This is a genomic window from Candidatus Sororendozoicomonas aggregata (assembly GCF_031528575.1).
GTDB lineage: Bacteria > Pseudomonadota > Gammaproteobacteria > Pseudomonadales > Endozoicomonadaceae > Endonucleibacter > Endonucleibacter aggregata.
Map to the genome: position 1 here is coordinate 1 of NZ_JAVLSP010000019.1, position 47,993 is coordinate 47,993.

The 47,993-nt window shown below is 46.4% G+C and carries 53 protein-coding genes and 1 pseudogene; 47 read left to right on the plus strand and 7 right to left on the minus strand.

The features are described 5' to 3' along the window. Positions 1-281 precede the first annotated feature (281 nt). Positions 282-3,122 carry a coiled-coil domain-containing protein gene (locus V4C51_RS05555; RefSeq protein ID WP_330925144.1) on the minus strand — a complete coding sequence of 947 codons (2,841 nt, stop codon included), beginning with the start codon at positions 3,120-3,122 and terminating at the stop codon, positions 282-284. 351 nt (positions 3,123-3,473) lie between these two features. Here V4C51_RS05555 and V4C51_RS05560 point away from each other — a divergent pair, with 351 nt between their 5' ends. The 11 genes and pseudogenes from V4C51_RS05560 to V4C51_RS05605 all read left to right on the plus strand — a co-directional run bounded on the left by V4C51_RS05560 (position 3,474) and on the right by V4C51_RS05605 (position 15,828). Then, complete coding sequence (locus V4C51_RS05560) at positions 3,474-3,734, plus strand: DUF5062 family protein (RefSeq protein ID WP_330925145.1); 261 nt, start codon at positions 3,474-3,476, stop codon at positions 3,732-3,734. Between the two features lie 63 nt (positions 3,735-3,797). Then, positions 3,798-3,944 (plus strand): annotated as a pseudogene (locus tag V4C51_RS17900) (putative RNA methyltransferase); the annotation flags it as partial. Positions 3,945-3,977: 33 nt separating this feature from the next. Continuing rightward, positions 3,978-4,643, plus strand: a complete 666-nt coding sequence (locus tag V4C51_RS05565; RefSeq protein ID WP_330925146.1) for a methyltransferase domain-containing protein — start codon at positions 3,978-3,980, stop codon at positions 4,641-4,643. Positions 4,644-4,915: 272 nt separating this feature from the next. Continuing rightward, on the plus strand, positions 4,916-5,377 hold the full coding sequence (locus tag V4C51_RS05570) for a hypothetical protein (protein ID WP_330925147.1): 462 nt from the start codon (positions 4,916-4,918) through the stop codon (positions 5,375-5,377). Between the two features lie 817 nt (positions 5,378-6,194). Next, positions 6,195-6,632 (plus strand): hypothetical protein, encoded by a 438-nt coding sequence (locus V4C51_RS05575; protein ID WP_330925148.1) that lies wholly within the window; start codon positions 6,195-6,197, stop codon positions 6,630-6,632. A 43-nt stretch (positions 6,633-6,675) separates the two neighbouring features. Further along, entirely contained in the window at positions 6,676-7,620 is a 945-nt protein-coding gene (locus V4C51_RS05580) for a hypothetical protein (RefSeq protein WP_330925149.1), read from the plus strand. A 44-nt stretch (positions 7,621-7,664) separates the two neighbouring features. Beyond that, positions 7,665-9,059, plus strand: a complete 1,395-nt coding sequence (locus tag V4C51_RS05585) for a type II secretion system protein GspD (RefSeq protein ID WP_330925150.1) — start codon at positions 7,665-7,667, stop codon at positions 9,057-9,059. A gap of 324 nt (positions 9,060-9,383) precedes the next feature. Beyond that, positions 9,384-10,493, plus strand: a complete 1,110-nt coding sequence (locus V4C51_RS05590) for a hypothetical protein (RefSeq protein ID WP_330925151.1) — start codon at positions 9,384-9,386, stop codon at positions 10,491-10,493. Positions 10,494-10,827: 334 nt separating this feature from the next. Beyond that, positions 10,828-12,351 carry a C2H2-type zinc finger protein gene (locus tag V4C51_RS05595; RefSeq protein ID WP_330925152.1) on the plus strand — a complete coding sequence of 508 codons (1,524 nt, stop codon included), beginning with the start codon at positions 10,828-10,830 and terminating at the stop codon, positions 12,349-12,351. A gap of 439 nt (positions 12,352-12,790) precedes the next feature. Further along, complete coding sequence (locus tag V4C51_RS05600) at positions 12,791-13,729, plus strand: C2H2-type zinc finger protein (RefSeq protein ID WP_330925153.1); 939 nt, start codon at positions 12,791-12,793, stop codon at positions 13,727-13,729. Positions 13,730-14,598: 869 nt separating this feature from the next. Then, positions 14,599-15,828 carry a C2H2-type zinc finger protein gene (locus V4C51_RS05605; protein WP_330925154.1) on the plus strand — a complete coding sequence of 410 codons (1,230 nt, stop codon included), beginning with the start codon at positions 14,599-14,601 and terminating at the stop codon, positions 15,826-15,828. A gap of 376 nt (positions 15,829-16,204) precedes the next feature. On the opposite strand, the gene V4C51_RS05610 is transcribed toward V4C51_RS05605, so the two are convergent. Beyond that, the gene (locus tag V4C51_RS05610; RefSeq protein ID WP_330925155.1) at positions 16,205-17,620 is read right to left on the minus strand and encodes an endonuclease/exonuclease/phosphatase family protein; all 1,416 of its coding nucleotides are present in this window, start codon (positions 17,618-17,620) and stop codon (positions 16,205-16,207) included. 829 nt (positions 17,621-18,449) lie between these two features. Between V4C51_RS05610 and V4C51_RS05615 the strand changes: the two genes are divergently transcribed. Then, a complete protein-coding gene (locus tag V4C51_RS05615) occupies positions 18,450-18,914 on the plus strand; it encodes a hypothetical protein (RefSeq protein WP_330925156.1) in 465 nt (154 codons plus the stop codon). Between the two features lie 15 nt (positions 18,915-18,929). Here V4C51_RS05615 and V4C51_RS05620 read toward each other — a convergent pair whose 3' ends face one another. Further along, positions 18,930-19,514, minus strand: coding sequence for a hypothetical protein (locus V4C51_RS05620; RefSeq protein WP_330925157.1), 585 nt, complete (start codon positions 19,512-19,514; stop codon positions 18,930-18,932). A gap of 392 nt (positions 19,515-19,906) precedes the next feature. Beyond that, positions 19,907-21,166 (minus strand): MFS transporter, encoded by a 1,260-nt coding sequence (locus V4C51_RS05625; protein ID WP_330925158.1) that lies wholly within the window; start codon positions 21,164-21,166, stop codon positions 19,907-19,909. Positions 21,167-21,603: 437 nt separating this feature from the next. Here V4C51_RS05625 and V4C51_RS05630 point away from each other — a divergent pair, with 437 nt between their 5' ends. From V4C51_RS05630 to V4C51_RS05640, 3 genes are all read left to right on the plus strand, one after another. Further along, positions 21,604-22,098, plus strand: coding sequence for a hypothetical protein (locus V4C51_RS05630; protein ID WP_330925159.1), 495 nt, complete (start codon positions 21,604-21,606; stop codon positions 22,096-22,098). 268 nt (positions 22,099-22,366) lie between these two features. Next, positions 22,367-22,873, plus strand: coding sequence for a hypothetical protein (locus V4C51_RS05635; protein ID WP_330925160.1), 507 nt, complete (start codon positions 22,367-22,369; stop codon positions 22,871-22,873). Positions 22,874-23,146: 273 nt separating this feature from the next. Continuing rightward, the gene (locus tag V4C51_RS05640; protein ID WP_330925161.1) at positions 23,147-23,524 is read left to right on the plus strand and encodes a hypothetical protein; all 378 of its coding nucleotides are present in this window, start codon (positions 23,147-23,149) and stop codon (positions 23,522-23,524) included. A 192-nt stretch (positions 23,525-23,716) separates the two neighbouring features. Here the strand turns inward: V4C51_RS05640 and V4C51_RS05645 are convergent, their stop codons facing one another. Genes V4C51_RS05645 through V4C51_RS05655 form a run of 3 tightly spaced genes read right to left on the minus strand, consistent with a single transcriptional unit; the run spans position 23,717 to position 25,722 of the window. Then, positions 23,717-24,100 (minus strand): hypothetical protein, encoded by a 384-nt coding sequence (locus V4C51_RS05645; protein WP_330925162.1) that lies wholly within the window; start codon positions 24,098-24,100, stop codon positions 23,717-23,719. A gap of 33 nt (positions 24,101-24,133) precedes the next feature. After that, entirely contained in the window at positions 24,134-25,144 is a 1,011-nt protein-coding gene (glpX, locus tag V4C51_RS05650) for a class II fructose-bisphosphatase (protein WP_330925163.1), read from the minus strand. A gap of 53 nt (positions 25,145-25,197) precedes the next feature. Then, positions 25,198-25,722 carry a hypothetical protein gene (locus V4C51_RS05655; protein WP_330925164.1) on the minus strand — a complete coding sequence of 175 codons (525 nt, stop codon included), beginning with the start codon at positions 25,720-25,722 and terminating at the stop codon, positions 25,198-25,200. A gap of 125 nt (positions 25,723-25,847) precedes the next feature. Here V4C51_RS05655 and V4C51_RS05660 point away from each other — a divergent pair, with 125 nt between their 5' ends. The 32 genes from V4C51_RS05660 to rplQ all read left to right on the plus strand — a co-directional run bounded on the left by V4C51_RS05660 (position 25,848) and on the right by rplQ (position 47,653). Continuing rightward, complete coding sequence (locus tag V4C51_RS05660) at positions 25,848-26,246, plus strand: response regulator (RefSeq protein ID WP_330925165.1); 399 nt, start codon at positions 25,848-25,850, stop codon at positions 26,244-26,246. Positions 26,247-26,252: 6 nt separating this feature from the next. Continuing rightward, positions 26,253-27,812 (plus strand): PAS domain-containing sensor histidine kinase, encoded by a 1,560-nt coding sequence (locus V4C51_RS05665; protein WP_330925166.1) that lies wholly within the window; start codon positions 26,253-26,255, stop codon positions 27,810-27,812. A gap of 56 nt (positions 27,813-27,868) precedes the next feature. Continuing rightward, positions 27,869-31,060, plus strand: coding sequence for a macro domain-containing protein (locus V4C51_RS05670; RefSeq protein ID WP_330925167.1), 3,192 nt, complete (start codon positions 27,869-27,871; stop codon positions 31,058-31,060). A gap of 914 nt (positions 31,061-31,974) precedes the next feature. Next, positions 31,975-33,030 carry a hypothetical protein gene (locus tag V4C51_RS05675; RefSeq protein ID WP_330925168.1) on the plus strand — a complete coding sequence of 352 codons (1,056 nt, stop codon included), beginning with the start codon at positions 31,975-31,977 and terminating at the stop codon, positions 33,028-33,030. Between the two features lie 412 nt (positions 33,031-33,442). After that, complete coding sequence (gene rpsJ, locus V4C51_RS05680; RefSeq protein ID WP_330925169.1) at positions 33,443-33,757, plus strand: 30S ribosomal protein S10; 315 nt, start codon at positions 33,443-33,445, stop codon at positions 33,755-33,757. A gap of 180 nt (positions 33,758-33,937) precedes the next feature. Further along, positions 33,938-34,576, plus strand: a complete 639-nt coding sequence (gene rplC, locus V4C51_RS05685; protein WP_330925170.1) for a 50S ribosomal protein L3 — start codon at positions 33,938-33,940, stop codon at positions 34,574-34,576. 11 nt (positions 34,577-34,587) lie between these two features. Further along, a complete protein-coding gene (rplD, locus tag V4C51_RS05690; protein WP_330925171.1) occupies positions 34,588-35,190 on the plus strand; it encodes a 50S ribosomal protein L4 in 603 nt (200 codons plus the stop codon). After that, positions 35,187-35,483: a 50S ribosomal protein L23 gene (gene rplW, locus V4C51_RS05695; protein WP_330925172.1), complete on the plus strand. Its 297-nt coding sequence runs from the start codon at positions 35,187-35,189 to the stop codon at positions 35,481-35,483. The genes rplD and rplW overlap by 4 nt, the downstream gene beginning before the upstream one ends. Before the next feature lie 11 nt (positions 35,484-35,494). Continuing rightward, complete coding sequence (gene rplB, locus V4C51_RS05700; RefSeq protein WP_330925173.1) at positions 35,495-36,322, plus strand: 50S ribosomal protein L2; 828 nt, start codon at positions 35,495-35,497, stop codon at positions 36,320-36,322. A gap of 21 nt (positions 36,323-36,343) precedes the next feature. Further along, entirely contained in the window at positions 36,344-36,622 is a 279-nt protein-coding gene (rpsS, locus tag V4C51_RS05705; protein WP_330925174.1) for a 30S ribosomal protein S19, read from the plus strand. Between the two features lie 8 nt (positions 36,623-36,630). Continuing rightward, positions 36,631-36,966, plus strand: coding sequence for a 50S ribosomal protein L22 (gene rplV / locus V4C51_RS05710; RefSeq protein WP_330925175.1), 336 nt, complete (start codon positions 36,631-36,633; stop codon positions 36,964-36,966). An 11-nt stretch (positions 36,967-36,977) separates the two neighbouring features. Then, positions 36,978-37,667, plus strand: coding sequence for a 30S ribosomal protein S3 (rpsC, locus tag V4C51_RS05715; protein WP_330925176.1), 690 nt, complete (start codon positions 36,978-36,980; stop codon positions 37,665-37,667). An 11-nt stretch (positions 37,668-37,678) separates the two neighbouring features. Next, entirely contained in the window at positions 37,679-38,092 is a 414-nt protein-coding gene (gene rplP, locus V4C51_RS05720) for a 50S ribosomal protein L16 (protein WP_330925177.1), read from the plus strand. Further along, on the plus strand, positions 38,092-38,292 hold the full coding sequence (gene rpmC, locus V4C51_RS05725; protein WP_330925178.1) for a 50S ribosomal protein L29: 201 nt from the start codon (positions 38,092-38,094) through the stop codon (positions 38,290-38,292). Before rplP ends, rpmC begins: the two co-directional genes overlap by 1 nt. Next, positions 38,285-38,548 (plus strand): 30S ribosomal protein S17, encoded by a 264-nt coding sequence (rpsQ, locus tag V4C51_RS05730; protein ID WP_330925179.1) that lies wholly within the window; start codon positions 38,285-38,287, stop codon positions 38,546-38,548. The genes rpmC and rpsQ overlap by 8 nt, the downstream gene beginning before the upstream one ends. Before the next feature lie 137 nt (positions 38,549-38,685). Then, positions 38,686-39,054, plus strand: a complete 369-nt coding sequence (gene rplN / locus V4C51_RS05735; protein ID WP_330925180.1) for a 50S ribosomal protein L14 — start codon at positions 38,686-38,688, stop codon at positions 39,052-39,054. 12 nt (positions 39,055-39,066) lie between these two features. After that, positions 39,067-39,384: a 50S ribosomal protein L24 gene (gene rplX, locus V4C51_RS05740; RefSeq protein ID WP_330925181.1), complete on the plus strand. Its 318-nt coding sequence runs from the start codon at positions 39,067-39,069 to the stop codon at positions 39,382-39,384. A 10-nt stretch (positions 39,385-39,394) separates the two neighbouring features. Beyond that, entirely contained in the window at positions 39,395-39,934 is a 540-nt protein-coding gene (gene rplE, locus V4C51_RS05745) for a 50S ribosomal protein L5 (RefSeq protein WP_330925195.1), read from the plus strand. Between the two features lie 18 nt (positions 39,935-39,952). Then, the gene (gene rpsN, locus V4C51_RS05750; protein ID WP_330925182.1) at positions 39,953-40,258 is read left to right on the plus strand and encodes a 30S ribosomal protein S14; all 306 of its coding nucleotides are present in this window, start codon (positions 39,953-39,955) and stop codon (positions 40,256-40,258) included. A gap of 31 nt (positions 40,259-40,289) precedes the next feature. Beyond that, positions 40,290-40,682, plus strand: coding sequence for a 30S ribosomal protein S8 (rpsH, locus tag V4C51_RS05755; protein WP_330925183.1), 393 nt, complete (start codon positions 40,290-40,292; stop codon positions 40,680-40,682). Positions 40,683-40,695: 13 nt separating this feature from the next. Further along, positions 40,696-41,229: a 50S ribosomal protein L6 gene (rplF, locus tag V4C51_RS05760; RefSeq protein ID WP_330925184.1), complete on the plus strand. Its 534-nt coding sequence runs from the start codon at positions 40,696-40,698 to the stop codon at positions 41,227-41,229. A 14-nt stretch (positions 41,230-41,243) separates the two neighbouring features. Continuing rightward, complete coding sequence (gene rplR, locus V4C51_RS05765; RefSeq protein WP_330925185.1) at positions 41,244-41,594, plus strand: 50S ribosomal protein L18; 351 nt, start codon at positions 41,244-41,246, stop codon at positions 41,592-41,594. An 11-nt stretch (positions 41,595-41,605) separates the two neighbouring features. Continuing rightward, on the plus strand, positions 41,606-42,118 hold the full coding sequence (gene rpsE / locus V4C51_RS05770; protein ID WP_330925186.1) for a 30S ribosomal protein S5: 513 nt from the start codon (positions 41,606-41,608) through the stop codon (positions 42,116-42,118). A gap of 3 nt (positions 42,119-42,121) precedes the next feature. Continuing rightward, positions 42,122-42,307 carry a 50S ribosomal protein L30 gene (gene rpmD / locus V4C51_RS05775; RefSeq protein WP_330925187.1) on the plus strand — a complete coding sequence of 62 codons (186 nt, stop codon included), beginning with the start codon at positions 42,122-42,124 and terminating at the stop codon, positions 42,305-42,307. 1 nt (position 42,308) lies between these two features. Further along, positions 42,309-42,743 carry a 50S ribosomal protein L15 gene (gene rplO / locus V4C51_RS05780; protein ID WP_330925188.1) on the plus strand — a complete coding sequence of 145 codons (435 nt, stop codon included), beginning with the start codon at positions 42,309-42,311 and terminating at the stop codon, positions 42,741-42,743. Further along, the gene (gene secY, locus V4C51_RS05785; protein WP_330925189.1) at positions 42,744-44,072 is read left to right on the plus strand and encodes a preprotein translocase subunit SecY; all 1,329 of its coding nucleotides are present in this window, start codon (positions 42,744-42,746) and stop codon (positions 44,070-44,072) included. It abuts the gene before it with no gap. Positions 44,073-44,107: 35 nt separating this feature from the next. Further along, positions 44,108-44,221 (plus strand): 50S ribosomal protein L36, encoded by a 114-nt coding sequence (gene rpmJ, locus V4C51_RS05790; protein WP_079253874.1) that lies wholly within the window; start codon positions 44,108-44,110, stop codon positions 44,219-44,221. 487 nt (positions 44,222-44,708) lie between these two features. Continuing rightward, positions 44,709-45,065 (plus strand): 30S ribosomal protein S13, encoded by a 357-nt coding sequence (rpsM, locus tag V4C51_RS05795; RefSeq protein ID WP_330925190.1) that lies wholly within the window; start codon positions 44,709-44,711, stop codon positions 45,063-45,065. A gap of 81 nt (positions 45,066-45,146) precedes the next feature. Beyond that, on the plus strand, positions 45,147-45,536 hold the full coding sequence (gene rpsK, locus V4C51_RS05800; protein ID WP_330925191.1) for a 30S ribosomal protein S11: 390 nt from the start codon (positions 45,147-45,149) through the stop codon (positions 45,534-45,536). Between the two features lie 17 nt (positions 45,537-45,553). Continuing rightward, positions 45,554-46,174, plus strand: a complete 621-nt coding sequence (rpsD, locus tag V4C51_RS05805) for a 30S ribosomal protein S4 (RefSeq protein ID WP_330925192.1) — start codon at positions 45,554-45,556, stop codon at positions 46,172-46,174. Between the two features lie 29 nt (positions 46,175-46,203). Continuing rightward, positions 46,204-47,205 (plus strand): DNA-directed RNA polymerase subunit alpha, encoded by a 1,002-nt coding sequence (locus tag V4C51_RS05810; protein WP_330925193.1) that lies wholly within the window; start codon positions 46,204-46,206, stop codon positions 47,203-47,205. Between the two features lie 55 nt (positions 47,206-47,260). Then, positions 47,261-47,653, plus strand: coding sequence for a 50S ribosomal protein L17 (gene rplQ / locus V4C51_RS05815; RefSeq protein ID WP_330925194.1), 393 nt, complete (start codon positions 47,261-47,263; stop codon positions 47,651-47,653). Positions 47,654-47,993 lie beyond the last annotated feature (340 nt).

Here is a 47,993-nt window from a genome sequence, read left to right on the forward strand (position 1 = left end):
ACTATTCACTAAAAATTTCCGACTTTTTATCCTCAATTTTCTGCCATCCTCGCTACGGGCGCTATTCTCGGTCAGGCTCCTAGTACCTCGTCCGGCAGCATTTGATACGTGCAATATCCATAAAGCCTTTGAGTCAGAAGAGCTGTAATAAATCGGCACGTATCAAACGCTATTGGACGGAGTACTAGGAGCCTTATTCCCCAAGGGAAAAATAGCATTCAACGGCTACGTTCGGGTTGAAAGGTGGGTGATGAGGTGTCACCACTGTGACTTAACGGTGACTACAACTGCGGAGACGGTCTTTTAAAGTCAATGGTGAGTTGTCTTTCGAGTTTTTTCCTGAAATTTTCAATCTCTGTTAACCAGGTGGCCTGTTCGTTGCCAGTATTGAGTTCTTCTTCTTCTTTTTTAATTTTAGTCTGTAGCATTGTTTTAAATTGTGTATCACTCGGCAACGGTTCTGATGAAGGAGCGTCAGCGCTTTTCATGACGGTTTGCTCCCCTTCTATCATGCTCTTTGCCAGCGTGAGTTTCTCTTTATTTTCCTTGATCCAGGCGTTCAGTGTCTTTCCTTTTGGTACAGGTGAAATCTGAAGTTTTTTTCCATCAATAACGACATTCACCACAGGCTCGTCAGGGGGCATTTGTGGTGGTGTTGATAGCAGCATATCTAATGATATTTTTGCTTCTGATAACAAGCCAAAACGGTGCTCTTTTGCTACCAACGCCTTCAAAGACGCTGTAGACCCTTGAGGCGTCGTACTTTTCATGTTGCTTTGTATTGCAGATGCGCCATGACTGTCAGACTGTGCCGGTTTGGTTGCTGGTTTATTCGCCTTTAATTCGCCGATTTGTTCCCTGAGCTCTTTTATTTCCTGATTCAGTGATTTTATCTCCTCCACCATTTTCATCACTGAATCTTCATGGTGGGCTTTTTCAGTATTAACGCCGCCTAATGCTGACTCCAGTCTCTCTACGGTTCCTTCCAGTTTGGTGACTCTTTCATCTTCCAGGATTCCGCCACTGTTCATTGTACCTTCCAGGCGTTTTGCGGCACTTTCCAGGGTTTTTGACTTTGACTCTAACTGCTGCTGGTTTTCCCCCAGCCTTTCTTGCTCTTGCGCAATTTGGTCAATTTTTTCTTCATGCCCATGAATCTGCTCATCAAAATTCTTTATTTTATTAGCGAGGGCTTGTTCAGCTGTTTTCGCTCTTTGTGATTCAAGATCAACATTTTGTTGTAACCCATGAACATGGGTTAATAACTCTTTACGCAAAAGATCCACATCATTTGTATTTGCACCTGACTGGTTGATGCCATTGGCAAGCTGACCCTCTAAAGAAGCAAGCTTGTCTTTGGTGGTGGTCAGCTCATTGTTCATAGCGGCTAAACCTTCTTCGAAGGCTTTAAATCTCAACTCGAAGGCGTGCTGCTGTTCTTCTCTGGCTGTTTTCAGTGACTCTATCTCTTGCTGTTGCTCGTTTAGCCTCTTTTCTTGCGTTGCTACCTTTTCTTTCGCATCTTCGGCGGTCGTATTGGCCTGATTTGCCACTTGCTCGGCATTGACTACTTTTTCAGCGGTATCACCGGCTAACGACATAGCGTCTTTAGCAAGATTACGGGCATCTTCGGCGGTCGTATTGGCCTGGTTAGCCACTTGCTCGGCATTGACTACTTTTTCAGCGGTATCACTGGCTAACGACATAGCGTCTTTAGCGAGGTCGCGGGCATCTTCGGCGGCAGTATTGGCCTGATTTGCCACTTGCTCGGCATTGGCTGCTTTTTCAGCCGTATCATTCGCCAGGGACATAGCCTCTTTAGCGAGATTATGGGCATCTTCAGCAGTAGCATTGGCTTTTTCTACTTGTTCATCTGTAGTGGTAAAGCGGTCCAGTATGCCGCTGATATCGCCATTAAGGGCTTGAATAGTCCCCAATTCAGTTTGCAAGGTTTCAATGGCTTTACTGTTGTCTTCAGCTTTTTGCCTTGTCTCCATATTATCATTGGAGAGTTGCCCCATTTGATTTTCAAGGTCACTCACTTGTTCAGTCTGGCGTTGCTCTGCCTCGGCCAGCTTTTGATTAATCTCTTCACTGGTTTCGGCCAGTTTTTTATCCACTGTTTTGCTGGCTTCATCGAGCTTTTGTTCAGTGTCCCCTTTTATCTGGGCAAGCTTTTCATCCAGAGTATTTTGTTGTCTCGATTCCAGTGCCTCTAGATTTTGAGAAGTTTTTGTCTCCAGCTCTTTAATGGCTTGTTCGTTATTTTTGGCTGTTAATCCTACCGCCCCTATTGTGCTTGCCGCATCATCAAGGGCTTTTACCAGGGTATTTTGCGTCGCTTCAAGACTATCAAGTTTACTGCCTTGCTCTTGCACGCCTTTCTCATTAGCGGTCACTCTACTTTCAAGCGCTTCTGAAAAACCGGAATCTTTAAAGGAATCAACACAGTCTGTAATCAGTGACTCTATATTCTTTTTGCCCGGAGTTGCTGACTCTTCAAGTAATGGTTTGAGTTCTTCTGACGCTACCAGGCCTTTTTTGCCATTGCCTTCATAAACCAGGTAGTTCAGTGTGTCTACCACCGCATCGTTATGCTCTGCCATGGTGCGAACAACCTGTTCAATGTCATTGGTATTGGGTGAGTTAGTGTTTACCACGCGATTCAACGCTTCATCAGCAGGTGAGCCTTTTTCAAAGCCCATCTCCTTCAGTTTGGCGTTGCCTCCTTGCACCCTGCTGGTTAGCTCTCGTATTGATCGCATTGTTCCTATGGCAACATCTCGACGAGCCAGTTGGAAAGACTCTATGTTGGTATCCAGACCAATACCTTCTTTTAAACCTCTTACAGAACTACTGATTGTTTTATGGGATGTTTTTATCGTCGGTCTTGTCTCGCCATCATTATTGGCCAGTGGTGTTGTCTTTCTTGAATCAATAGACTTGGAATTTTGTTTATTAGGATTCGATTTTCTAAGAGCAGCCGAATCTTTTGGGTTGCCTGCCTGTGAAACAGTGGAAACTTTTCTGCCTTTTGGCGTTTTTCCAACAGCTTTATTGTTTATGGCCGAATTTTGCCCAGCCGCGCCTGCGGCACCCGCTCTATTTACAGGAGAGTGCATTTAATAACCTCTGTAAAAGTAGAAAATAAATAGGCCGTCTGAAAATATCATCCATTAATTTGCCACAATAAAAATCGCAATTTAAAATGCGAAAGTTAATTAATTTAAATGTGTACTCTTTAACTATAAGTGCTTGGCGTCAAGCAAACAAAGTTAGCCATAAATTTAATATAAACTAAGCTAAAAATATTTTATTTATTATCAATTGAGATTAAAGAGTGCCACTTGTTTGACAATTTAAATACTCATTTCATACTTCCTGGTGAGTTTTGACGCTTCTAAAGCAGGTACTTTTGTTTTTTTAGAGATCATGTTATTTTCAGCCTATCCCCATCGCTGAGAGGTCACACGATGAAAAAACTTAAAAACGAAGCGGATCTTGTCAGAGAAGCACTCAGAGTAGGCACCATTTATGTGGAAAAACGCAAGGCTGGCAAAATCAATGCTTCTGACCCTGCCAAAAAGAAGGTTGAGTTCATTTACCGTCTGCTGGTACATGATAATCTGATACAACCGCTAGAAAAAAACCAGGAAAGCGAACCTAACATGAAGCGCAAACTGGCCCTGTGGATATCCCGCCAGTTACCCACAGGGCACAAGCTCTTGTGTTGATGCATTCTTCAGAGGCGACAGGTAGACTACACGGCTTGAACTGTCACGGAACGAACTCACTGTATGCCTCTCCCTCCACCTTTAGCTATATTATCATGCCCGGTCTGCCGACAGACCTTAACCTCAATCTCTTCTGGTGTCTCCTGCAGTAATAATCATCAGTTTGACCGTGCACGACAAGGGTATATTAATTTATTACAGGGGCATAAAAAGCGAAGCAAAAAGCCAGGGGACGATAAAGCTATGGTTTCAGCTCGCACAGCCTTTTTGAACACAGGGCACTATCAGCCCATTGCAGCAGCACTATCTCAGTCCATTAAGGGGGGTTGCTCACAGATACCTGAGCCTGTCATTATTGATGCTGGCTGCGGTGAAGGATACTACACGCACTACATCAAACGACAAATGACTTACAGTCATATCATTGGTTTTGATATTTCAAAATCTGCCATTGTGGCCTGTTGCAAACAGAGCCAGCAGATACACTGGTTGGTTGCCAGTGTAAACGATATACCTGTGGCAGATTCCTCTACAGATATTATATTCAGTGTGTTTTCGCGGTGTGACTGGGCATCGTTCTCTCGTATTCTTAAATCAGAGGGACGTGTATTCGTTATTGCTCCGGGTCCTGACCACCTGAAGGAATTGCGCGAAGTTATTTATGACACGGTTCGACCTTACCCGGAGGACAAACTGCTCCAGACACTGCCGGATTCCTTCGTCATTATCAGCAGACAGCATTTACAGGGAAAGATGTACCTGGAGGGTTCAGAGGTGCTACTCAACTTGCTTGCTATGACTCCCCATTACTGGCGCATTCAACCACAGCAAAAGAAGCGCTTCAGTACATTAGGAGAGATGGTTTGTCACTACGATGTTTATCTGACTGAGCTGAAGTATACATCTTGAGTAACGCTTATGATATAAGGGTACTTTTAAGGGTACTTTGTTTTAAAAGAGCCACATACGTTGGCACCTTGGAGGCAAGTCTTAAAAGTCTGTGTGTAGTGAGTATCCGCCAGAAAAGGAGAAGAAAAGATCGCTTTTGTGAGGCAATAGTGGCTCTGTTGAACGAAAAAAGCGATTTTCTAGCCTCTTTTGTGCTGGTCGCAGAAGCAACACGACGTTTAAGATAGCCTCTTGTAAATAATAATGACTGTTAATACCAGGAGGCAACTCCCATGAACCGGCTCCTTCTTCCAACGTTTCTCTGTCCTAAATCAGGAGAACAGCTTTCTCATTTTGCAAGGCAAGCCGGAATAGTCCTGCTTCTGGTCACACTCATTACTTTTCTGAAGCTTTACTACCATGGCGCGGGCAGTCGGGTTCTGCTTTTGCTATCAGGTTCGACACTCTCAGCACTGATTCTATTCGGCTTGTCGTACCCTGAAAGCGTGATTCATCAACGATTAAAAACGTGGCTATACAGCCCCTGCCGCTATATCCCTTACTTGTTTGGGCTCTATCTGTTTTTCTTTGAGGGATTTTGGCAGTTGGCTAACCTGGTAAGGGAGTTCTCTTATACTGGCTTGCTGCTGGTAGCGCTCTTTTTTATCGGTGGCAATCTGATAGTATCTGTCGGATATATGGCCATGGATTATGTGGAGTCACTGCGCAAAAACAATGTGATTCGATACCCATAATGTCCGGTATTCCCGTGACCATTGATTTGAGCCGTTGCCGTTAATGCCGAAATTGTCTTAAGTACGACAGGCTCCTAGCCCGGATATTTCATAAACATGCTCCTGGCCTTGCTTGCTCCTTGCGGCTCTAAGGGAGTTTTGCTCAGTCGACCGTACTCCCCGGTACGGCGCTCCTTCGCGAAATCCCTTGGAGCCGCAAGGTTCTGCGCAATTCTCAGGGCAGTTTATGAAATATCCGGACTAGGGCTGCTCGTGAGAATAATCCCATTAAGGCTGTTGTTCTATACCAGTGGCCTGTTCTAACGTACCAATAAAATTGAAGCAGCCAGGTAATGAAGCGTCAGTGGCACAGTGGTGACGAAATACGCATTGTTGCTTTTACGTTCCGGCTCTGAAGTCACACAATTATTTTTTGTTGATGGTTTGGTGATTGAAAGCAATTGACGTAGGACAGAGATTGAGTAAGTTACGCTATTATTAGTACTGTGATATGTTTCATATTGTTGCCCTGACGTCAGTAGAATGACGTTCTGTCGCCAGTTAAAGTACCATGATGGCCAGGTAAAATAGTGCTTTAAATAGTGAGCTTTCAAATCAGTCAGTAATCTTGAAGTTGTCAAAAATATATCATGCAAAAAACATCTGTAAAAACAATCAGTGAACGACAGTCTGTGATGATACAGATAATTCCCTGAAGAGATATCAGTCATTTTAAAATGGGTTAGCTAAGATAATACTATCGGAGAAAGTCTGTAAACTTTAATGGCACTTTCCAAGCAGTCGTAATGCCATAAGTCATGTATAAAAGGAGTTAACAATGAAGTTAAAGTTATTATCAGCCAGCCTGTTGGTGATACCTATAAATACAAGCGCAAATGAATTAAATGATGCGTCATCGAGTGTATCAATGAATGTAGGGCTTTATGCTTCTATATCCGGGCTTGATGATTTTTCATTGACAACATCTGGCACTGACGGTTCTGCTAATGCCATTTACTCTGGATCAGATACTTATCAACTGGAATCCAATGGACAAATTCGGGTAACGTTGACAGGCTCCGATTTATCCAATGGATCTGACAGTATCTCAACCAATTATTCGCTCGACGGTAGCGGGCTAACGTTTGATACGGCAGCCGATTCAGCGCATAATGCCAGTCATTCCATATCAGCCACAGCCACTCTTGGTGAGATCTCTGCACAAAAAGCAGGTTCTTACACGGGTACAATCACAATAACCGTGAGCGGTATCTGACCGGCTCGATAACAGCGACTTAAACGACGTATAGGGAAATAATATGCTTAAGCTTGCATCATTTATCATTACACTTTTATTTTGCTCATCCGCGATGGCGTCTGGTCTTGCCGTTTCACCATTGGTTGTAGAAATTAAAACAGCGCCTGGAAAGCAATCTCATTTTACGTTTAATGTCACTGGCAAAAAGAAACAAAAAATAAAATTAACAGTTCAGGACATGAGCCAGCTTGAAACCGGTCATATGGGTTTTATGGAGGTGGGTCAAATCAATCCGGCATTATCAAAAATCAGCTGGGTGAATTTAGAAAAAGACATATACTCCCTCAGGCAGGATCAGACAATCACCATTAAGGGTACAGTGAAACCACCAACAAAGACGTCGGGTAATCATGTTGTTGCTGTGATGGTGGAAGAATATAAAGAAGAAGATGAGAAGCAGGGCATCAGTGTCAATGTTCGCTATGCGGTTATTGTCAATATCGTTGTTATTGATAAGAAAAGAAAAGCGCGTTTGAAATCTTCATTTTACAACTTTGAACTGGTCAGGCTTGATGAAAAACTTATGGTCATGGGGGACTTTGTTAATAAATCTGCTTTTGAAGGACAACTGAAAAGTGAAGTCCAAATTCGAAATGCCGACCGTAAGATGGTTGCTAAAGTGGCAATGAAAACAGAATCATCCTGGCAGCGTCAGGACGAGGCATCCCGTGTATTTCCGTCAGCACAGGTTAAAGTATTTGGTTTTATTGAAACGGATCTTTCTTACGGTGAATATGAATTTAAGGTCAGGAACAGATTCTCGGGTAAAACACAGCCATCGTTTAAGACGAAGATAACATACGATGAGAATATTCGGCAGATTCTAAGAAAAGTTCCTCCTGAGGAAAAGAAAAACGCTGAAGGCGAAGAGCAGGAGGGTACAGATCAGGCAGAAGAGACACAAGCCACTGAGCCAGAAGTAGCGACTGATCAGGCATCTGGTTAAAGGTGCATTGCTAAACAGCACACCTTCGGTCAGGGAGATGTAATTTGAGAAAGACATTTGCAGAGCTATCACTGATTATTCTCTTGACCGGTTGTGCCGCACCAGCATGGGAAGTCAACCGCAGCACTATTGTTGAATCCCTTAAGGACGCAAAAGCGCTGGGTCGATCTTCTTCAGGCATGCTGACTGGAAGAACCATTGGTGTCGATACACTGCCAAATCGTGAAAAGGAGACAAATAGCAACACCCCTGATGCCAGTTGGCGACCCGAAAAAATAGATACGTCAAAAATTCATGGTAAGTATACGTGTAATGCAAATCCTAACAGTCAAAAACTGATCAAGGGAAAAACGGTTAGCCTTGAAATAGAAGAAGGTGATCTAAGGGAGGTGTTACTTGAGGTAAGTGTTCAGGCAGAAGTATCCATCGTAATGGATGACTATGTTGAAGGGTTTTTGTCGATTCAGTTGGATGATGTGAGTATTGAAACAGCGCTGGATAGCTTGTTATCCGTCGGGGATTTTGATTATCATGTCTACGATAATTATATTTTTGTTGGTGTTAGAGAACCAACGTCGCATTCTTTTTCTAAACTTTCTCACACTTGTATATTTCGTCCGGTTTTCCAAACGCCAGATGAGCTGTCAGAGATGCTGCCTCCACTTTACAGGCAGTACGTTCAGGTGAACCCAACCAAGGGCACAATGACTATTGTAGCGCCAAGAAGTATTCAAAGCAGAATAAAGAAAGACTTGTTTCTATTTGATCATGCGCCAGAGAGAATAGTACTGGAGCTAACAGTGATCGAAGTGTCTAAAGAAGCTTTGCAGCAGTTGGGAGTCAATTGGAATAAAGCAAAGAATTTTATGGGTGCCACTAATCAGCAGTATCTGCTTGATGCCTCTTTTGTAAGTTCGAATGTTCAGCTTCCTGCCTATAAGGTAAGACATTTTTTAACTGCTGTTTCAGCACTGAGCGATAAAGGCGAGGCCCATATAAAAACTATGCCGTCTATTGTTACACTTGATGGACATCAGGCAGTTTTTAATTCAATGCAGACACATTCTTCGGGTGCTATTGATAATCAGGGTAAGTCCAAAGAAATCAGCTACGGTGTTCAGCTCATCATAACGCCTCATGTATCCAGTAATAACATTATTCAGATGGAAATCACCAAGGCTCGGGTCAGTGACCTGATTCATACGGCCTCCAATAAAGAGAAAATTGTAGGGCACACGTTAAGTAGCAGTGTTTATGTTGGTAACGGTAATGCATTGATTATCGGTGGGCTTCTTCAGAAAAAAGGCGTTCAAAACAGCCAGGGCATTCCGGTTGCTGACGATATTCCCTTGTTTGGAAGACTGTTCAAACAAACGAATAAAAGAAGTTACGATACCGAGGTCTTGATTATGATCAGGCCACAACTGTTAAATCATTGATTCAACTAGGGCTAGGAGTCTGTCCGAGAATAGACTGCCCTACTGCGGTTGCGATAAATTGGTCTAAAAATTCCTGCTTCTTCGTCAAATAGCCCCACTATTATCCTCAGAAGCAGAAATTTTTATCCTCAATTTCTCGTAATCCTCGCTACGGGCGCTATTCTCGGACAGGCTCCAAGAGAAATAATCACGGTATTGTGGACATATGGGGTAAAGGCGTCTTAACTGGGAGAGACGATAACGAGCGAGAATAATAATGCTATGGGTGCACAGCTTTCATGGGTGAAATTGTGGATTAAGATTGGCTTTTTAGGGATATATGGTTTGTTAACTGGATGCAACGCTGCCTCAACCGATAAACACACGCTGGATGTACTGTTTATTGCTTATGATCAGGGCGAAAGCAGTGCATTTCTTCAGATTGAAGACGCCCTGACTAAAAAGGGCATACGTTTTAACGTGCTGGCATTGGGGCGGGCAGCAGCGGTTTATAAGGACCGAGCTAATGTTATTATTTTGCCTGAGGAAGTCGACCCTGCGGCATTGACACATAAGAGGGCAGGGCTGCTGTCATCTGCCGATTTGGCAGCTATCACGCAAAAATGTCAGCCGAGTGTTGTCTATACGGGGATGGCCAGTGCTGTTCAGGCACAGTTATCCAATGCCTTTGAGCGCCGCGGAAGTAAAGTGATTGCTTTTTATGACAACTTTGATACGGCGGTGGGTAATGCCTGGATACGCCCTTTTTTGGATACTATTAAGCATATTGATGAACTTCAGGTGCCCACTGAACAAACCCTCGCCAGTTTTCATCACATTGACAAACTCAAGGATACAAGGGTTACTCTTGTTGGTCAGCCAGCTTTGGAAGAGTGGGATAAAGTGTTCCGCGCTGTTGATGCGCGCGCGTTACGAGAAAAGCTCCATATCAGCCCTTCTGACTCAGTGGTGCTGTTTGCTGGTGGTAATATCAATGATGGTTATAAACAGGCATTTCAGCGCTTTGTGAGCGCTGCTGCTCAACTGCCTCGTGTCCAGTTTCTTGTTACCTGGCACCCAAAGTTTGATGGAACGTTTGAGGCTGAGGTGGTTCGTTTGGCCCATAGTGGCAACATTCATCGGGTAGACAAAGCTATTGCGAGCACCGCCGAGCTTTGCAAACTGGCCGATGTGGTGACAACCTACCAGTCAACAGTGGGTGCAAAAGCGTTGTATAAGGGCAAGCCGGTGATTTATATTGCGGAGAAAAGCTATGATAATTTTTTGATCCTTGCAGGCCTGGCTGAGAGAGTTTCAACGGTTAATGCCACAGTGAAAGCGATAAAGGATAAATTGGCTGATAAAGAAACCAAAGTATCGTTATCCCCCCTGGGCATGCCAGACAAGCCATCATCCGAAGTTATGAGGCGTATTGTTGAGATGCTTGAAAGTTGACCTGCTATTCGAAGGTATTGCACAATCAGCACTTACAATTTAAGCAAATAAAGCGAATTTTTTTTAAGTGACTACACTTTTTATTTTATTGCTATATTCAAGGGTGGCTTGGTTCATCGTTGTCTGGCCGCAGGTGAGCACTTTGCTGGTATTATGTGCAAGGTGAATGTTTGCTTTTGGCAACACATTGCCCTGGTTGGCCGCTTTGATGTGAGAGCTTGAATGTTGATGACAGTCAAATAAAACTAAAGTCTGTTTTTAGAAGAGGAGACAGGGTGTCTTGGAGCACAGGTTATCTATGTAAGATCTGTGTAAAAAGCGACCCTGATTATATTTGAGTAAATTATTTTTTTTATTACTGGTTTTGCTTGGCCAAATCGCTGTAGCTAGTGAGGATGAGCAAGGGCGAAAGGAAAATAAAATAAATTTTATTGAGTGCCAAATCTATGAGAATTGCCTGGTGTGCCAGCCGCAAGATATAACTGAACAGATAGATTCAGAAAAGCTCGGTCATTGGCTTGATAGTCTACCAGAAAAAAATACACTTCCTTCGGTTGTTAGAATTAATGATGGGAATGAATCAACTTACTATGCTCTGGAGAGTCAATTTGAACCAGGCGCTGTTGTTAAGACAGTCCTCAATAGCTCGATCACGGGTTGCGAAATAGCACAGTTATCCATAACGGATCAAACAGGTAACACACAATACGCATTGATTACGCCAACTATTACTCATGCTGCAATAGAGCCTTTATTTGATGGGGAACTATTTCAAGAAGAAGAGATTGGTAATTTACAGGCTCTTTATTTATGTGATAAGTGCTCCGAGATTTTTCAAACATCAGAAGCCTGCAGTAGGCACAGAGCTAAATGTAGAAAAAGAAAAAACACTGAACCTGATGATGGTCAGCCTCATAAAAAAAAGCCTAATAAAAAAAGTTTTCATTGTAAAAAATGTAGCAGCTCATTCCCTAAGGCCAGTGATCTGAAAAAACACACAGAAAGCATCCACGAAAGGAAGCGATATACCTGCGATGTGGCTGGGTGTAATAGCTCACACAGTTCGTTTAGTAATCTCAATAGCCACAAAAGAAAGGTTCATCAGCGGGAACAGTTTCTCTGCCCTGAGGCTGGGTGTGGAGAGTTATTCACTCAGGCTGCTCATCGGAAAAAGCACGTAAAAAGCATCCACGGGAAGAGGGAATATACCTGTACCAAGTGCAATAATTCATACACTTCGGCTAGAGATCTGAATAAACACCTAAAAGGCCTCCATGGGAAGAGGAAATATGCCTGCACCCAATGTAATAATTCATACACTTCGTTCGCTTCCTTCAAACAACACATAAAAAGCGTCCATCAAGGGGAGCGATATCGCTGCCCTGTGGGCTGGTGTGGAAAGTTATTCACTCAGCCTGCTCATGTGAAAGTCCATGTAAAAAGCATCCATGAGGGGATACTGCATGCTTGCGATGACCCCAAGTGTAAAAAGGTATACCGTTCGGAGGGTGCTCTGAGAGCACACCAAAAAACCATCCATCTGGGGAAACGATTTCGCTGCCCTGTGGACTGGTGTGGAAAGTCGCTCAGTCAGGCGGGGCATCTGAGAGTCCACATAAATAGCGTCCACCAGGGAAAACGATATGCCTGCACTGAACGCGGGTGTAAAGAGTTATTCGATATGATGACCGATCTGAAAAGACACCAAAACCGGACAGGGCACCAGGGATATAAAGACATTTGCCAAAAGGAGTGCCAAAAGGGACAGTCATTGCCTCAACGCTCAGCGGGCAAAAAAACCGCGAAGCAACTCACCCTGAAACACAAAAAAGCCAGCAAAAAATTACCCAGAAAATAACGAGCACCTCGGCTATTGCTGAAGTGGCTCCCACAATCAAACAGCCTGACGGGTAAGTTATACCAGCCGTTTTTCTCACTACGCTTTACGCTCACAGGCTCCTGCGATGCGTTGCAGTTGTTGACAGTAGCAGGCATCATTGCTCGTTTCTGTTTTGTTCCGCCCGGTTTGTTAGTTCTTATGATCATAGAAAAGATGATGGCTATCAATTTCTATTAACACAAGACCCTGCATCGGAAGCAACTTTTTTTAAAGTGACTATACTATTCAATCTATTGCTGTATTTGTATTCAAAGGTGGCTTAATCCATCACCGTTTGACCGATTTGAAGTGAGAGCTTGAGTGTTGATGATAAACACTGACAGCCAAATAAGACTAGCGTCTATTTTTTAGTAAAGGAGACAGGGCGTCTGTGTAAGAAATGACCCTGGTTTTATAGTTGAATAAGTTTTTTTTATTATTGGTTTTGCTTGGTCAAATCGCTTTAGCTAACGAGGATGAGCAAGGTCGAAAGGCAAATAAAATAAATTTTATTGAATGTCAAATAAATGAACATGTCTTGTTGTGCCAGCCGCAAGATATAACTAAACAGGTAGATTCACAAAAACTTGAAAAATGGCTTGATAGTCTCCCAGAAAAAGAGACACCTCCTTCGGTGGTCAGAATTGATCATGGGCAAGAGTCCACTTACTGTGCTCTAAAGAGTAAACTTGAACCAGGTGCTGCTGTTCAGGCTGTCCTTGATAGCTCGATCACAGGTTGCGAAATAGCACAGTTATCCCTAGCGGATCAAACAGGCAACACACAATATACATTGATTTCACCAACTATTATTGATACTACAGTGGAGGGTTTATTCAATGGAGAACTGGTGCAACGAGAAGATATAAGCTATTTGCAGACTATTTATTTATGTGATAATTGCTCCGAAATTTTTCAAACGTCGCAAGCTTGCAGCAGGCACATAACTCAATGTAGAAAAAGAAAAAGCGCTGAACCTGATGATGAGCAGCCCCATAAAAAAAAGCCTAACCAAAAAAAGGCTTATTGTGACCAGTGCAAAAAGTCATACTCATCAGGCAGTGCTCTGTGGTTACACAAAAAAAGCGTTCATGAGCCGAAACAATATGACTGCCCTGTGTGTGAAAAATTATTCAAGCAGGCTGTTCATCTGAAAAACCACATAAAAAACGTGCATAACGGGGAACGATATACCTGCGATAGCTGCGGTAAGGCATACAGTTCGATGACTTCTCTGAGAACACACCAGGAAAGCGACCATAAGGGGATACGGTATCCCTGCCCTGAGTGTGGAAGGTTATTCAAGCAGGCTGGTCATATGAGAAGACACCAGCAAAGGGTCCATAAGGTGATATGATATGCCTGCAATGGACCCAGGTGTGATAAGTATATTCTATACGACGCATCAACTGAAAAGACACCAAAACCGGACAGGGTGCCAGGGACACAAAAAAATCTATCTCAAACAGAATCAATTACCTCAACGTTCAGTGGGCAAAAAAGCCGCGAAGTGACCCACCCCGAAACACAAAAAAGTTAGCAAAACAGTTAGAAAAAAATTATCAAGAAAATAACGAATACCTCGGCTATTGCTGAAGTGGCTGCCACAATCAAACAGCTCGACGGGTAGTTACCAGTCGTCTTTTCTAGGAGTCTGTCGGGCTTAAGCTTTCGAGCATGAAACTCAGTAGAGCGAGTCAGATTTTTCGATGGATTTGTGCGAATAGTTGACCTATTTAAGCAAATTCATCGGAAAATATGACCGCTCTTTCTGGATTTCAGGCCGAAATTGCCTTAAGTCCGACAGGCTCCTGGCTACGCTCACAGGCTGCTAGCGGTGCTTGCGCTTGCTCGCAGTAGCAAACACCCCTTGCTGTTTCTACCGCTCTGCCCAGCGGTTTTTTAATTCATACGGTGATAAAAAAGATGATGGCTATCAATCTCTATTAACACAAGACCCTAAATCCGAAGCAAATTTTTTTAAAGTGACTACACTATTCGTTCTATGTTTCAGTGTGGATGTTTACTTTTGGTAGGACATTCCCTGGCTGGCCGATTTGATGTGAAAGCTTGAGTGTTGATGACAGCCAAATAAAACCAGCGTCTATTTTTTAGCAAAGGAGACAGGGTATCTTGGAGAACAGGTTATCTGCGTAAGATCTGTATAAAAAGCAACCCTGATTATATTTGAGTAAATATTTCTTATTACTGATTTTGCTTGGTCAAATGGCTGTAGCTAGCGAGGATGAGCAAGGTCGAAAGGAAAGTGAAATAAATTTTATTGAATGTCAAATAAATGAACATTTCTTGTTGTGCCAGCCGCAAGATATAACTAAACAGATAGACTCACAAAAACTTGAAAAATGGCTTGATAGTCTGCCAGAAAAAGAGACACCTCCTTCGGTGGTTAAAATTGATAATGGGCAAGAATCCACTTACTATGCCCTGGAGAGTAAACTTGAACCAGGTGCTGCTGTTCAGGCTGTCCTCGATAGCTCGATCACAGGTTGCGAGATAGCACAGTTATCCATAGCGGATCAAACAGGCAACACACAATATACATTGATTTCACCAACTATTATTGATAATACAGTGGAGCATTTATTCAATGGAGAATTGTTGCAAGGAGAAGATATAAGCTATTTGCAGACTATTTATTTATGTGATAACTGCTCCGAAATTTTTCAAACGTCACAAGCCTGCAGCAGGCACATAACTCAATGTAGAAAAAGAAAAAGCGCTGAACCTGATGATGAGCAGCCCCATAAAAAAAAGCCTAACCAAAAAAAGGCTTATTGCGACCAGTGCAACAAGTTACTCGCTTCGACCAAACATCTGAAAATGCACATAAAAGACATCCATGAACCCAAGAAATATGCCTGTACCGTAGATGGGTGTGGAAAGTTATACACTACGGCCAATAAACTGGAAAGACACATAGCAAGCTTCCATAAAGGGGAGAGATATGCCTGCACTGTGGCTGGATGTACAAGGTTATACACTTCGCTTGGTAATCTTGATAGACACAAAAAAAGCGTTCATGGGAAGGAATGGTATGCCTGTCCTTTTGATGGGTGTGAAAAGTTATTCACTCAAGATGCTCATCGGAAAGAGCACGTGGAAGTCTTCCATAAGGGGAAGCGATATCACTGCACTGTAGCCGGTTGTAAGAAGTCATACGCTTCATGTAGTAATCTGCGGAAACACCTACACGTCCATGAGGGAATAGGATATGAGTGCACTGAACCCAGGTGTAAAGAGTTATTCACTTCAATGTCTAATCTGAAAAGACACCAAAACAAGAAAGGGCACCAAGGATGCAAAAAAATCTACCACAAAGGAAACCCATTGCCTCAACGTTCAGTGGGTAAAGTGGGTAAAGTGGGTAAAAAAGCCACAAAGCGACCTGTCCCCAAACGCATAGCAATTGGCAAAAAATCAGCCAAAAAAAAATAATTAACGTATCAGCTATGGTTTGAACTGGCCCGACAATCAAACAACCTCAGTTGTATAAGGCGTCGTTTAGTATCAATCAAGCGCAGCATCGGGCTTGGGATCAATCAACCCGTTAAAAGAGAGTATTACGGTTCTTTAGCGTTTCGAGGGCAGTGTAATGCCGGGTAACCAGCCCAGCATCACACCCCAGGAGCCTGTCCGAGAATAGACTGCGCTACTGCGGTTTCGATAAATTGGTCTGAAAATTCCTGCTTCTTCATCAAATAGCCCCGCTATTCTCCTCAGAAACAGAAATTTTATCCTCAACTTCTCGCAATCCTCGCTAAGGGCGCTGTTCTCGGACAGGCTCTTAGGAAATGGAATGATCGGGTGCGGATCAATCCACCTTGACGGTTACCCAGACAAACCGATGGTCTGAAGAAACCTCCTTATCACTGCCTCTTTCGCCAACACGTGGATCGTTGAACAACAGACGACCCGGCTGACCCTCTGCCTGCCAGTAAACTCCGGTATTAACCACCTCGAGACTGGTGGAAGGTACAGCATAATCGACTCTTGTCCCGAAGGTACTGGTGCGGGTTTGCGGGTATGGGTGCCCTTGCGTATTGTCCTCTTTCCGCGCGCCTTCACTGGTTGGTACAAAGGAGCCAGTTGAATGACTCACCTCGTGGTTAACCTTCGGATGATCCATTAGATCACGAATACCGTAATTCTTACTGTCGGAAAACGCCGGATCAGCATTCAAGTCACCCATGATGACAAAGTTGGTACCGGTAAAGCCGCCGGAATTCCCCTTGTCATCAATCAGCCAGGACTCGTTATTGAGGTAGCTCACCCACAACTTGTTTTCTGCCCCGTTACGGTAGTGATTGTGCCTGGCGATGGGATCGAATGCCGCTGGGGTCGGGTGAGACATCAACGCATGAATCACTTTATTGCCACGAGCTGTGGGGATGATGATCGGAGCATCGACGTGATTTTTAGAACTGAGTCGGATCGTCTGCCACTCAGCGTCGGTGTACCAAGGGTCGCCGCAAGCCATGCCTGCCGGAAGGTCTTCTGCCTTGCAGGGATGATCCGGGTCGTCAGCCGATGGAATAGTGGGGACTGTCTCCCCCGGCATAGCGGCCCATTTTAATTTCTGGAACGTACGCGTATTGGCGGTGTCCACCTTAAACTTCGACATCAGGGCAAAGCCGTAATGCCCATGGTAAAAGCCAAAGCCGTGAGCACCATTAGGTCTCTTGCCGCCGTCGTTGCCAAAATCAAGCGTGGGGTCGTCAGGTAACAGGCCGGTGTTGGTGGCGTAATTGTGCACAAATGGATAGTGGATGGGTTCGAGCATATCGCTGCCATCAACACTGTTCAGGCTTTGGGCTACCCCCAGATAATTATCCTGAAATCCCTGCAATGCCGTCATATCTGTGCCGGTGCCATCATTGTTGAACTCGGTCAGCAGCAATACATCGGGCCGGTTCCGCTGGATAATGGCGGCGATATTACGAATCTGAATGACCCGTTCAGCCAGCAGATGTTCCTCTTCTGTGGCTGTGTCGTTTTTCCACAGGGCAATCAGGGAATCCTGCTGCTCTGGCGTCAGTTGAAAGTAGCGCACCCAGCGCTGGTAATTCTCAGTTGCGTCACCGTCTCGGGCAAACGAGACGTTGAAGGAGGCAAACTTCACTTCATTAACAGGCATCATATCATCAAAAGAACTTGTCGTTGGGTTGCTTTGACAACCCGTCAGGGCCACCATCGAAGCCAGCAAAACAGCAAGTATAGATTTTTTCATGGGATACGAACCAGTATAAGGAGAGATAATCAGATGCCGGATTTTATACATTTTCAGGTAAACGGCATTGATTAGCGTCAACATCGTCCGTCAAAGACTATGCACTAGGAGGAGCCTGTCGGACTTAAGACAATTTCGGCCTGAAATCCAGGAAGTGCGGCCAGAATTTTATGCTCGAAAGCATAAGTCCGACAGGCTCCCAGTCGTTTTTTATAACGATTATAATTTCACTTTATGCTGACAAAATGAACCCTGTCAGTGCGTTAAAATGCCTCTTAATAGCAAGCATCAATCGTCGCTTATACTCTCTGCGGCATAGTTTTTCACCTCCTGAAGTAGTTGGTAAAGACGATGGGAAAGACGATTGGTATAAGACGTCGTCTCAGCATCAATCAAGCAGCAGCCAGCTCGGGTCAAGGGTATCCCTGTCAATCCGTTAAAATGAATTAGAGGTAAAAAGTAGACCCGTTGGTTAGAGAGTTAATTTTTTATGGACGTCCTGAAATCTTACGATAATTGTCATATAATCATTTATTAAAAGTCAGTGTTATAGTTATTTGTCGTTTTATTGAATAATGTCGTTTACTACGCTTATCAGAAACGCGCCTACTGCTACAGTGTGAATGTCATGTCTGATAATTACATCTGTCATATTTGCTTTCAAGTTTGTAGATCAGAGAGCACCCTCGCTCAGCATATGGTGACCCATACGCATGTTAAAAATCACGTATGCCGATACTGCGGAAATCGTTATACACAATCGGGCAGTCTCAACAGGCACGTACGAGAGCAGCATACGGTTGGAAAGTACTTCTGCGGGACTTGCGGTATGAGGTTTGCAGAATTTAAAACGTATGTGTGGCACACGGAAAATGTAGTACATGCCAGAGGTGCTTCCAGCTTTATGTCAACCAGCCAGGAGCAGATACCTGGTGGACAGTTTGCCACCCGTGTGACCCAGACACAGGCGATAAGCCGAAATTTTTTTACCACCGCATCTCAAGTAACAACCCCAACCACGACTGCCACAATCACCACGCAGCGGCACCCTGGGGCAACGGTTACAACCTTTAGTCAAGGATCAGGCCCTTCTGTTACCCATGTCAACCAAGTGCTCAATGATCAGCAGTTTGCAGGTTTGTGGGGTCAGTTTGATGAGTTAGATAGACAGAGTAACGCTACAACGGTTAACCAACCGCCAGACCCTTTTGCCCATATCAATCGGGTACTCAATGAGCCAGAGTTTGATGATTTATGGGAGCAGCTTGATAAACTCAATAAACAAGACAAATGAAGTTACACACACTTCCTAAAAATAATAACCAATGTATGCATAGGAAAAAATAAGGCCTTTATCACTAGAAAGAGAAGAGTGTTTTTGTTGTCGTGGGCTGTATGTTGCTTTAATGCCAAATGACCACTGATTATCAAAATGGTAATTAACGCCTGCAGAAGGAAATAAAGTAAGGGACGTATTATAGTTACCATTATCCCAGTCATTTGAGCGGTACACTGAAAGTAAAATATCGGCATCAGCAGACCAGCTTTCTGTAAAAAAGTATCTGTACCTTGGGCCAGAGCCTAAAACATAGGCCATTTCTTTCATACAATCCTGAAAAAACAGGCCAACAGTTTCCAGGGAAAGTCCGTCTTTTTTTCCCGCTGAATAATTATAGGAAATGCCTATGCCAGGGTTAAAAATAAACGTGCAATCATTTCCTATCTTTCTTGGGAAATCATAAACTTTACCACCATTTGATTCTATTGACGCGATTTCATCTTTATTGGGTTGTTTACCGAGATGGTAAGAAATGCCTGTTATATAGAATCCCATTCCATCAGCCATAGAGTAACAGCTGAACAAGCATAGAAGAATTAAGCCTACTTTTATCATAGCCATCACCTTTATTTATTTTATTAATAAAAATACGACAAACAATATAACAGGGAGGCGTTTCACAAATAATTGCGCTCTCCAACTCATGGCTGTTATAAAACAAACCCTCACATTCGTTTTATGCCTTAGCCCGTATCCTCCGGGGATGCGGGAGGGTTGTCAAAACCTGTCCAAGGTATTGAATAATAAAATAAACTCAAATTCATCGTTATAAAAATTTTATTGCAACGAATTTGTTTTAAATGACTAAATCTTGATGCGAAACACCTTGGCAGACACTATTTTTACCGTCCAAAATCATAGCATAAGAAATAACTATGTCAATTTAACCATCTGCTCAACAATCTCAATAATAATTAAGGTGAATAGCTTTGTTATGGGGTGCTTGATTAAAAACTCTCCAGGGAGGCTTTATTCCTTTCTTGCCAACGAACAGACAGGCATAGCAACCACAGAGCAAACAATGCCGGAATAACACCCATTAAATAAAATAACCCCTGACGGCAGAACCACTCCAATAAAAGGGGGTTGAGACCTGCAATAATACCAAACGACGCATTGTGACAAAAAGCGACACCCGAGTAGCGTGTATGCGTTGGAAACAACTCGACAATAGCCGCCTCATAAGTGCCATTGAGTGCCGCCACCCCCAATAACAGCGGTGACAAAACGAAGACACCCGGCAGATTGCCTTGCAATAAAAAATGGATGCCCGTTGGAAAAAAAATCAGAACAATCAATGCGCCGCCCTTAATCATTGGCACACGCCCCACTTTATCAGACAGATAACCGGTAAACAGCGCTAAAAGGGTAAGCATAAAAAGAGACAGAGAACTCAGTGAAAAGGCGTCACTCATGGGGGTATGTAAATAATGCCCCTGAAGACGGGGTAAAAAAAACAGCACACTAAAACACAGTGCCGGTACCGTGGCAATAGAAATACCTTTCACCAGAGCCATTTTATGATCATGAACCAATCGTTTGAGGGGTACCCTGGTTTTATCCATTTCATTTTTTAACTGTTGATAAGCGGGTGTTTCCGAGAGTGAAAACCGAAGCCATAAACTGATTGCCCCCATTATGGCACCGAGTAAAAAAGCAAGACGCCATCCCCACTGCCTGACGTTCTCATCCCCCAGTACGAAATATAAACCGGACATGGCACCTGAAGCGAAAGCAGTACCCAAGGTCAAACCGGCAATGATTAACCCAGTTACCATTCCCCTTTGCCCCGGCTGGCTATGCTCAGCGGCAAATGTCAGTGCGCCGGGCACCTCTCCTCCTATGGATAATCCTTGAATAATCCGTAATAACAGCAGCAGCACAGGTGCGGCCACGCCCCATGTTTCATACCCCGGCAGCAAAGCAATGGCAAAGGTGGCCATGGAAATAATGATGATGGAGTACATATAGCTGTTTTTTCTGCCATACACATCGCCAAAATGACTGTAAAAAAGCCCGCCAACAAACCTTGCCAGATAGCCCGCAAAATAAACCAGCAGTGCTGGCATAATTGAGCCAAGATGACTGGCGTCAGGGAAAAAGTGTTGGCTGATAACAGGCGCCAAAAATAGAAATAACGCAAAATCGTAGAACTCAATCGTGGAGCTTAATGTCGTTATCGCCCTGACTTTAATGGCTGTACTCATCACTGACTTCACTGCCTCTGACCCAGGGCGCGCTCTTTACTCTTTAAGTAATCAAGCGGTGCTGCCCTGATATGAATGTTCTATTGAGAATAGCGCTATTCTCAGGTCAAGCAATTTATTAAGTGTGTTGCCGGTAACGAAGAAAAGCTTAAAACATACGACGGTTGTGAACGGTTGTGGCGCATAAAAGCGCATGGACAGCTTCTTAAAAATAGCTTTCCTTAAAATGAAATACCTCATCATAACTAAATGACATGAATATCACACCGACAAAATAAGTTTTCTCCATGTAAGTTGCTGTTTTTTACTATAGTAAAAGACGTTGACAACACTCAAAACCTTGCCCCCCCTCATTGCGTTACAGGAGACCCCTTTTTTGTAGTGGTGTTGCAGAAGTTGGTCTTTCATCGTTTTGTCATAGACAGCAGGAGTACATCATGGGCATTAAGTCTATCTTATGCGCTGGAAAGTTCATGGCAACCAAACCGGTTGTTTTTATCACTGGGGTCTTGACTTTATCCATCATGACTAACGCTTATAGCTTGGATCAAAACCTTTATATTGAAGATCTGATACCCCCAGGTAACCCACATTACTCGAAAAATGGCTATACACTTAAACCCAGTGGCCACGGGGACTGCATGTACGGCGTGTATAATCCGGCTTCATGCACTGCCAGTTATGAAACCGAAGCAAAGTATGTAACCTTACATTATGCTTCTTCAATCTGGCACGGGTGTGCATTTAGGCACAGCTCCCAGGATTTTAACATTATCAACAATGATACAGGCAAAATCGTCGCTACGTTTCAATGGTACATATTCGGCGGGGACCCGCATATAAAAAGACTCAAGAATTTTGAAAATATTGTGGTAGAAACGAAGGGATACCTAAAACATCGGGTGCTAAACAAGCTGAATATCTTTATGTGACAAACACTGAATATCTATTGTTACAAATTTTAAAAAACTATTTTTTATCTCGTTCCCACGCTCCACTTGATAACGCACACGCCACCAGGAGCCTGTCCAAGAATAGCGCCCGTAGCGAGGATTGCGAGAAATTGAGAATAAAATTTCTGCTTCTGAGGAGAGTAGCGTGGCTATTTGATGAAGAAGCAGGAATTTTTAGACCAATTTATCGCAACCGCAGTAGCGCAGTCTATTCTTGGTCAGGCTCCATAGACAGCAGGAGTACATCATGGGCATTAAGTCTATCTTACGGGCTGGAAAGTTCATGGCAACCAAACCGGTTGTTTTTATAACTGGACTCTTGACCCTAACCATCATGGCTAACGCTTATAGCTTGGATGATTACCTTTACATTGAAGATCTGATACCCCCAGGTAACCCACATTACTCGAAAAATGGCTATGCGCTTAAACCCATCGGTCACGGGTACTGCATGTACGGCGTGTATAATCCGGCTTCATGCACTACCAAATATGAAACTGAAGTAAAATATGTAACCGTACATTATGCTTCTTCAATCAAGCACGGGTGCGCATTCAGGCACAGCTCCCAGGATTTTAACATTATCAACAACGATACAGGCAAAATCGTCACTACGCTTCAATGGTACATATTCGGCGGGGACCCGTATTTAAAAGGGCTCAAGAGGTCTAAAAATATTATTGCAGATGTAACGGGGAAATACCCGGATTATTGGGTGAAAAACAAGCTGAATATCTTTTGTTACAAAAACTGAATATCTATTGTTACCAATTTTAACAAGCTATTTTTTATCTCGTTCCCACGCTCCGCCTGGTAACGCATAAGTCCGACAGCCTCCTAGCGGTATGTCGCTTATGGTGAAAAAGGTAGGCATTACTATGCAGGGGAGGGAACGAGGTTAATGCTCTTTTGAGAATAGCGTTATTCTCAGCTCAGGCAATTAAGTGGTTACAGGAGATCCCTTTTCTGTAGTGGTGTTGCGGAAGTTGGCCTTTCATCGCTTTGTCATAGACAGCAGGAGTACATCATGGGCATTAAGTCTATCTTACGCGCTGTAAAGTTCATGGCAACCAAACCGGTTGTTTTTATAACTGGGATCTTGACCTTATTCATCATGGCTAACGCTTATAGCTCGGATGATAGATTGCATATTTATAATCTGATACCCACAGGTAACCCACATTACTCAAAAAATGGCTATACACTTAAACCCAGTGGCCACGGGGACTGCATGTACGGCGTGTATAATCCGGCTTCATGCACTACCAAATATGAAACTGAAGTAAAATATGTAACCGTACATTATGCTTCTTCAATCAAGCACGGGTGTGCATTCAGGCACAGCTCCCAGGATTTTAACATTATCAACAATGATACAGGCAAAATCGTCGCTTCGTTTCAATAGTACGTAAACGGCGGGAAACCGAAAATAATACATATCAAGAATTCTGAAAATATTATGGCAGATATAACGCATAAACGCCTGGGTTATTGGGTGAAAAACAAACTGAATATCTTTTGTTACAAACTTCCAAAAGCCTGAAACAAGCGGCTTTTATCAGCGGTTGCAGCGCGTAAAAGGTCATGAACAGCTCTGTTAAGGCCCGAGTTTCCAGACAGTGATGGGTAATTGATAATGGTTGATCAGTTGGTTCATTCGCTGCCAGTGAGTTTCATCTTTATCACTTTGCAAAATGAGTACAATACCGGCTTGTTTGGTGGTGAGCATGCTGTAGTCGAGGGATTGACCAATGGCCTCTGGCCAGTTACGGGCAAACTCCATTTCGATGGCATGGGTGTCGGTCAGGCAGTCTACCCGCCGACCGTCTTTTAATTTGTACTCGACTTTTCCCCCTTTGCCTTGACACCAGACCTCCTGATACCAGTGCTCTTTTTGTTTTTTATAAACGGGAGCCGCCATAAGCGTCGCGCTATTGCTATTGAGGAAGACGGCTAACAACCCAAAGGCCAAATAATGCATCCTTGCATGCCTCATTGTTATAAAATCATAAAATTATAAAATAACTTGTTTTATATCATTATCCTTACGGTCCAGAAAATGACTGGACTGAATACGGCGAATGGTGCGAGATTTACCGCGAATGACCAGTGTTTCGGTGTGGGCAATATTCCCATCCCTACGGATACCTGAGAGCAGATCGCCTTTGGTAATCCCCGTGGCAGAAAAAACCACATTATCAGAGCTTACCAGGTCATTGAGTGTCAGCTTCTCTCCAACAGTAACGCCCATACTCTGGCAGCGAACACGTTCTTTGTTGCCGATGGCACGATTCTCTGGGGTGTCACCTTTGCACTGATCCCTGGAAATGAGACGCCCCTGCATATCTCCACCGAGGGCGCGAATAACGGCCGCGGAAATTACCCCCTCGGGCGCGCCGCCAATGCAGTACATCATATCCACCTCACTGTCAGGCATGCAGGTCAAAATGGAAGCAGCGACATCGCCGTCGGGAATGGCAAAGACTTTAACCCCCATGGTTTGTATTTCATTGATCATTGAGTCATGACGGGGTTTGGCCAGGGTAATAACAGTGAGATCGTTTAAAGGCTTGTTCAGGGCTTTGGCAACATTCTTCAGGTTCGTCGCTAAATTCGTATTCAAGTCAATAACGCCTTTGGCTTGCGGCCCACAGACCAGCTTTTCCATATACATGTCAGGTGCTTTGAGAAAAGCGCCTTTCTCTGCGGCGGCCAGCACGGCAATGGCGTTGTTTTGGCCCATGGCGGTCATGCGGGTTCCTTCGATGGGGTCAACGGCAATATCAAGGGGCTCGCCTTTACCAGAGCCGACCTTTTCACCAATAAACAGCATGGGTGCCTGATCTATTTCACCTTCTCCAATGACAATATCGCCTTGGATGTCCACTTTATTCAACATAGTACGCATGGCTTCAACAGCGGCGCCATCTGCGCTGTTCTTATCGCCTCTGCCCAGCCATTTGTAACCGGCGAGGGCAGCAGCTTCTGTCACACGTGAAAACTCAATTGCCAGTTCGCGCTTCATAGTTTCTATCAGCTCGTTAATGGAGGGGCTATTGTAACAAAGTGAAAGGGATACTACCTGCTGCGAGTAAGCCAGTGCCAAAATCTGCGTTTATTGGCTTTCAGAGGGGGGTCTGAAGGAGAGGCTGTTTGTCCCGATGGTGTTGGGTTTGCCAGGTGGTTAAGGCGTGATTTGACCGGCGGGTCAAAAAAAAGGCTCTGGGCCTGAAGTTTTTCTGGCATGATTTCACCGGCACGCACTTTTCGAATGACCACCAGCATTGCCAGAGTCAGCACTGCCAGGTGCTCCTGCTCTTCGATAGGTAAGGCAATATCATTGCCATAACGGGCTTTGAGGTGTTTGAGCATAGTGAGCAACAGATCAGCCGCATCGGATATACAGGCAAACCCATAGCTTTTACCTGAACCCACAAGATTGGTCGCTTCAAGCTTAACCGCATCAAAGGATTTATGATCCAGGCAGCCTGTCTGCATAAATGACAGGCTGTCTTCAAAAAATGCACAGGATCTATCCAGGTTATCAAGATACCGTTGCTGTAAAGCATGAAAGTGCTGGCTGTAATTCCTGGTGCTTTTCATTGTCGTTTATTTTCAGGTGCTGTCTTTCCTTTCGGCAGGCGCGCAAGGTTCTTAATAGCATCTGCTCCAGTCCATTTGATTCTCGCCGATAGCACAGCAATGAACCCAGACAAGATGACCCGCCAATGATGCTTAAACGTATTTTTTATGTGGAAGATGACCAGGACATTCAGCAGTTAGTCCAGCTATCTCTGGCATCCTTGCATGGCTTTGAACTGACACTGGCCAGCAGTGGGGAAGAAGCCCTGGCTATGGCAGATGATATAGAGCCCCAAATGGTACTTTTGGACGTCATGATGCCGGGCATGGATGGCATTGCCTTGTATAATAAGCTTCGGGAAAAACCAGCTTATCAATCCCTGCCCATTGTTTTTATCACAGCCAAGGTTCAGCAGCATGAGGTTAATCATTATCAGCAGCTTGGTTCAGCAGGGGTTATTGTGAAACCGTTTAGCCCGGATGAATTAGCGGGACTGATAAACACCTTCTGGGAGCGCCATAGCGCCATGCAATCACCAAAATAGTTACCCATGAAGGCACAGGATCCCCATTACCTGCAAAAGGAATTTTATCGAAAGGTCAGCACTGACCCCAAAGTGTTGTGTTTTTTGGAAAGTTGTGTATTGGATGGCCTGGGGTATCATGATTTACAAAATACCGAGCACCTGTGGATGAACGCTCACTTCTGGCGCATGCTCGGGTATGACCCTGCCAGAAGGCAGCACCTGTTGTCAGAATATACCGCTTTATTGGAGAACGGGTCAGGTTCCCAAAATTGTGAAGCACAGCAGCACACAAACTCGGCGTATCCCTTTACTGAGCACACGGCAGGTTATTGGCATAAGAATGGTTCTTTGCTTTGGCTTCATTGTCGTACGTTACTGGAACATAATGAACACGGTATCCCGGTCAGACGCTTGAGTGTGTACCGTGATGTGACGCCTTTTCAGCAAGTAAAATTGGAAAAGGGGAAAGCATTTAAAGAAAGACAAAATCAGTTGCAACGTATTTTTGATAATACCCTCGATAGTTTGTTCACCTTAAACAATGACGGCGTCATCTTGAATTGTAACCAGTCCATGGGTGAAGCATTGGGCGTTTTAACGCGAACATTGCCAGGGAGGAGTTTAAGTGAGTTTATGGTCAATAAGGAAAGGCTTGCTGGTTATATTAATAAACTGCACGGTGCGCATAGCCGGGTCAAACGTAAAATTCGTACAGATATTCATGTGGTTTCTGCTGTCGGCAGGCATTTAGACATGTCGCTGACTCTCAGTCGCCTGGATGATGCTGAAGACCCAGTGCTTATTGGATCGTTGCGGGATATCACTGAGAGAAAGCGCATTGAAAAAATGAAAGACAGTTTTGTGTCAACGGTAAATCACGAGCTTCGTACGCCATTGACCTCTATTCAGTGCAGCCTTGATTTAATAGAAAAGCAGTGGCATCCACAATGGAGTTCTTCTGTCCGGCAATTGTTGGCTATTGCTCAGTCCAATACAAGGCGCATTGTAACGATTGTGAATGATATTTTAGATATGCAAAAAATTGCGGAAGGTCACTTTTCAATGACGTTCCGGCCCCTTGATCTTGAGGCGCTTATTGATAAAGCCATTGTTGATAATAGCAGCTACGCGGCCCATCACGGTGTTGCGTTTGTGAAGGGTGCGTTTGTGAAGGGTGCGTTTATGAAGGGTGCGTTTGTGAAGGGCGTCACAGGAAAAAATATTGTTGTTAAGGGCGATGAATGCCGACTGCACCAGGTGCTCTCTAACTTTCTGTCCAATGGGGCAAAATTTTCAGGTGAGGGCAATAAGATTGATATCTACACAGAATTACACCAGCAAAGCCGTGTTGTCCGGGTTTGTGTGAAAGACTATGGCAGAGGCATTCCTCAGGCACTGCAAAAAAAGGTTTTTGAACCTTTTTATCAGGTGGAAGGAACCCGAGCCAACAAAGAGGCTTCCGGCACAGGGCTGGGGTTATCCATCAGCAAACGGATTATAGAAGAACACGATGGCAAGATAGGCGTGCTTTGTTCAGAAACTGGAGGGTGTATTTTTTATTTTGACTTGCCTGTTAGTGAGTGAACAGGCATCGCCAGAATCAAAACAATAAATCACAGGACACAAGGATGAGGTGAGTTATGGATGGTTCAAAGCCCATTGCAACAGGCATACAAGCAGGCTCTATGTACACGGTACCAGCGTCTGATACAGGCAGTGATCAAACGACCCGGTATATAGAAAATGGCTCACCCGACTATGATAATTTGCCCATCAGGAAGCGTGACGCAAAGATCCTCCCTGATTCCATGACATCAGACGATTTAATCAGCAATACCGAACACGCTTTATTGCATGCTGCCCACTCTGAAATGGGCAAAATAGTGAATGAGTCATTAGTCAGTGCAAGGGACGATGGGGCGGCAGAGTTGCCCGCAGGTGTTGTGCTACATCATCGAGATGGAGCGGGTCAAACCGACCCTGTTGCTATAGGCGCATGGCTTGAGCAGACAGACCCCGCATGTCTGGAAGACCCTGAAGCACGAATAGAATACTTTGAACAACAATCCATACAAAGCCACGCAGAACTGAGTCGCTTCGGCGAGGAGCTGCACAGGCGTAATCTTGATATTACGCAACATCTCCCTTTGTCAGTGGAGTCACCATTGAGTGACTTTGTGGGAAGTCCGTCAGTGGAAACAGGCACCGTAGCTGATTCGAGCAGGGAGTATTGGCCTTTGGATCATTTGTTTCTTTCAATGCCTTTGGAGCAGAGTGTCTATAAATACCTGCAACCCTATCGCGCGGCTAACAGCGCGAGCAGTGAGAATGTGCATAGAAACAATCGGCAAAGGCCGGTGTCACCAAATCAGGACGATACGGGTTATGAGAGTGCGTCACAAACCAGTAAAGCGGATTTTATGGATGAAGTGTTGATTAACCCCGGTACTGAGTTACCTTTTGCGCATCAGCCCAGTCCACTGACTTCGTCGCCTGTGGAAAAAAGGCAATGGACGTACAATAATCCTGAAATGACCGATGTAAATCGTCACTTGTGGGGATATACCGAGAACTTTAAAGGAGTGGGTGAGGGACAGGTTGGCGACGAACAGGATAATATGGCCCGCCTGGTTGAGCAGTATTTGTCCCAGGGGCGCAGTCCCTGGTGTCAGTTAAGGCAGGGAGCAAAGAATGAAAGCTTTATTGAAAGACTGATTAATAAAAGAAATCATCAGTTAAAGTCGGAGTTCCTTAAGCAATGGGCATCGTCTGCCGATGGGCAGGATGTAAATGATATATCTGCCCTTATAGGTAGGCTGGAAACATCCATGCCACGGGATAAAAAAGGCCAGCTTTTAGATGACCCGCTTTTAGGTGAAACGCTGAGTGAAAATCAAAAACACAATCCGGCGCTAACCAAACAGGAGTATGAATACCGCAAGGGTGAGCTGCTAAAAGTTCGGGCTGATGTTGCCAGCAAAGCTTTAGTCAATTATTTACGCCAGTGGCGTGAACCGGGTTCTGACAAGGACATTGTTGCCAGAGATGTTGATTTTACTATGGAGTATGCTGATAAAGTAAAAGCCAGAGAAGCTTTCATGCAAGCGTTGCAGAGGTGCTGTCGTCAAGATGATAAAGAGCACTATGATGAGTTGCAGAAAAAGTTCATTCACGTTGGGTTTTCTCTTTCTGATGAAGAGGCTGAAGCATTAAGAGCTCAGTGCCAACAGGGGGGGAGTATTTTAGCGTCGCTGGATAAAGCAAAAGCGGTTAATCAGCAAAGTGCAACGCTAGATCAGCAAATACCCGGATATCTTCAGGGTGAAACATTCAAGGCAGCGCTTAAAGAGGGCGTTAACTTTTTTACCGCGCTTCCTGACGGCAGCCTGCCTGTAGTCAAGCTGGTGGAGCAGGCAGCAGATGAAAGGGCGATTAGCATAGCCCTTCAGAGCTGCTTTGCTTTGTCGCGCCATCGCGTCACAAAAGAGCACTGTGTCGCCTGTAAAGAGGCATTGATACAACGCCTGGAAAGCACAGCCGGGGCAGCTAATCGTCAAAATTATCACTGTGCAATCCGTTATCTGGATGAGCATATTCACTTTTTGACCATTGATGCAATGAAACGAAGGCTGGTGGATAAAGCTGAGTGGGTAACATTTCAGGAGATGTCACAGTTACTCAATAGTGACGTCTATGGCTTTTCTGAACATCCCGCAGAGAACTTGCTTTATCTGGCTATAGCTTACGATAACCCCAGTGCTGTTGATGCCATATATGCGCATATAAACGCCAATAAAAACGACTACGATCAGATACCGGGGTTTGATGCTTTTATGGACAGTGTTAATGCAGCCGGGAAAGGGAAAAATAGCGACCTGTCTTATGAATTCCCTTCTGATAATGACTCAGCCCTTATGCCAGAACATCAGACAGCGGTCTTCCAAAACCCTGCTAAAATGCCGGGGATTGCCCAACAGGTAAATACCGTTAATGAAGATGAGGAGCCAACCCTAACCGTTGATCAACACCAGCCATTAGTGAGGCCGTCTTATGCTGAGACGGTGATAACAGAACCGTCAGCAGTGGCATCGAACAGGTCGGTGCAAACCCCCCCTTTAGCTGTGGACTTGCATGAGTTTGAAAGCGTAAAAGAGGTATTAATAAACGGCGAGCTTCAGCTGGTCGCCCCCCACGTTGATTTATTTGACTTTATTAAAGAGCTCGACAGACCTAATGTGATCGTCAGGGCCGCAAGTGAGAAATTATGGGGTAAAGGTGGTTCCGGTAAAGTCAGTGATTTTGACCAGGCACTTAATGAAAAAAGCGGCGAAAAATTACAAGAGGCCTGTAGAAAAGAGTTAGGCCGGTATAAAGAGCGTGTGTTTCATACTGGCGATATTGTCGTTACACCCGCTTACAAGATGGAAGAGCGCAAAACAGGCGCTGTCTTTCATATTGTAGGCCCGGGAAGCAGTAACTATGAAGATAAAAAACGCAGCCAGATGGATATGTATCACAAGCTATTTGACTGTTATATAGAGGTGCTGAGGGAGGCAGCAGAAAAATACGCGGATCAGTGCCTGTTAATCCCCGTTCTTTTTGATCAATATATGCTTTCAGGTTCTGGCGATGATGAGAGGAGGAAGCTTTTCAGTATTTCAGCAGAAGCAATGGCCGACGCTTTGGCGCATTTTAAAACAGTGAATAAAACGTGCCCTCTTATTTATGGTGTATTACCCGCCAATGAAGAAGATGCGCAGGCCGTTAAAAACCATCTGGAAGCCCTTCAGGCCGAGCCCGAACTGCGTTTAAGGGGCCAGTCCTGGCTCTAGGAGCCTGTCCGAGAATAGACTGCCCTACTGCGGTTGCGATAAATGGGTCTAAAAATTCCTGCTTCTTCATCAAATAGCCCCACTATTATCCTCAGAAGCAGAAATTTTTATCCTCAATTTCTCGTAATCCTCGCTACGGGCGCTATTCTCGGTCAGGCTCCTGGATTTTATACTAATGGCATTCTTTACTTATGCTTTACGCTGACAATCTGAACGCCAGCCCTCTGGTGAAACGCCTCGCAATAGCAGGCTTTACTGGTTATTGCTCCTGCTTGTCATACTCATTACTGTAGTTAGCCCGGATATTTCATAAACATGCTCCTGGCCTTGCTTGCTCCTTGCGGCTCTAAGGGAGTTTTGCTCAGTCAACCGTACTCCCCGGTACGGCGCTCCTTCGCAAAATCCCTTAGAGCCGCAAGGTTCCGCGCAATTCTCAGGGCAGTTTATGAAATATCCGGGTTAGAAAGAACACTTCTATTACTCTGGGTTATATTTTACGTACTTTCACCTATTGCTCTTCCGGGTTTTGTTTGTATAAATGCACTTGACCCGGTGTTAATTTTAACCCTGTTATACTAGGAGTCTGTCGGAGAGTAGCGCCCGTAGCGAGGATTACGAGAAATTGAGGATAAAAACTTCTGCTTCTGAGGAGAATAGCGGGGCTATTTGATGAAGAGGCAGGAATTTTTAGACTAATTTATCGCAACCGCAGTAGGGTAGTCTATTCTCGGACAGGCTCCTGGGTCGAGTGCTATATAAGTTGTTCGGCGGCACTGGTCTGGGAAGGTTAATAAAGCATATAAGGATCGGGTGATGTCATTTATGGTTGTTATTAGTGAGATAATAAATATTTCATAAATACGACAAACAACGAGCAATAATAAATTAATCACCATAAATAAAGGGCAAGCGCAATGACTGTTCATGTTATGTCAGTGTCTGGTTCAAATCGATTCTCCCCCTTGCACCTGCAATCAGTCCTCAATGATATTACGCTTTACGGTATGCTGCTGGAGGGTTATGCATCCATCGTCGTTCAAGATTTTGCCTTGAGTGCCAAGAATGCTGAGTTAAATCTAATGCAAAGTGCCTGGAGGATTTTTGAGGAGAATCAAAAGCAGGTTTCGTTTTATAAAAAAAAGTTGTCACCACAGCTAGCTTATATGTTGACAGAAAGCAAAAAAACAGCAAAAGAGCAAATAAGAAGCAGTGCCCAGATTATTAACTGTCAGCAACCTGATGGTGAAGCAAGAAAGACCGTTGCCGGTCTTGTTGAAGGTATTAATACGACTTTTGTCAGGCGCTATGCGTCATCACGCATTTTGTATGAAAAAATTGAGTTGCTATCCAGGGAGGCTGCTGGTTTTTATCAGGCATTGTCAGGCAAGCTTGATGAGTACACGCAATCTCTGGGAAATCGCCAGGCACACGCTTTGGTTGTGATGACCGCGCTGGATTTACAGGAAGAAACCATACGGCAGAATTTAGATGATTGGGTTGTTCAAACGCTTTCAGCACCAGAGCTTAAGGGGTTGATTATTGTTCAGCGATCAATGGGCCATCACAATTTGAATTATGATTACCTTGCGTTGTCCGGGTGCTCTGAAAATGCAATGGTCATTGATAGGAATAACCAGCAGAAGTTAGCATTATATAGAGAGCTTGATAACATTGACCCATTATTAGCCAGCTTGAAACAAGCGGTTTTATTGCTACAGTCATACAGTCAGTATATGAGTAAGTTATCGCTGGCTGCCAAGCGTTTGGTAACGAACTGGGGAAAAATCAGTAATAATCTGGCGATTCAGTGCCACGAGCTGTCATCTCAATCGGATTGTAATCAGCTATTTAAGGTTGTTACCACCGATGTTCCTTCAGCGAAAAAATCATGGCGCTTTTTGGCAAGGCGTATTGGCGTTTATGAGCAGCGTCTCGCGAATAAAACGCCGTATTACTCTTCGGCGCGGTAGGGTGCTGTTACAGCGGGTAATGGATTTAATTACAGTAATGTCTAGGAGTCTGTCCGAGAATAGACTGCCCTACTGCGGTGGCAGCAAATTGGTCTAAAAAGTCGGAAATTTTTAGCAAATAGAACCACTATTCACTAAAAATTTCCGACTTTTTATCCTCAATTTTCTGCCATCCTCGCTACGGGCGCTATTCTCGGACAGGCTCCTGGTCTTAAGTCCGACAGGCTCCTGGAGGTGCTCAGGCTGTTTGCCCCGGAGATAGAGCCGGAAGTTTAGCGCCAAATAAGATTTCCCTGCGACACAGAGGGGGGTTGTGTTGACAGCCCTTTTTGTGCTTTGTAAAATAGCCAGCCTTTTGTCCTGGTGACATGGTTCGCTCGGATCAAGTTCTTTATTACATGGTTAGAACAAGATGAGTCAAGCTCAGCAAATTCGTATACGCCTGAAGGCTTTTGACCATCGCCTGATTGATCAGTCCATGCAGGAAATTGTTGATACTGCGAAACGTACTGGTGCTCAGGTGCATGGCCCGATCCCGTTGCCAACACGAAAAGAACGCTTTACGGTTCTGATTTCTCCGCACGTGAACAAAGATGCGCGCGATCAGTATGAAATCCGTACGCACAAGCGTCTTCTCGATATTATTGAGCCCACCGAAAAAACCGTAGACGCACTGATGAAGCTCGACTTGGCGGCTGGTGTCGAAGTGCAGATCAGTCTCGGTTAATGCTGGTCATGGGCGCTGTTCAGTTTGCGCAATTCATCGTTTGTAATACGGGCATGTTTTTACAGGTGGTGTTTGGTTGGGAGGCATTGTACCGGTTTGGCGCTGCCCCTGGCCGTTTGTGTAACGCTTTGAAATGAGCGGCCATAGTGGGTGATAGCCCCGTACACGAGAGAGGTTAAAATGACTATTGGATTAGTCGGAAAAAAGTGCGGTATGACCCGCATTTTTACCGAAGACGGTGTTTCTGTCCCGGTCACGGTGATTGAGATTGAGTCCAACCGCGTCGCTCAGGTTAAAACTGAGGAAACGGATGGATACAATGCTATTCAAGTGACAATCGGTGCCAAGAAAGGCAGTCGTGTGAACAAGCCAGCTGCTGGTCACTTCGCTAAGGCGGGTGTTGAGGCAGGTCGTGGTCTGTGGGAATTTCGCACAGATGCCAAGGCTCAATACAAGCCGGGTGATGTGATTGGCGTGGATCTGTTTGAGGCAGGTCAGAAGGTAGATGTTACCGGGCGCTCCAAGGGTAAGGGTTTTCAGGGTGCGGTCAAGCGCTGGAACTTCCGCATGCAGGATGCTACCCATGGTAACTCCCTGTCTCACCGTGCGCCTGGCTCTATCGGTCAGTGTCAGACACCTGGCCGTGTCTTCAAAGGCAAGAAAATGGCTGGTCACATGGGTGCTGAAAAGAAAACTGTTCAGTCCCTGGAGCTCGTTCGCGTTGACGCTGAGCGAGGTCTGCTGTTGGTGAAAGGTGCAGTACCTGGCGCTGCAGGCGCTGACGTAATCGTTAAGCCAGCAGTAAAAGCTAGCGCCTGAGGGGAGTGACTATGGAACTGAATGTAACAGGTGCCGGCGTTGTTCAGGTCTCAGATCTGACTTTCGGTGCTGAATTTAATGAATCCCTGATTCATCAGGCTGTTGTTGCCTTTATGGCGGGCAGTCGTCAAGGCACGCGTGCTCATAAGAATCGTAGTGACGTAAATGGTGGTGGACGTAAGCCATGGCGTCAAAAGGGTACTGGTCGCGCGCGCGCGGGTACTATTCGTAGCCCAATCTGGCGCGGGGGCGGTAAAACGTTTGCGTCCAGGCCTCAGGATCACACTCAGAAACTGAACAAGAAGATGTACCGTGGTGCTCTGCGTTCTATTCTGTCCGAGCTGGTTCGCCAGGAGCGCCTGGTTGTGGTTGAGCAGTTCACTGTTGACGCGCCCAAGACCAAAGAAATGGTTGCCAGGCTGAAAACGCTGAGCGTAGACAATGCGCTGGTTGTTGCTGATGAAGTGGATCAGAACCTGTATCTTGCTGCCCGCAATATCCCTCATGTAGACGTTCGTGATGTGCAGGGTGTTGACCCGGTCAGCCTTGTTGCCCATGAGAAGGTTATCATGACCATGGCTGCCATCAAGAAGTTTGAGGAGGTGCTGGGATGAATCAGGAGCGTATCTATCAGGTTCTGCTTGGCCCGCATATTTCTGAGAAGGCTACTGTTGTTGCTGAACGATCCGGGCAGTACGTCTTTAAAGTTGCGACGACTGCTACCAAGCTGGAAGTCAAAAAAGCAGTAGAAAAGCTGTTTGAAGTAGGTGTCAAGTCTGTTCAGACTGTTGTCGTCAAGGGTAAAACAAAACGTACTCGTCACGGGATGGGCAAGCGCTCAGACTGGAAGAAAGCGTACGTTAGCCTGGAGCAGGGTCAGGAAATTGACTTTGCTGATGCGGAATAAGGAGTTAAGGTATGGCCGTAGTTAAGTGCAAGCCGACCTCTCCAGGTCGCCGCTTCGTCGTTAAAGTTGTTAATACTGATCTGCATAAGGGGCGGCCTTACGCGCCTCTTCTGGAGAAGAAAAGCAAATCTGGTGGGCGTAATAATGCTGGTCGGATCACTACCCGTCATCGCGGGGGTGGTCACAAGCAGCATTACCGTATTGTTGATTTCCGACGCAACAAGGATGGCATCCCGGCCATCGTTGAGCGGATTGAGTACGATCCAAACCGGACTGCCCACATTGCCCTGTTAAAGTACATGGATGGTGAGCGTCGTTACATTATTGCCCCTAAGGGTGTGAAAGCTGGTGATCAGCTGTTCTCTGGTATTGACGCGCCAATTAAAGCGGGTAACACGTTGCCTTTGCGCAATATCCCTTTGGGGTCCGTTATCCATTGTGTAGAAATGAAGCCGGGTAAAGGTGCGCAGATGATGCGCAGCGCAGGCTCTTCCGCACAGCTGGTTGCCCGGGAAGGCGCTTACGTTACTTTGCGTTTGCGCTCCGGGGAAATGAGAAAAATTTTGGCTGACTGTCGTGCCACTCTGGGTGAGGCCTCTAACAGTGAGCACAGCCTGCGCTCTCTGGGTAAGGCGGGTGCAAAGCGCTGGCGTGGTGTTCGTCCGACCGTTCGTGGTGTTGCCATGAACCCGGTAGATCACCCACACGGTGGTGGTGAAGGTCGTACTTCTGGTGGTCGTCATCCTGTGACGCCATGGGGTGTTCCGACTAAGGGTCGTAAGACTCGCTCCAACAAGCGTACGGACAAAATGATCGTACGTCGTCGCAGCGCGAAGTAAGCCTAGAGAGAGGATACGATAGTGCCACGTTCTTTGAAAAAAGGCCCTTTTATCGATCTTCACCTGTTGAAGAAAGTCGAAGATGCGGCTGAAAGCGGCAATAAGCGTCCAATTAAAACCTGGTCCCGCCGTTCTATGATCATTCCTACCATGGTAGGAATGACAATTGCTGTTCATAATGGTCGCCAGCATGTACCCGTTTTCGTCACTGAAGACATGGTGGGTCACAAGCTGGGCGAGTTTGCTGCTACGCGTACCTATCGTGGTCACGCGGCAGACAAGAAAGCCAGGAAGCGTTGAGGTAAGAGATGAAAGAAGTCGCTGCTATTCATAAAAGCGCCAGCATTTCTGCCCAGAAAGCGCGCCTGGTTGCTGACCAAATTCGCGGTAAGGCGGTAGGTGAGGCTCTGGATTATCTGGGTTTCAGCAACAAGAAAGCTGCTGTTCTGGTTAAGAAAGTGCTAGAGTCTGCCGTGGCAAACGCTGAGCATAATGAAGGCATGGATATTGACGAGCTGAAAGTGTCTACTATCTTCGTTGATGAAGGTATGACCATGAAGCGTATTCGTCCCCGTGCCAAGGGCCGAGCTGATCGCGTTCTGAAGCGGTCTTGCCACATTACGGTTAAGGTTGCAGAGGTCTAAGGAGCGTTCAGATGGGTCAAAAAGTACATCCTAACGGAATACGTCTTGGGATTGTAAAATCTCACCGCTCAGTGTGGTATGCGGATGGTCAGGAATATGCTGACAAGCTGAACGCCGATCTGGCGGTTCGTAGCTACATTGAGAAGAAGCTGAAGAATGCGTCTGTAAGCCGTATTGATATTCAGCGTCCTGCTCAAAGTGCCCGTGTCACCATTCACACTGCCCGTCCTGGCATCGTGATTGGCAAGAAAGGCGAAGATGTTGAGAAGTTGCGCCAGGAAATCACCGGCATGGTGGGCGTGCCTGTGCACATCAACATCGAAGAAGTGCGTAAGCCTGAGCTGGACGCTATGCTGGTGGCTCAGAGCATCGCTGGTCAGCTTGAGCGTCGGGTAATGTTTCGCCGTGCGATGAAACGTGCGGTTCAGAATGCCATGCGCCTGGGCGCTAAAGGGATCAAGGTTCAGATTAGTGGTCGTCTCGGTGGTGCTGAGATTGCCCGTACTGAGCGTTACCACGAAGGCAGCGTGCCTTTGCATACTCTGCGTGCTGACATTGATTACGCTTCTTATCAGGGTCTGACGACTTACGGTATTCTGGGCGTTAAGGTCTGGATCTTCAAAGGCGAAGTCATTGGTGGTCAGGTTCAGCAACCTAAAGAACCCGCCAAGCGCGCCAAGAAGCGCTCAGCTAAGAAGTAAGGAGTCCGGTAATGTTACAGCCTAAGCGTACGAAATTTCGTAAGCAGCAAAAGGGCCGCAACCGTGGCCTGGCAAACCGGGGTTCCAAAGTTAGCTTCGGTGAATACGCATTGAAAGCCATGGGGCGTGGACGTATAACTGCTCGTCAGATTGAAGCGGCTCGTCGTGCCATGACTCGTCACATCAAGCGTGGCGGCAAGATCTGGATTCGCATCTTTCCCGATAAGCCTATCACTGAGAAGCCTCTTGAGGTTCGTCAGGGTAAAGGTAAGGGGAATGTAGAGTACTGGGTATGCCAGATTCAGCCTGGTCGCGTTCTCTACGAAATGGAAGGTGTGTCCGAAGAGCTGGCCCGTGAGGCGTTTGCTCTGGCAGCGGCCAAACTGCCTGTGGAAACAGCCTTCGTCAAGCGGAGCGTAATGTGATGAAAGCGGCAGAATTGCGTGAAAAGAATGTAGAGCAGCTCAATGAAGAGCTTCTCTCTCTGTTGCGGGAACAGTTTCAATACCGCATGCAGAAAGCGACTGACCAACTGAACCAGAGCCATCTGCTCAAGCAGGTCAAACGTGATATCGCCCGTGTTAAGACGGTGCTGAACGAAAAGGCAGGTAGGCGAGATGGCTGAAGAAAAGAAGGTCCGTACTCTCACTGGCAAGGTAGTGAGTGACAAGATGGATAAAACCATCACTGTTCTCATTGAGCGCCGGGTAACTCATCCGTTGTACGGTAAAATCGTAAAGCGGTCCACCAAGTTGCATGCTCATGATGAAAGCAACGAATGCCGTATGGGTGACGTTGTAACCATCAAAGAGACTCGCCCTTTGTCAAAGAGCAAGATGTTTGAGCTTGTTTCTATTGATGAGCGTGCTACTCAAATCTAAGGCTACGGTGCTTAGGGCTTGAGTGGTCAACCCTGAGGAGATGCGGGGTGTTTAAAGCTGGCCGGTCATCTGATCGGTCAGCTTACATTTCAAGCTGGCAAGTACCCGTCTGCAGTTTGGGCTTGGAGAAATAAGTAATGATCCAGACAGAAACACAACTCGAAGTGGCTGACAACAGCGGCGCTCGTCGAGTTCAATGTATTAAGGTATTGGGTGGTTCCCACCGCCGTTATGCCGGCATTGGTGATATCATCAAAATCACCGTTAAGGAAGCCATTCCTCGCGGTAAGGTCAAAAAAGGCCAGGTAATGAACGCTGTTGTTGTTCGTACCCGTAAGGGAGTGCGTCGTCCAGACGGCTCCCTGATTCGTTTCGATGGCAATGCTGCTGTTCTGTTGAACGCCAGTAACCAGCCTATCGGTACGCGTATCTTTGGGCCTGTGACTCGTGAGCTGCGTGGTGAGCAGTTTATGAAGATCATCTCACTAGCGCCTGAAGTGCTGTAACGGAGGCAGGTAATGAAAAAAATCCGTCGTGATGACGAAGTCATCGTAATTGCAGGTAAGGACAAAGGTAAGCGCGGTAATGTTGTCACTGTGCGTACCGATGGCCGTCTGGTTGTTTCCGGCATCAATATGATGAAGAAGCATCAGAAGCCTAACCCTATGCTGGGTGTCGCAGGTGGCATCATTGATAAGGAAGCGCCTATCCAGGCTTCCAATGTGGCGATTCTGAACCCGGAAACCAACAAGGCTGACCGTGTTGGCTTTGCTTTCACTGAAGAAGGCAAGAAGCAGCGCGTCTTCAAATCCACCGGCAAGCCGGTTGACGCGTGAGGGGCGAATGATGGCGACACTGAAAAAAACATACCGTGAAGAGATTGTTCCCAAGCTGAAAGAAGAGCTGGGTGTGAGCAATGTTCACGAAGTACCTCGTATCACCAAAGTTACTCTGAACATGGGTGTCGGTGAGGCGATTGGTGACAAGAAGGTTATCGAAAATGCCGTTGCTGATCTGGAAAAGATTACCGGTCAGAAAGCGGTTGTTACCAAGGCACGTAAATCCGTTGCCGGCTTTAAAGTGCGTGAGGGCTGGCCAATTGGCGTGAAGGTGACCTTGCGCAAGGAGCGCATGTACGAATTCGTGGAGCGCCTGGTAGACGTTGCTCTGCCTCGTGTTCGTGATTTTCGGGGTCTGAGCGCGAAATCTTTCGATGGCCGTGGCAACTACAGCATGGGTGTGAAAGAGCAGATCATTTTCCCGGAAATCGATTACGATAAAATCGATACCCTGCGTGGTCTGGATATTACTCTGACCACCACGGCTAAGAATGATGAAGAAGGCCGTGCTCTGCTGAAAGCCTTCAACTTCCCTTTCCGTAACTGAGAACAGGTACACTAGCTTATGGCAAAAGTATCCATGAAGCAGCGGGAGTTGAAGCGTCAGCAAACCGTTGTCAGGTTCGCTGAGAAGCGCGCCCAGCTGAAAGCTGTCATTAATAATCCCAACAGCACTGAAGATGAGCGTTGGGAAGCTCAGGTTGCCCTGCAAAAGCAGCCCCGTGACGCCAGCAAGTCCCGTCTGCGTAATCGCTGCCGTGTGACAGGTCGTCCTCACGGCTATTTTCGCAAGTTTGGCTTGAGCCGTATCAAGCTGCGTGAAGCAGCCATGCGTGGTGATATCCCCGGCCTGGTTAAGGCTAGCTGGTAATCACGCTTTTCATCTTCGGGAGATTTAAAGAATGAGTATGCAGGACCCGTTAGCAGATATGCTAACTCGTATCCGTAATGCCCAAATGGCAGAACATGCATCTGTCAGCATGCCTTCATCCAAGGTAAAGCAGGCTGTTGCTAGTGTGCTGAAAGAGGAAGGTTTTATCACTGACTTTCATGTTGAAGGTGACCTGAAGCAGTCTCTGGTTATTGACCTGAAATATTTCAACGGTAAGCCAGTTATTGAGAGTCTGCGGCGTGACAGTCGTCCTGGTCTGCGCAATTATGCGGGTAAGGGCAGCCTGCCTAAAGTAAACGGCGGTCTGGGTATTGCTATTGTGTCTACCAACAAAGGTGTTATGACCGATCGTGCTGCGCGTGCAGTCGGTGTTGGTGGCGAAGTTCTTTGCACCGTATTCTAAAGGGAGGGGTATTATGTCTCGAGTTGCTAAAAGCCCCGTAACGATCCCTGCGGGTGTAGAGATCAGGCTGGATGGTCAGAACATCGCTGTTAAAGGCGGTAAAGGCCAGTTGGAGCTGAATGTTCACCGGAGCGTTGAGGTAAGCCAGGAAGATAATATCCTGACTTTCGCGCCGCGTGACGGTGCCAAGCACTCCCGTGCTTTAGCTGGAACTACGCGTGCGCTGATTAACAATATGGTCAACGGCGTTACCAAAGGTTTTGAAAAGAAATTACAGTTGGTTGGTGTTGGTTACCGTGCGCAGGCTAAAGGTAAGACCCTGAGCCTGTCCCTTGGTTTTTCTCACCCGGTAAACTATGCCTTACCTGAGGGTGTGACAGCGGAGACCCCAAGCCAGACCGAGATCCTGATCAAGGGTATCGATAAGCAACTGGTGGGTCAGGTTGCCGCGGAAATCCGCGAATTCCGTCGGCCGGAGCCTTATAAGGGCAAGGGTGTTCGCTATGCTGACGAACATGTTCGTCGCAAAGAAGCCAAGAAAAAGTAAGGTAGGGTGAGATTATGATGGATAAGAAATCTGCTCGCCTGCGCCGTGCTCGTCGTGCACGGATGAAGATGCGTGAACTCGGTGCCGTTCGTCTGAGCATTCACCGCACGCCTCGTCACATCTACGCGCAGGTTATCGCTGCTGAGGGCGATAAAGTGTTGGTGGCTGCCTCCACTTTGGAGAAAGAACTGCGTGGCGAAGCTACCGGTAATATCGACGCTGCCACCAAGGTTGGCGCTCTGATTGCTGAGCGCGCCCAAGCTGCGGGCATTGCCGAAGTGGCATTTGACCGTTCTGGTTACAAGTATCACGGTCGTGTTAAGGCGCTCGCCGACGCAGCCCGTGAAGCCGGTCTGAAATTCTAAAGGTAGGCGTCATGGCAAAAGATGAGCGTAAAAGTAACAACAACGATGAAGGCATGATTGAGAAGCTCGTTCAGGTTAACCGTGTGGCCAAAGTGGTCAAAGGTGGCCGGATCTTTGGCTTCACTGCCCTGACTGTTGTTGGTGATGGTAAAGGCAAAGTAGGCTTTGGTCGTGGTAAGGCGCGTGAAGTGCCTGTCGCAATCCAGAAGGCTATGGAAGCGGCCCGTCGTAACATGATCAGTGTTGACCTCAACGGTGATACATTGCAGTATCCTGTGAAAGCTCGCCACGGTGCCTCCAAGGTTTACATGCAGCCAGCCTCTGAGGGTACTGGTGTTATTGCCGGCGGTGCAATGCGTGCGGTACTTGAAGTGGCTGGTGTGCATAACGTACTGGCCAAGTGTTACGGTTCTACCAACCCGGTCAATGTGGTTCGCGCTACCTTCAACGGTTTGCGTGACATGCGTTCTCCTGAAGACGTTGCTGCCAAGCGTGGCAAGTCAGTAGAAGACATCCTGGGGTAAGTTATGGCTGAGAAGATGATCAAAGTGAAGCTCGTCAGGAGCACCAGCGGTCGCCTCAAAAGCCATCAGGCTTGCGTCCGTGGTTTGGGTCTGCGCCGTATTAATCACGTTGTTGAGGTGGAAGACACTCCGTCAGTGCGTGGTATGATAAATAAGGTATCATACCTGGTGCGGGTCGAAGGAGAATAACATGCGTCTGAATACTCTGAGTCCGGCTGAGGGCAGTCGTAAAGAGCGCAAGCGCGTTGGTCGTGGTATCGGCTCCGGTCTGGGCAAGACGGGTGGCCGTGGTCACAAGGGACAGAAGTCTCGCTCCGGCGGCAGCGTGAAGCCAGGTTTTGAAGGTGGTCAGCAGCCACTACAGCGTCGTCTGCCAAAATATGGCTTTGTTTCTCGCAAAGCCAGCCAAAGTGCGGAGATCCGTCTGCATGAACTGGTCAAGGTAGATGCTGATGTCATTGATTTGTCTGCGTTGAAAGCGGCAGATTTGATCAATGGTAGTATCTTGCGTGCTAAAGTGGTACTGTCCGGCGAATTGACCAAGGCCGTGACCATTAAAGGTCTGGCTGTCACCAAAGGGGCCCGAGCCGCAATTGAGGCTGCCGGTGGTAAGATCGAGGACTAAATGGCTAAGACATTACCTGTTGGGAATCAAAGCGGATTGAGCGAGCTGTGGTCTCGCATCAGATTTGTGTTTCTGGCGATCCTGGTTTACAGGATCGGTGCGCATATCCCTGTGCCGGGTATCAACCCTGATGCCCTGGCCCGGATGTTTCAGCAAAATGAAGGCACTATTCTGGGGCTTTTCAACATGTTTTCTGGCGGTGCGCTGGAACGTATGTCGGTACTGGCCCTTGGGATCATGCCTTATATCTCGGCATCCATCATCATCCAATTGATGACGGTGGTCAGTCCGCAGCTGGAACAGCTCAAAAAGGAAGGTGAGTCCGGGCGCCGTAAAATCAGTCAGTACACCCGCTACCTGACGGTAGCTCTCGCCTTCGTTCAAGGGTTGGGTATGACCGTGGGTCTAGCTAACCAGGGCGTGGCATTCACAGCAGATATCAGCTTCTATGTTGTAGCTGTCGTGACCTTCGTCACCGGGGCCGTCTTCATGATGTGGCTTGGTGAGCAGGTGACAGAGCGTGGCATTGGTAACGGAATTTCGATTCTGATCTTTGCAGGTATTGTCGCCGGTCTTCCAAATGCGATTGCGCGGTCCTTTGAGTCTGCTCGCCAGGGGGATATCAATATCCTGGCGCTGCTGGTGGTGGCGTTGCTTGCCGTCGCGATTGTCGCGTTTGTCGTTTTTATTGAACGTGGTCAGCGACGTATTACGGTGAACTACGCTAAGCGTCAGCAGGGGCGTAAGGTGTTTGCTGCCCAAAGTAGCCATTTACCACTGAAGGTCAATATGGCGGGTGTTATCCCAGCTATTTTTGCCTCCAGTCTCCTGCTGTTTCCAGCCTCTATTGCTCAGTGGTTTGGGCAGGGTGAGGGTATGGCATGGCTGCAAAAAGTTGCTATGGCGTTAGGACCGGGTCAGCCACTGAACATTATTCTGTTCTCAGCAGGTATCATTTTTTTCTGTTTCTTCTATACTGCTCTGGTTTTCAATCCGAAAGACGTTGCAGATAACCTGAAGAAATCCGGTGCGTTTATCCCGGGCATCCGCCCAGGTGATCAGTCTGCCCGGTATATTGATGGTGTCCTGACTCGATTGACTATGTTCGGTGCTCTCTATATGACAGCCGTGTGTTTGTTACCCCAGTTCCTGGTCGTATCGGCGAATGTGCCATTCTATCTGGGAGGCACCAGCTTGCTGATTGTCGTGGTTGTGGTGATGGATACCATGGCCCAGGTTCAGTCACATCTGATGTCCAGCCAGTACGAGTCGCTGATGAAAAAATCCAATCTTAAGGGCTACGGTGCCGGCGGCGGCTTGATCCGCTAAGTCCGCCAGGTTCTGCAACGATTGTGGAGTGAATGATGAAAGTACGTGCATCGGTTAAGAAAATCTGCCGTAATTGCAAAATTATCAAGCGTAAAGGCACTGTTCGTGTGATTTGCGTAGAGCCTCGTCACAAGCAGCGTCAAGGTTGATTTTTAAGGGTGATCTGCGGTTTGCCCCTATAAAATTCGTTTTGGCTGCCAGGAGCCTGTCGGACTTATGCTTTCGAGCATAAAATTCAGTAGGGCAAGTCAGAGTTTTCGATCAATTTGTGCGAATAGTTGACCTATTTAAGCAAATTGATCGGAAATTCTGGCCGCACTTTCTTGCGCTTTCTGGGTTTTAGGCCGAAATTGTCTTAAGTCCGACAGGTTCTTATGACTTTAGGCAAACACAACCGCTCATGAGTATCATGAGCGGTTGTGTTTTTTCGAATAGGGGATTAAAATTTCCGCCTTTCGACCTGTTATGTGCCGGGTATCCTCGATACTAACCAATGATGGGTGGACATGGGGAAGCACAGGTAAAACAGCCATGACGAAGTCAGGGTTCAGTACCGGCTTTAAATGGTGCCGTGTAACAGTTTTGCTCACAAGGCAAGGCTGCTGGCGCGGTAAATGTATAAACGGAGACGATTGAATGGCCCGTATTGCTGGTGTCAACATCCCGGATAACAAACATGCCGTTATCTCGTTGACCTACATTTTTGGTGTTGGTAAGACTACTGCTCAGCAGCTGTGTGCTGCGACTGGTGTTAACCCGGCAGCCAAAGTGTCTGATCTGCCTGAAGAGCAGTTGGAAAGCCTGCGTAGTGAAGTTGCAAAGCTTGACACGGAAGGTGATTTGCGTCGTGAGATCAGCATGAATATTAAGCGCCTCATGGATCTGGGTTGTTACCGTGGTATTCGCCACCGGCGCAGCCTGCCTGTCCGTGGACAGCGTTCAAAAACCAATGCGCGGACTCGTAAGGGTCCTCGCAAGCCTATTCGTAAATAAGATCAGGCTATTTTCTATCAGGTGCATTCGTTGTATCTTGATAGATTGCGCTGCTCTTTTTGATACAGGATTTGTTCTAATATGGCAAAGCCAGGTACTCGTTCACGTAAGAAGGTTAAAAAGACGGTTGTGGATGGCGTTGCCCATATCCACGCTTCTTTTAACAACACTATCGTGACCATTACCGACCGCCAGGGTAATGCACTCTCTTGGGCTACAGCCGGTGGCTCCGGTTTCCGTGGTTCTCGTAAGAGCACGCCTTTTGCTGCCCAGGTTGCAGCTGAACGTGCCGGTCGTGCTGCCGCTGAGTATGGTCTGAAGAATTTAGATGTATGCGTTAAAGGACCCGGCCCAGGCCGTGAATCCGCTGTACGCGCTCTGAACGCTTGTGGTTACAAGATCACTAACATCAACGATGTTACTCCGATCCCCCACAACGGTTGTCGTCCGCCCAAGAAGCGTCGTGTATAAGCAGGAGACGGTAATAAATGGCTAGATTTATTGGTCCTAAGTGCAAACTGTCTCGTCGTGAAGGCACCGACCTCTTCCTGAAGAGCGGTGTTCGTCCTCTCGAGTCTAAGTGTAAAGCGGAAACGCCTCCTGGTCAGCACGGTCAGCGTCGTGGCCGTCTTTCCGACTACGGTGTGCAGCTTCGTGAAAAGCAGAAAGTTCGTCGTATCTATGGCGTGCTGGAGAAGCAGTTCCGTAACTACTACAAGAAGGCAGACAACAAGAAAGGGGCAACAGGCGCTAACCTGCTGCAACTGCTTGAGTCGCGTCTTGATAACGTTGTATACCGCATGGGTTTTGGTTCTACCCGTGCAGAAGCACGTCAGCTGGTCAGCCACAAAGCTGTCCTGGTGAATGGTAAGGCTGTAAACATCCCGTCTTATCAGGTTGCCCCTGGTGACGTAGTTGCCATTCGTGAGAAGGCGAAAAACCAGCTGCGCATCAATGCAGCCCTTGAAATTGCAGCTCAGCGTGGTTTCTCCACATGGGTTGAGGTAGACGCTCCCAAGAAGGAAGGTGTCTTCAAGGCGCTGCCCGAGCGGAGTGACCTGGCAGCAGACATCAACGAGAACTTGATTGTCGAGCTTTACTCCAAGTAAGGGAAACAGTTAGGTGGGGTGTAACATCCATGCAGAATTCGGTAACTGAATTTTTGACGCCTCGACACATTGATGTTGAGGAAATCAGTCTGACACGAGCTAAGGTGACCTTGGAGCCACTGGAACGTGGCTTTGGACACACTTTGGGTAACGCCCTGCGTCGTATCCTGCTCTCTTCCATGGCCGGCTGTGCTGTGGTTGAAGTCGAGATCGATGGTGTGCAGCACGAATACAGTGCTATTGAAGGCGTGCAAGAAGATATCATTGACATTCTTCTGAACCTGAAAGGTTTGGCGATCTCTATGACGTCTCGTGACCAGACAACATTGACTCTTTCCAAAAAAGGGCCGGGTGTTGTAACAGCTGCGGATATTCAGTTGGATCACGATATTGAGATTGTTAATCCTGATCATGTCATCGCCCATTTGAATGATAAGGGCGAGCTGAACATGAAGCTGAAGATAGCTCGTGGCCGCGGTTACGAATCTGCTGACAGCCGTCGCCAGGATGAAGAAGAAACGCGCGCTATTGGGCGTCTTCAACTGGATGCCACCTATAGCCCTGTATACCGCGTTTCCTATGTCGTAGAAAGCGCCCGTGTTGAACAGCGGACTGACCTGGACAAGCTGGTCATTGATTTGGAGACTAATGGTACTCTGGATCCTGACGAAGCTATCCGCCGTGCGGCCACGATTCTCCAGCAGCAACTGGCCATATTTGTGGATCTGGAAGGTGAGGTTGAACCTGAACCGGTGAAGGAAGAAGACGAAGTTGATCCTATCCTTCTGCGTCCGGTGGATGACCTTGAACTGACTGTTCGTAGTGCTAACTGCCTGAAGGCAGAAAACATTTACTACATCGGTGACCTGATCCAGCGCACGGAAGTTGAGCTATTGAAGACACCGAACCTGGGTAAGAAATCTCTGACAGAGATCAAAGATGTACTTGCCTCCCGTGGTTTGAGTCTGGGTATGCGTCTGGACAACTGGCCGCCAGCGAGCCTGAAGAACGACGATAGGATTTCTGCTTAAATTGCCCGAACCCAGCTCGTGGCCGGGCTTGGGTCGAATATAGGAAGTTTGTGCCATGCGTCATCGTAAGAGTGGCCGCAAGCTTAACCGGAACAGTTCACATCGCAAAGCGATGTTCAAGAATATGACTGCTTCCCTGGTTGAGCACGAAGTGATCAAAACGACATTGCCGAAGGCAAAAGAGCTTCGCAGAGTTGCTGAGCCTCTGATTACCCTGGCTAAAGAAGACAGTGTCGCTAACCGCCGTCTGGCGTTTGACCGTCTTCGCAATAAAGCTACGGTTGGTAAGCTGTTCACCGACCTGGGGCCTCGCTTTAAAGAGCGTCCAGGTGGTTATATCCGTATTATCAAGTGCGGATACCGTCACGGTGACAAAGCGCCAATGGCTTATGTTGAGCTGGTTGATCGCCCTGCGGCTGAAGAGGCTGAGACTGAGGCTGCGCAGTAACATTTTCTTTTTTGCGTTAGAAAAACTGGGCTTTTTAGTCCGGTTTTTTTATGGGTAAAGGTTTTGTTTTGGTTTCTTTTGGAAAGGAGGCGCTATTAAACGTGAGTTCGACGAATTAAACAGTCATTGGGGTCTGGCGTGGTGCTAAGCAAGGAACATCACGAGCTAGTGGTGCTAAGCCCTAATATCTATCCCTTTGAAAATGTGGTTTAATCCGCATCTCCAGTAAGACATAAGTAAGTGGCAGGGATGCAGTTGAACCACACCAAAACAATCACTCTCTCAGATAACCAACGTGCAGAGTTGGAGTCGATTATTAGAAAGCGAAACAGTGCTCAAG

Bases quoted from the DNA above. Each gene is read 5' to 3' on its own strand.
- rplF (WP_330925184.1), top strand. From the start codon at position 40,696: ATGTCTCGAGTTGCTAAAAGCCCCGTAACGATCCCTGCGGGTGTAGAG.
- rpsD (WP_330925192.1), top strand. From the start codon at position 45,554: ATGGCTAGATTTATTGGTCCTAAGTGCAAACTGTCTCGTCGTGAAGGC.
- rpmD (WP_330925187.1), top strand. From the start codon at position 42,122: ATGGCTGAGAAGATGATCAAAGTGAAGCTCGTCAGGAGCACCAGCGGT.
- V4C51_RS05665 (WP_330925166.1), top strand. From the start codon at position 26,253: ATGAAGGCACAGGATCCCCATTACCTGCAAAAGGAATTTTATCGAAAG.
- V4C51_RS05575 (WP_330925148.1), top strand. From the start codon at position 6,195: ATGAAGTTAAAGTTATTATCAGCCAGCCTGTTGGTGATACCTATAAAT.
- rpsJ (WP_330925169.1), top strand. From the start codon at position 33,443: ATGAGTCAAGCTCAGCAAATTCGTATACGCCTGAAGGCTTTTGACCAT.
- V4C51_RS05565 (WP_330925146.1), top strand. From the start codon at position 3,978: ATGGTTTCAGCTCGCACAGCCTTTTTGAACACAGGGCACTATCAGCCC.
- V4C51_RS05570 (WP_330925147.1), top strand. From the start codon at position 4,916: ATGAACCGGCTCCTTCTTCCAACGTTTCTCTGTCCTAAATCAGGAGAA.
- rplE (WP_330925195.1), top strand. From the start codon at position 39,395: ATGGCGACACTGAAAAAAACATACCGTGAAGAGATTGTTCCCAAGCTG.
- glpX (WP_330925163.1), bottom strand. From the start codon at position 25,144: ATGAAGCGCGAACTGGCAATTGAGTTTTCACGTGTGACAGAAGCTGCT.
- V4C51_RS05580 (WP_330925149.1), top strand. From the start codon at position 6,676: ATGCTTAAGCTTGCATCATTTATCATTACACTTTTATTTTGCTCATCC.
- V4C51_RS05655 (WP_330925164.1), bottom strand. From the start codon at position 25,722: ATGAAAAGCACCAGGAATTACAGCCAGCACTTTCATGCTTTACAGCAA.
- rpsK (WP_330925191.1), top strand. From the start codon at position 45,147: ATGGCAAAGCCAGGTACTCGTTCACGTAAGAAGGTTAAAAAGACGGTT.
- rplO (WP_330925188.1), top strand. From the start codon at position 42,309: ATGCGTCTGAATACTCTGAGTCCGGCTGAGGGCAGTCGTAAAGAGCGC.
- V4C51_RS05605 (WP_330925154.1), top strand. From the start codon at position 14,599: ATGGCTGTAGCTAGCGAGGATGAGCAAGGTCGAAAGGAAAGTGAAATA.
- V4C51_RS05555 (WP_330925144.1), bottom strand. From the start codon at position 3,122: ATGCACTCTCCTGTAAATAGAGCGGGTGCCGCAGGCGCGGCTGGGCAA.
- rpsQ (WP_330925179.1), top strand. From the start codon at position 38,285: ATGGCTGAAGAAAAGAAGGTCCGTACTCTCACTGGCAAGGTAGTGAGT.
- rplR (WP_330925185.1), top strand. From the start codon at position 41,244: ATGATGGATAAGAAATCTGCTCGCCTGCGCCGTGCTCGTCGTGCACGG.
- V4C51_RS05670 (WP_330925167.1), top strand. From the start codon at position 27,869: ATGGATGGTTCAAAGCCCATTGCAACAGGCATACAAGCAGGCTCTATG.
- V4C51_RS05625 (WP_330925158.1), bottom strand. From the start codon at position 21,166: ATGAGTACAGCCATTAAAGTCAGGGCGATAACGACATTAAGCTCCACG.
- rpsH (WP_330925183.1), top strand. From the start codon at position 40,290: ATGAGTATGCAGGACCCGTTAGCAGATATGCTAACTCGTATCCGTAAT.
- V4C51_RS05630 (WP_330925159.1), top strand. From the start codon at position 21,604: ATGGGCATTAAGTCTATCTTATGCGCTGGAAAGTTCATGGCAACCAAA.
- V4C51_RS05615 (WP_330925156.1), top strand. From the start codon at position 18,450: ATGAGGTTTGCAGAATTTAAAACGTATGTGTGGCACACGGAAAATGTA.
- rpsE (WP_330925186.1), top strand. From the start codon at position 41,606: ATGGCAAAAGATGAGCGTAAAAGTAACAACAACGATGAAGGCATGATT.
- V4C51_RS05660 (WP_330925165.1), top strand. From the start codon at position 25,848: ATGATGCTTAAACGTATTTTTTATGTGGAAGATGACCAGGACATTCAG.
- V4C51_RS05610 (WP_330925155.1), bottom strand. From the start codon at position 17,620: ATGAAAAAATCTATACTTGCTGTTTTGCTGGCTTCGATGGTGGCCCTG.
- rpmJ (WP_079253874.1), top strand. From the start codon at position 44,108: ATGAAAGTACGTGCATCGGTTAAGAAAATCTGCCGTAATTGCAAAATT.
- rplB (WP_330925173.1), top strand. From the start codon at position 35,495: ATGGCCGTAGTTAAGTGCAAGCCGACCTCTCCAGGTCGCCGCTTCGTC.
- rpsN (WP_330925182.1), top strand. From the start codon at position 39,953: ATGGCAAAAGTATCCATGAAGCAGCGGGAGTTGAAGCGTCAGCAAACC.
- rplX (WP_330925181.1), top strand. From the start codon at position 39,067: ATGAAAAAAATCCGTCGTGATGACGAAGTCATCGTAATTGCAGGTAAG.
- rplQ (WP_330925194.1), top strand. From the start codon at position 47,261: ATGCGTCATCGTAAGAGTGGCCGCAAGCTTAACCGGAACAGTTCACAT.
- rplP (WP_330925177.1), top strand. From the start codon at position 37,679: ATGTTACAGCCTAAGCGTACGAAATTTCGTAAGCAGCAAAAGGGCCGC.
- V4C51_RS05675 (WP_330925168.1), top strand. From the start codon at position 31,975: ATGACTGTTCATGTTATGTCAGTGTCTGGTTCAAATCGATTCTCCCCC.
- rpsM (WP_330925190.1), top strand. From the start codon at position 44,709: ATGGCCCGTATTGCTGGTGTCAACATCCCGGATAACAAACATGCCGTT.
- rplV (WP_330925175.1), top strand. From the start codon at position 36,631: ATGAAAGAAGTCGCTGCTATTCATAAAAGCGCCAGCATTTCTGCCCAG.
- rpmC (WP_330925178.1), top strand. From the start codon at position 38,092: ATGAAAGCGGCAGAATTGCGTGAAAAGAATGTAGAGCAGCTCAATGAA.
- V4C51_RS05810 (WP_330925193.1), top strand. From the start codon at position 46,204: ATGCAGAATTCGGTAACTGAATTTTTGACGCCTCGACACATTGATGTT.
- rplD (WP_330925171.1), top strand. From the start codon at position 34,588: ATGGAACTGAATGTAACAGGTGCCGGCGTTGTTCAGGTCTCAGATCTG.
- rplC (WP_330925170.1), top strand. From the start codon at position 33,938: ATGACTATTGGATTAGTCGGAAAAAAGTGCGGTATGACCCGCATTTTT.
- rpsC (WP_330925176.1), top strand. From the start codon at position 36,978: ATGGGTCAAAAAGTACATCCTAACGGAATACGTCTTGGGATTGTAAAA.
- V4C51_RS05560 (WP_330925145.1), top strand. From the start codon at position 3,474: ATGAAAAAACTTAAAAACGAAGCGGATCTTGTCAGAGAAGCACTCAGA.
- V4C51_RS05640 (WP_330925161.1), top strand. From the start codon at position 23,147: ATGGGCATTAAGTCTATCTTACGCGCTGTAAAGTTCATGGCAACCAAA.
- V4C51_RS05620 (WP_330925157.1), bottom strand. From the start codon at position 19,514: ATGATAAAAGTAGGCTTAATTCTTCTATGCTTGTTCAGCTGTTACTCT.
- rplW (WP_330925172.1), top strand. From the start codon at position 35,187: ATGAATCAGGAGCGTATCTATCAGGTTCTGCTTGGCCCGCATATTTCT.
- rplN (WP_330925180.1), top strand. From the start codon at position 38,686: ATGATCCAGACAGAAACACAACTCGAAGTGGCTGACAACAGCGGCGCT.
- V4C51_RS05645 (WP_330925162.1), bottom strand. From the start codon at position 24,100: ATGCATTATTTGGCCTTTGGGTTGTTAGCCGTCTTCCTCAATAGCAAT.
- secY (WP_330925189.1), top strand. From the start codon at position 42,744: ATGGCTAAGACATTACCTGTTGGGAATCAAAGCGGATTGAGCGAGCTG.
- V4C51_RS05635 (WP_330925160.1), top strand. From the start codon at position 22,367: ATGGGCATTAAGTCTATCTTACGGGCTGGAAAGTTCATGGCAACCAAA.